Below are 57,671 nucleotides of genomic sequence, written 5' to 3'. Positions count from 1 at the left end.
GTCTGCGCGCTCTTGATCGCCTTGGAGACCATCTTGTGCTCGATCGGCACGTCGTCCGGCAGCCGCATGGTCGTCATGACCCGCTCCACCATCACCGCGTTGAACCGGCGCATCAGGTCATCGCCGAGCGACAGGTAGAACCGCGATTCGCCGGGGTCGCCCTGCCGTCCGGAACGGCCGCGCAGCTGGTTGTCGATCCGGCGCGACTCGTGCCGTTCGGTACCGAGCACGTAGAGGCCGCCGACCTCGATGACGTGCTCCGCCTCGGCCTTGGCCTCGTTCTTGACCTTCTCCAGCACCTCGGGCCACGCGGCCTCGTACTCCGCGGAGTTCTCCACCGGATCGAGGCCCTGCTCGCGCAGCTCCTGGTCGGCCATGATGTCCGGGTTGCCGCCCAGCACGATGTCGGTACCGCGGCCCGCCATGTTGGTGGCGACCGTGACCGCGCCCTTCTTGCCTGCGCGCGCGACGATCAGCGCCTCCCGGCCGTGGTACTTCGCGTTCAGCACCTCGTGCGGCACGCCCAGTTTGAGCAGCAGCTTCGACAGCAGCTCGGACTTCTCCACGCTGGTGGTGCCGACCAGTACCGGCTGGCCCTTCTCGTGCCGCTCGGCGATGTCCTCGGCGACCGCCTCGAACTTCGACTGCTCGCTCTTGTAGATCAGGTCCGCCCGGTCTTCCCGGATCATCGGCCGGTTCGTGGGGATCGGCACCACGCCGAGCTTGTAGGTCTGGTGGAACTCGGCCGCCTCGGTTTCCGCGGTACCGGTCATGCCGGACAGCTTCGCGTACAGCCGGAAGTAGTTCTGCAGGGTGATCGTGGCCAGCGTCTGGTTCTCCGCCTTGATCTCGACGCCTTCCTTGGCCTCGATCGCCTGGTGCATGCCCTCGTTGTAGCGGCGGCCGACCAGGATGCGGCCGGTGAACTCGTCGACGATCATGACCTCGCCGTCGCGGACGATGTAGTCCTTGTCCCGGTGGTAGAGCTCCTGGACCTTCAGTGCGTTGTTCAGGTAACCGACCAGCGGGGTGTTCGCCGCCTCGTACAGGTTCTCGATGCCGAGCTGGTCCTCGACGAACCGCACGCCCTTCTCGGTCACCGCGACCGTGCGCTTGCGGACGTCGGTCTCGTAGTGGTACTTCGAGTTGATCAGGTTGGCCTTCTCGACCCGCTCCCGGGTGCCCATCGTGGTGGTGTCGATGCCCTGCATCAGCGGGGCGATCCGGGCGAACTCCACGTACCAGCGCGAGGACTGGTCCGCGGGGCCGGAAATGATCAGCGGGGTGCGCGCCTCGTCGATGAGGATCGAGTCGACCTCGTCCACGATCGCGAAGTTGTGCCCGCGCTGCACGCACTCCTCGAGCGACCAGGTCATGTTGTCGCGCAGGTAGTCGAAGCCGAACTCGTTGTTGGTGCCGTAGGTGACGTCGGCGTTGTAGTGCTTGCGGCGCTCCTGCGGGTCCTGCTGGGCGAGGATGACGCCCACCTCGAGCCCGAGGAACCGGTGGATGCGGCCCATCCACTCGGCGTCCCGTTTGGCGAGGTAGTCGTTGGTGGTGACGACGTGCACGCCCTTGCCGGACAGCGCGTTGAGGTAGGCCGCCAGCACGGACGTCAGCGTCTTGCCCTCACCGGTCTTCATCTCCGCGACCTGGCCGAGGTGCAGTGCGGCGCCACCCATGATCTGCACGTCGTAGGGGCGCTGGCCGAGCACGCGGTACGCGGCCTCCCGCGCCACCGCGAACGCGTCCGGGAGCAGGTCGTCGAGTGATTCGCCGTTGCCGTACCGCTCCCGGAACTGGTCGGTCTTGGCCCGCAGCTCGTCGTCCGACAGGTCCTTCACGTCGTCTTCGAGGGTGTTGATGTGATCGGCGATGTTGCGCAGCCGTTTCACCATCTTGCCCTCACCCGCGCGGAGCAGGCGGTTCAGCACCATCCGGTCGACCTCACTAGCTGATCATGATCGCGCCCGAGCCGGTCCCGGGCAGTATTCTCCCGCGGCGGACACCCGACTGCGCCGCCGTCGCTCACCCCATCGTAGGGAACCCGGCGTGGTCCGTGCACGCACGCCGTCGCGGAAGGTCACGAGAGGCCGCCGACCGGGGTCTTGCGGGCATGCAGATGGCCCGCACACAGCCGGTGTGCGGGCCATCTGCGACGCGGCTCAGCCGAGCCGGATCACGCCGTAGTCGAAGCCCTTTCGCCGGTAGACGACGCTCGGCCGTCCCGCCTCGGAGTCGTTGAACAGGTAGAAGTCGTGGCCGACCAGCTCCATCTCGTAAAGAGCCTGGTCCACCGTCATGGGGTCCGCGTCGTGCTCCTTCTCGCGGACGACGCGGCCGGGCTGGTGGCCCGGGTCGTCCTCTTCCCAGCGCTTCTGCTGGGGGATATCGCCGGCACTCGTCGCCGCGAAACCGTCGCCGGAGAGGGATCCGGTCGCGTCGGGTGCCTCCAGGACCGCCGTGCCCGCGGTGGGCCGGGCGACGGAGTCCGTTCCACCTGCCACCGCCATCGAGGTCGCCTCGGCGACCGACTCCGGACGGCTGCGCCCGTAGTGCACGCGCCTGCGGTCGTGTGTCCGCCGCATCCGGTTTTCCAGCTTGGTGACGGCAGAATCGAGCGCTGCGTAGAAGTCGGCGGCGCACGCCTCGGCGCGCACGGCCGGACCACGGCCCTTCCCGGTGACCTCGACGCGCTGGCAGCTCTTGGCCTGCCTGCGGTTGGGCTCGTGGAAGAGCTCCACGTCGTAACGGATGACCTTCTTGTCGTAGCGCTCAAGGCGGGCCAGCTTTTCGCTGACGAGTGCCCGATAGTGCTCGGGCACCTCCACGTTGCGGCCCTTGATGACGATGTCCATACACGACCTCCCTCGCCGACATGACTGCGAGCTGTTGTGTGTTCACACGGCGCCGGTGCTGCGGGGACGGAGCCCGGATCTGGCGGGCCGAGAAGAATCCGGCAGCCGGTCACGACGTCTCGTGGCGGATGCGCGAACGCGGACTCAGCGGGCCTCCGGCGCCAGGGACATGGGCTGCACACCTCCCTGCCTGCGGGTTTGCCTGATAGCGGAGCACGTTAGCTTCATCACGCCGTCCGCAACAGCCCCCGAGCCGGGGGATGTCACGCTTCGGGAACCCGTTACGGCGCGCAGTGAAACGCCCGTGCAGGCACCGAAATCCACGCCCGGACGGTGCAACGCACCCACCGGGGTTTCACGCGGACGGCGCAACGCCGGGTACCCCCGGACGCCGAGGGTGACGGCCCCCTCCGCCGCAGCCGCCACCCCGGTGGAGTGCGCCGCGGGAGGAGTAATCCCGTACCGGACCCGCATGCCCGGACAACGGTCGGCGGGAGGCGGTGGTTCCCTGCCGACACCACTCGTGTAGGTGACGTTCACCGACCGGTCGCCGGGCGGCCACCCGACGACCGACCGGATGCCGCAGCACGCAGGGCTGACGTACGGACAGACGGGCGAATCGGCGGACCTGCAGACGGGCCGACGTGCGGACGGCCCGGCACCGGCGGGCCCGACCGGCACGGGCGGACGGCCCGGCACGGGCGGACCGGCACGGCGGGCGGACCGACCGGCACCAGCGGGCCGATGCGAGCAGGACCGAACTCCAGGCGGGGTCCGACATGCGACCGGGCCTCTGCAGCGAGTGGAGTCGGCGCGCCGGCGGCGAGCGGAGCGGACCCTCGGGCGGGGCGACATGCGAACCCATGTGTGCTGAGACCCGTCCACGCAACCGGGTCCGCCGGCGGGACAGACCCAACGCACAGATCCGACCCGCAGATGCGTCCGACGTACGGGCAGATCCGACGCGCGGGCGGGGTGGACCTGCCCGCGTGAGCGACATGCGAACCCATGTGTGCCGAGACCCGTCCACGCAACCGGGTCCGACGGCGGGACAGACCCAACGCACAGATCCGACCCGCAGATGCGTCCGACCTCCGGGCAGATCCGACCCGCGGGCGGGGTGGACCTGCCCGCGTGAGCGACATCCGAGCCCGTGTGTGCCGAGGGCTGCCCCGCCCGCGCGAGTCCGGCGTGCGGGCGAAGCCGACGTGCGATCGGGGACCTGCGGGCGGGCCGACTTGTGGCGGAGCGGTCGGCGCGTGTGGGCCTGCGCCGAAGCGGGCCAGTGTGCCGGAGCTGGTCCGGGTGGGCGGGCCGTGCCGGGCAGATCCGTGCGGGGTGGGTTGGCTCATCCGGCAGCGAGCAGTGCGACGACGGCTGCCACCGGCACCCCTGCCTCGGCCAAGGTGGTGACGCAGGCGGCGGACGTGGTCCCGGTCGTGATCACGTCGTCGACCAGGACGACGCGGGTGCCCGGTGGCGGGCGGCCGTCGGGGAGGAAGCGGAGACGGCCGTGCAGATTGCGGGCCCGCTGGGTCCGGGAGAGGCCGACCGAGTCGCGGCCGCCGTCGAGGACCAGCGCGGGTGCGACGTAGACGTCGCCGAGCAGCCGGGCGGCGATTTCCGCTATTCGCTGCATGTGCGGACCGCCGCGGACCCGGGACGCTACCCGGCGGCTGGGTACCGGGACCAGGCAGAGAGGCTGATCGACGGCCCGGCGCGACCCCGCCGACTGCCCCGAAACACCGTCCGGACAAGGCAATGCCGACAGCCACCGCCGCTCCCGGCCGGACAACGGCGGCCGCTCAGCCGATGGGTGGGGTGGATGACCTCCGTTCGGTGCGGCACGCCCGAGTGGTGCCTGGTGGCGGATGTGGCTGGTGGGTTCGGTCCGACCGGCCCGCTGGTACCCCGCACCGCAACCACGCCCCGGCGACAATCCACCCGGTTGGGGGCCGTCCGGAGCCTGACGGCCGGCAGCGAACCGAGACCCCGCCACCGGCTCGGCACCGGAAGCGCGCCGACGCGCAACGAGGGACTCGGGGCCAGCCGAGAACCGGCGGCTGGAAACGGACTCGGGATCGGAAGCGAACCGACCGGCAGCCCCGGACTCCCGGCCAGGAACCACCCGATGGCCGGGAGGAAGCCCGGCCCCGGACGGAGACCCGGAATCGGCCGGAGCCTCGGAGCCGGAAGTACGTCGACGCTCAACGGCGGACTCGAAGCCAGCGGCGACTCGACGCGCGGAACCGGACCGGCGCACAGAGTCCGGCCGGGAACCGGGAGCTGGACGGAATCCGGCGGCCGGATCGGAGGCGCGACCCGGCCAGGAACCAGAGATCAACAGGGTTTCAGGGGCCGGCCCGGATGCGTAGTCCAGCCGGGACTCGCGGATCAGCAGGGTTTCAGGGGCCAGCTCGGATGCGTAGTCCGCCCGGGACCCAGGGATTGGCAGGGTTTCGGGGGCCAGCCCGGAGGCGTAGTCCAGCCGGGACTCGCGGATCAGCAGGGTTCCGGAGGCCGGCCCGGACCCACACCCCAACCGAGACTCGGGGGTTGGCGGGGTTTCGGGGGTTCGTCCGGAGCCGGCGGCCGGGCCCGGACCTGGCGGTCTGAAACCGGAATCCGGCTGGGAGTCGAGGAGCGGGCTGGAGCCGGGAGGTGGCTGGGAGTCGGGGGCTGCCCTGGACCTGGGAACCGGCCGGGGGCCGGAAGCCTGCCGGAGGCCGGGAGGCGGCTCGAGGCCGGGAGGCGGCTGGGACCCCAGATCTGGCTGCCAGTCGGGGGTCGGCAGGGCGGCGTAGCCGGGTAGGGACTGCAGGGCGGTGGCCAGGGCCCGGCCCAGTGCGGGGGCGACGTCGCGGCGGCCGCGTTCCTTGTAGGTGAGCAGGATTCGTTTCGCGACGCCTTGGTAGGGAGCGAGGGCGTAGGCCGGGACGGTCAGCGGAGTGCGGACCACCTCGGTCAGGGACGACCACACGCGGGAACAGTCGGCGCATACGGCGGTGCCTCGGGTGTCGCAGCCGGCGCAGCGGGATGGGAGCAGCAGGTCCAACAGCATGACTGCGAGTATGCAACCCAGCACCGACAGTTTCCGGCGCGAAGCCCGATAACCAGCGGTTCGACGACCGTCACCAGCGGATCAGGCAACGCACGTCCGCGACGGCCGGCAGTTCGGGTCGGCCGGCAGTTCGGGTCGGCTGCCACCGGTGCACGACCTCGGCGACCACCCAACCCGGCAAACGACCGACGGGCCGCCGACCGCCTGGCCCGGCGGCCTGCCACCGGACCAGAGCACCCGCCACCCGGACCCACCGACCCATCACCAAACCGACAACCCCACCAACCACCAAACCTTGCGACCCACCAACCGCCAACCCGGCGACCCACCGCCAGACCAGAACACCCACCACCCGGCGGCCCGCCTCCGGGCCAACGCCACCGGTCACCAGCCATCACGCCCAGCGACCTACCAACCGGACCAAGGCACCAACCGCCCACGCCCAGCGACCCGCCGCCACCGGACCAAGGCACCGACCGACCCACCAACCAGACCAAGCACCAACCACCCCGGGCCCAGCGACCCGCCACCGGTGGGCCAGGGCCCGACCAGGCCAGCCATCCGCCAACCAGACCGGCCTGCCGACCACCCCGGTCCGCGACCCGCCCAGAGCCTCAATCGGCTACCCAGCCCGACAACCCATCGTCGGACCGCAGCGCCAGACACACGATCGGTCCGGGCGCACGCCGGGCTGCGCCCGAAGCCGATCGGCACCGGCCAACCGGTCGGAAGGGGGCCGGCCGGACCGGTCTCAGCCCGGGTAGAACGGGATCGCGTCGCGGAGGGTGTGGGCTTGGGGGCGCCATACTTCGCCCAGTTCGGTGGCGTTCCACAGGCCTCCGGCGTCGGCGGCGACTATCGGGCGGCTCGGGGCCGCGGTCACCGCTCGGACCGGGGGCGTGAGGTTCGAGCCGTTGAACGCGTCCATCCTGCGGCCGTCCACGGAGACTCGCTGGATCGGCTGCGACGTCGACGACGTGGCCGCCACCAGGGTGTCCGGGCTCGAGCCCCAGTCCACGTCCACCACGTCCGACAGGACGCCGGGCTGCAGGACGCGGGGTTCGCGCAGCGTCACCGTGTCCCCGCTGCGCACGACGGCGGCCACGACCAGCTGGCCGTTCACGATGGCGGCCACCCTGGCACCGTCGCGCGACAGCCGCAGTGCGTCGATCGGGCCCAGCGCCAGCAGGTCGTTCGCGTTCACGCTCTGGCGCTGCCAGTGACCGTCCGGGTCGAGCACCATGCGGGCGATGATCGTGTGGTCGACGACCGTCCACACCTCCCCCGACAGGCCGGACCCGCTCGGCGCCGGGCGCCAGGTCGGCCTGCTCAGGCTGCCGCCGTTCAGCTCGACCGGCGGCAGTTCGCCGCCGAGGTCGCCGATGCGCAGCCGGACGCGGTCGCCGTCCTGTTCGACCACGGCCAGCCGTTTGCCGTCGATCGACTGTGCGGCACTCACCACCCCGTACGCACCGGTGCCCGCCGGGCCGGGGATCGGGGCGCCGGTGCCGAGCGAACGGATCCGGCCGCCGACCGTCATCAGGCCGGGCAGGTCCGGACTCGGCGAGGAGGCCGCACCGTAGGCGGGCACATCACTGCTGCGCCAGTACTCGCGATCACGTACCAGCGGGGAACCGTCGGCGAGCAGCCGGATCCGCGTGGACGTCACGGTCTGCATCGACAGCGTGATCTGCGCGGCGATCAGCGACCGGGTTTCCTCGCCTGCCCCGGTGAGCCCGCTCAGCTGCACCAGCAGCGAGCCGTCGTCGTTGTTGGTCACGTTCGTCTCGAGCGTGACCTGGTCACCGAGCAGGTTCTTCACCGCACCGGAAAGCCCGGCCGACGGGCCCTGCAGGATCATGTCCATCACCCGGCCCGGCATACCCGACTGCGGCCGCGCGCCGACGTAACGCAGATCCGGCACGAACGTCCCGGAGTCCGGCGAGTAGAAGCTCACCGCGACGCGGTTGTAGTTCGCGTCGAAACCGTCGTCGGTGACCAGCAGGACCGGCGGCGGGGTGGAGATCCGCCACTGCCCGTTCGGCTGCCGTCGCACCTGGAAGGTCGGTTCGGTCGGGCCGGAACCGGGGATGAACGCGCTGTCCGCGCTCAGCGTGCCGAGGATCGAACCGCGCAGCGACACGGTGCGCACGTTCGGATCCGGTGGCGCGGCCGACGACGACGGCGGTGCGGGCGTCTGGTCGTAGACCGTGCTGAAGGTGTTGTCGATGATGGTGATCGCCCGGCTCGGCCGCCACGCACTGCGCTGCTGGTCGTCGAGGAACGCACGGGCGGCCACGTTGCCGGACCGCGGATCGGCGCAGGCTTCGACGAACTGCCGCACGAGGGTGAGCGGGTCCGCATCCTTCCCCGGCTGCGGGAGGTCGTTCGGCTGCGGCTGCGGCCCGTCCGTGGAGACCGCCACCGGCGACGACTCCAGTGGCACGTTCGCGCATCCGGCGAGCAGCAGCACGCTCGCCACCGCCAGCAGCAGCACCCGCCTCATCGGCCGACCTCCTCTCGATCCGGGTCCTCGGGGACCGGCTCCGGCTCGGACTGCAGTTCGTGCACCGAGGACGGCGACAGGGTGATCTCGGAAACCGCGTCGGCAGGCGGCAGTCCGATCGGGCTTTCGCCGATCGGCACGCCCTGCCGGCGCGGCAGCACCAGCCGGAAGCACGCGCCGTGCCCGGTTTCTCCCCATGCGTCGAGGATTCCGCCGTGCAGGCGGGCATCCTCCTGGCTGATCGCCAGTCCGAGCCCGGTGCCGCCGGTGCGCCGGTTGCGGGACGGATCGGCCCGCCAGAACCGGTTGAACACCAGATCCGCCTCCCCGGTCCGCAGTCCGACGCCGTAGTCCCGCACGGTGATCGCCACCGCGCTCTCGTTCGCCGCCACGGTGAGCACCACCGGCTGTCCCTCGCTGTGGTCGACCGCGTTGGCGAGCAGGTTGCGCAGGATCCGCTCGACCCTTCGCGCGTCCACCTCGGCCGACGCGTCGTCGTCCGGCAGTACCAGTTCCACCTCGCTGCCGGTGCCCGCGGCGAGCACCCGCACCTGCTCCACCGCGCGGGTCGCGATCGGCCGCACGTCGATGTCCTCGGCGGCCAGTTCCTCCACCCCCGCGTCGAGCCTGCTGATCTCCAGCAGATCGCCGAGCAGTGACTCGAACCGGTCCAGCTCGTCCACCAGCAGTTCGGTGGAACGGGCCAGCCCGGCGGGGAACTGCTCGCGCGAGGCGTGCAGCACGTCCGCGGCCATCCGCACGGTGGTCAGCGGGGTGCGCAGCTCGTGCGACACGTCGGAGGTGAACCGGCGCTGCAGTCCGCCGAACTCCTCGAGCTGGCGGATCTGGAGCTGGATGCTCGCGGCCATCCGGTTGTAGGACACCGCGAGCTTGGCCAGATCGTCCTCGCCGACCGCGGCGAGCCGCTGGTCGAGGTCCCCGCCCGCGAACTGCTCGGCCGCCGCGGCCGCCTGCCGCACCGGCCGCACCACCTGCCGGACCACCAGGTTCGTGATACCCGCGAGCAGGATCAGCAGGACCAGACCGCCGACGAGCAGCGTGTTCTGCACCGTCGAGACGGTGTTCTGCTCGCTGGTCAGCGGGAAGAGCAGGTACAGCTGCAGCGGGCTGGCCGCCGAATCGAGCGGCGTGCCGACGATCAGGTAGGTGGTGCGCACGCCCTTCTCGTCGACGGTGTGCTCCAGCCGGGCCAGCCGGTCGGCTTCCACGAACTGGCGCAGCCGGACCGGGATCGAGGAGAACGGGCCGACGTAGATCGGATCGGTGTCCGCCTGTCCGCGGGCGACGCTGGCGAGCACCGGTTCGAACGCACCCGCGGTGGACCTCGCCGGGGACGAACCCGCCGACGAGATCTTCTTCAGCGCGTTCTCCAGGCGCGTGTGCAACGCGTCCGGCGATTCACCGCCGACCCCGACGAGCTCGCGCGCCGCGGTGTCGGCCAGCGCCTGCGTCTGCTCGATCGCGGCGTTGCGCTTGGTGTCCAGCAGCCGTTCGGTGATCTGGTTCTGCAGCACCATGCCCAGTACGAACACCACGGCCGAGGACAGCGCCAGCGTGGAGATCGTGACGCGGAACTGCAGCGAATGCCGCCACAGGTCGTTGAACGCACTCGCCCGGCGGCGGAGGAGAACCACGAGCCGCCGCAGCAGGCGCCCGGTAGCCCGGACAGTGCCGGCCAGCCGGCCCGCGCCCCGCGCGAGACCGGTCATCGCCCCATCACGGCGGGCCGGCCTTGTAGCCGACGCCGCGTACGGTCAGCACCACCTCGGGGTGCTCCGGATCCTTCTCCACCTTCGAACGAAGCCGCTGGACGTGCACGTTGACCAGCCGGGTGTCGGCCGCGTGCCGGTAGCCCCACACCTGTTCGAGCAGCACTTCCCTGGTGAACACCTGGCGCGGTTTGCGGGCCAGCGCCACGAGCAGGTCGAATTCGAGCGGGGTCAGCGGGATCGCCTTGCCCTCGCGGGTGACCTCGTGCCCCGGCACGTCGATGGCGAGGTCGCCGATGGTGAGCGATTCGGCAGGCTCGGCCTCGGTGCGGCGCATCCGCGCGCGCACCCGCGCGACGAGTTCCTTCGGCTTGAACGGCTTGACCACGTAGTCGTCGGCGCCGGATTCGAGTCCGAGCACGATGTCCACGGTGTCGCTCTTGGCGGTCAGCATCACGATCGGCACGCCGGATTCGGCGCGGATCGCCTTGCAGACGTCGATGCCGTTCATACCGGGCAGCATGAGGTCGAGCAGGACCAGGTCCGGCTTGAGCTCGCGCAGCGCGGGCAGTGCCCGCGAACCGTCCGCGACCACTGCGGTGTCGAACCCCTCGCCGCGGAGCACGATGGTGAGCATCTCCGCGAGCGCAGGGTCGTCGTCGACCACCAAGACACGTGCCTTCATGTGCACATGTTCGCACTACGGCCCGCGCCCGCGCGCCCGACCCGCGTGGTTGACCACCGGAAAGATCAAGATTGCGGTCCCGGTTGCGCCATCCGGACGTGCCGGGGCGGTGGCAGCGCACGGATTCGCCCGCTCAGCCGAACAGATCGCACCGGAGCGGTTACTGTTGCGTCATGCGGAACCAGAACTCGGGCAACGCAACAGGAAGTCAAGTGCAATCGGTCGACCGCGCGATCACCGTACTGGAGCTGCTCGCGCGCAACGGGGAATCGGGGATCACCGAGATCGCCGGGGAGCTCGGGGTGCACAAGTCGACCGCATCCCGGCTGCTGAGCGTTCTGGAATCGCACGGGCTGGTGGAGCAGCTCGGCGAACGCGGTAAGTACGCGATCGGTTTCGGCGTCGTCCGGCTGGCCGGTGCCGCGACCGCCCGGATGGACCTCGCCAAGCTCGGCAGGCGGACCTGCCAGGCAGTGGCCGAGGAGCTCGGCGAAACGGTGAACATCGCGATCGCCGACGACGGCGTGGCGATCAACATCAGCCAGGCCCGCGGGGCGGCCGCGATCACCACGCAGAACTGGACCGGGCAGCGCACGCCGCTGCACGCGACCTCGAGCGGCAAGGTGCTGCTCGCCGCGATGGACGACGCGGAACGCAAGCGGATGCTCGGCCACGACGAGCTGGCGCCCTACACCCCGCGCACCACGGTCGACATCGACGAACTGGAGTCCGAACTGGAGCGGGTGGCCGAGGACGGCTACGCGTCCTGCTTCGAGGAGCTCGAGCTCGGCATGCACGCGGTCGCGGTGCCGATCCGCGGGACCGGCGGCGAGGTGGTCGCCGCGATGAGCGCATCCGGACCGTCCTACCGGCTTTCCAAACAGCGGATCCGCCAGATCGTGCGGCCGATGACCGAAGCGGCGCAAGAGCTTTCCGCCCAGCTGGGCTATTTCGAGGGCTGACCGGCCGCGCCGGAGGGCGGCGGCGGATCCGGTCCTTGACAGCACGCCGCGGATCCCGCACTTTTGGTGCGCAAGACGGAACATCGATCTCCATCCGCACCGTAGCCCGTCTCCGGCGGGCCGTTCGGCATGCCTGTCTCACCCCGAGCCGGCGCCGCAGGCGCCCGGCAGGCAGGAGGTACCGCGGTGGCACCTCGACCGCGCGTGGTCGTGATCGGCGCAGGCCTGCTCGGCTGCGCGGTCGCCGACGAGCTCACCGTCGCGGGCTGGACCGAGGTGACGGTGCTGGAGCAGGGCCAGGAGATCGCCGCGAGCGGGTCCACCGGGCTCGACCACGGGCTGGTGTTCCGCACCCACCCCGACCGCACCGCGACCGAATTCGCGAAGTACACCGTGGACAAGTACGGCGCGCTGACCGTCGACGGCCGCTGGTGCTTCCAGCCGGTGGGCAGCCTCACCCTGGCGACCACCCCGGAGCGGCTCACCGCACTGCGCAGGCAGCACGGCTTGGCCACGTCCTGGGGCGTGCGCAGCTACCTGCGCACCCCGGCCGAATGCGCGCATCTGCATCCGCTGCTCGATCCGGGGAAGCTGCTCGGCGGCCTGCACGTGCCGGGCGACGGACTGGCCGAGCCGGCCCGCGCGGCGCGGGCACAGGCCCGCCGTGCCCGCGCCCGCGGTGCGCGATTCCTGACCGGGCAACGGGTCGTGGAGATCGTCCGCGGCGGCGGGCGGGTGACCGGGGTGGTCACCGACACCGAGCGGTTCCGGGCGGAGGTGATCGTGTCGTGTGCCGGGGTGCGTGGCCCCGAGCTGGGCAGGCTGGTGGATCTGCCGGTGCCGATCGTGCCGATCACCCGGGAGCACGCGCACAGCACGCCGCTGCCGGCGCTGGCCGGGCACAACGACGACTTCACCGAGGCGGGCAAGCCGGTACTGGGCCATCCGGACGCGGGGCTGTCGCTGCGCGAGCACGTGGACCGGATCGGCGTGAGCGCGTTCGCCCAGCACGGCGGCACGGTCCCGCCGTTCAACCCGGCCGGGTTCGAACAGCACTGGGCCAGTGCGGCCGAACTGCTGCCTGCGCTCGCCGAGGGCAAGGCCGAGGAAGGTACCGGCGGACCGGTCCCGATGACCCCGGACGGACTGCCTCTGCTCGGCGAGCACCCGGACCTGGACGGCTTCTGGGTGGCCGAGGCGCTGGGCACGGCCTGGTCCGCGGGCGTCGCGCGGGAGCTGGCGCGCTGGCTGGTGGACGGCCAGGCGCAGCTGGCGCTGCACGCTGTCGACCTCGCGCGGTTCGACCGGGTCCAGCTCGCTCCCGACCACCTGCGGGCACGCAGTATCGCTTCGGCGCACGCTCGGGAGCGCGAGCCCGCCGAAGCACCGCGGACTTCCCCGTTCTACGAACGCGAAATCGCGCTGGGCGCACACTTGCAGGAGGACGACGGCTGGGCCAGACCGCAGTGGTACGCCGCCAACGAGCACCTGCCGGAGGTTTCCTGGGTGCCGGTGCGGGACGAGGAACCGGTCGGAGGCGCCGAAGCGCTGGTCACCCGCAGCCGGGTGGCGATGTTCGACCTGACGCCCCGAAGACGGCTGGAGATCACCGGTCCCGGTGCGTTGCCGTTCCTGCAGGCGATGACCACGAACCAGCTGGACCGCACGCCGGGGTCGGTGCTGGGCACGTTGCTGCTCGGGGAAGACGGCGGCGTGCGCAGCGAGCTCACCGTGACCAGGCTCGGCACCGAGCTGTTCCAGCTGGCGGTGCACAGCCACCTCGACGTCGACTGGTTGTACCGGCATCTGCCCCGCGACGGCGCGGTGCAGCTGCGCGAGATCACGTCCGGCACGTGCTGTCTCGGACTGTGGGGGCCGCTCGCCAGGCAGGTACTGCCGGAACTGTCCACACTGGATTTCACGAGCGGGGTGAAGGCCCGGCGCGGCTACGTCGGCGACGTACCGGTCCTCGCCGTGGGAGTGTCCGAAGTGGGCGAACCGGGCTGGGAACTGCACACGAGCGCGGACCTCGGCCGGCGGCTGTGGGACACGGTGCAGAAGGCCGGGCGGCCACACGGGATCATCGCCGCCGGGCAGATCGCGCTCACCAGCCTCCGGCTCGAGGAAGGGCACCGCGAATGCGGCACCGACGTGACCACCGAACACGATCCGTACGAAGCAGGTCTCGGATTCGCCGTTCGCATGGACAAGGGGTACTTCCTCGGCCGGGACACGCTGCGGGAACGTTCACCGGCCACCGTGAGCCGGAAGCTGGTGTGCCTGATCGTCGACGATCCGCAGCATGTCCTGCGCGGGAAGGAGCCGGTGTACGCCGAAGGCCGCCCGGCCGGCTACGTCACGAGTGCGGCATACGGCTACACCGTGGGCAAGAACCTCGCACACGCCTGGTTGCCGGTCGAGTACGCGAAGCCGAGAACCCCCGTCGAAATCGTCTCCTCCGGTGAACGGCTTGCCGCGAAAGTTGCCGCGGAACCGTTGCGGAGCACGGAATGACGCCCGACGGGCACCCGAAGCGGGCCGGTGCGGTCGGCCGGGACTTCAGGCGGTGGTGAAGTAGTGGTCCTCCTCCAGCTCCGCGAGCAGGCCCTGGTGCTCCGGCTTCCACCCGAGGACCTCCTGTGTGCGCAGCGACGACGCCGGGTTGTCCACGCCCACCGCCGCACCGAGGAAGCCGAACTGCGCCGCACTCTCCTCCGCCGGGATGCTGACTGCCGGCACGCCGAGGCGCCGCCCGATCGTCTCGGCGATCTGCCGCAGCGGGATGCCCTCGTCGTTCACCGGGTGCAGCCGGGTCCCGGCCGGCGCGCTTTCCAGAGCCAGCCGGTAGACCCGGGCCGCGTCCAGGGTGTGCCCGGCGGGCCAGCGGTTGGCACCTTCGCCGAGGTAGGCGGAACGGCCGGTACGCCGGGCGGCGGCGATCAGCGTCGGCACGAAGCCGTGCTTGTCGAGTGCGCTGTACACCACCGGGGGCAGCCGGACGACCGAGGACCGCACGCCGTGTCCGGAGAGCCCGATCAGGAGGTTTTCCGCGTCCACCCGGGGGCCACCGGGGGCCACGTCGTCCTCGGTGCCGGTGCGGTCGAGGCCGGCCGCCAGCAGCATCATCGTGCCCGAGGTGCCGACGAAGGGCTTGCCGGTCCCGGCGAGCGCGTCGCCGATGGTCTGAACCACCGCCAGGTCAGCGTGCACCGCGCCGGCGTAGTCGTTCGCGACCATCAGGTCGTGCTTGAACGCGAGGTGGATGACGCCGTCCGCCTCGGTCGCCGCTTGCCGCAGGCCGTCGAGGTCGTCCAGATCGCCACGGCGGACCGTGGCGCCACGAGCACGCACCGCCTCCGCCGAAGCGTCCGAACGGGCAAGGCCGACGACCTCGTGACCCGCCGAGAGCAGGTCGGGGATCAGCGCCGCGGCGACGTGGCCGCTGGCTCCGGTGATGAAGACGCGCATGGTGGTTCCTTCCGTGATGACACCAGGTGACATCACAAACAGTACACCGTGATGACACCAGGTGCCATCACCTATCATGGACAGATGGCCCGCTGGGAACCGAACACCCGTGCCCGATTGGAACTGGCCGCGCTCGAGCTGTTCGTGGAGCGGGGCTACGACCAGACGACCGTCGCCGAGATCGCCGAGCGCGCCGGGCTCACGAAACGGACCTTCTTCCGCTACTTCGCCGACAAGCGCGAGGTGCTGTTCGGCGGGCAGGACGTACTGGTCCGGCTGTTCACCGAGGGCATCGCCGCGGCACCCGAGCAGGCGACGCCGCTGGAGACGATCGGCGCCGCACTGGAAGCCGGCTCCGTGGTGTTCGAGCAGGCACGGCGTGCGCTGTCGCGCAAACGCCAGGTGATCGTGGCCGACCACCGCGATCTGCGGGAACGTGAGCTGCTCAAGGCCACCTCGCTCACCGAGACCATGCGCGAGGCCCTTCGCGAACGCGGGGTGCCGGACACGACCGCGAACCTCGCCTCGACGGTCGGTTCGCTCGCCTTCACCGCGGCGTTCGAACGTTGGATCGCACCGGACGGGAACCCGGATTTCGCCGCGCTGGCCGGCGAAGCACTCGACGAACTGCGCAAGTCCGTCACCGAACTGGGGTGAAAACTCAGCCGAGCAACGACTTCGCCAGCGTCGGCAGGTCCACTCCGGCCACTCCGTCGAGCACGTGCCACGGCGCGAGCCAGCCGGCCCCGGCCAGTTCGTCGTACACCGCAGCACAACGCTGCTGCAGGGAATCGTCGGATTCGAACGCGTCCCGTGCCCGCTCGGCGTCCGACTCCGCACGGCGCACCGCCCGTTCGGCGGCGACCTCCGGGCTGACCCGCAGCAGCAGCTGCGCATCCGGCCGGGGCAGCGCGAAGCGGGTCACCTCGAGGTCCCACACCCAGCGCACCACCTCGCCGTCGGCGTGCTGGCGCAGCCGAGCGGCGGCGTAGGCGGCGTTCGAGGCGACATACCGGTCGAGGAGCACGACGTCGTTCTCCGCCTGCAGCGCACGGATCTCGTCCGCGGCACCACTGCGGTCGAGGGCGTACAGCATCGCCATCCCGTACACCGAATCGCCGAGGTCGCCGTGCCCCCGATGCAGCGCCTCCCGCACGAGATCGGCGTGCACGCTGCGGCCGTACCGCGGAAAGGCAAGCCCGGCAACGCTCGCGCCTGCCTGTTCGAGCGCGGCGGTGAGCCCCTCGGACAGGGTGCGCTTGCCCGCCCCGTCCAGACCTTCGATGACGACCAGTCTCCCCACGGCGACCACCCTAGGACATGGCGGGCTTTGCCCGTTCAGGCAGAGCGCACCGCAGCCGGGGCCGCGCCGTGAGCACCGCACTGTCCGACGCACACGCCACGCCAGTCGGCGATCTGCGGAACGACTCCATCGACCACCGGCTACTGCCCGGCGACGGAGAACTGGTCCGTTTCCTGCGCACGGTGTACGGCAAACGCCCCGACCTCCCGCTGGCCGTCGAGGCGATGTCCGCCCCGCTGCACGCACTCCCGCAGCCGGAGAACACCCGGCGCAACGGCACCGCGGTCCGGCGGGTCCTGGCGGCGGCCGGCGGGCGCGACAGCTAGCCCGGCTCGCGCCGCATGTGCACCAGGTAACCCACCGGGGCCACGACCAGCAGCCCGGCCAACGCGAGCAGAGGGATCCAGCTGTTGTCATGGGGTTCCGGGGTCTGGCCACGGTCGCCGCGGGACACGATGCGGGGGCGGGCTTCACCGGTCGCGGCGTACGCGGCGCCGGTGCCGGACGCAGTCAGGTGTGCCTCGCCAGTGCCAGGCCCCGCCAGGCGGACGTTGCCGGTGCCGGACTCCGCCAAGTGTGCGGTGCCGGGTCCGGCCAGGCGGGCGGTGCCGGTGCCGGACCCCGCCAAGTGTGCGGTGCCGGGTCCGGCCAGGCGGGCGTTGCCGGTGCCGGCGGGCTGCGCCGCGCTCGCGCCCGGTGCCGACACCAGCAACGCCAAGCCGGTCAGCAGGACCAGCAGTGCGAAGCCGGCCACCCGGTCCCGCCGGGCCACTCTGTCGTCGTTCCCGGTTCTCCGTCTCTTCCCCAGCATCGGCACGGCAAGCCTCCCGCCGATCTGCCGTTACGGTGGTTACCACGGTGAACAGCGCGGTCACCGAGAGCAAGACGCGCCTGTCGCGGCGGCGACGTTCCGGGTCGGTCCGGGAACGCGGAACGGCTACGCTTCCGTGGCCGAGCACGCCGAACGGTGGTCGGGCGGGTGGCCGCACGCTGCTACCGTGAACGTTCCGCGGTGTTCACGCCTCACGCGCGAACGGCCGCGGGTGGAGGGACAGCGGTGGCACGAGACGGGGAAGGCCCACTGATCATCGAACCTGGCAGGCGTGGTCCCGGCGAACCGCCACCCGAGCTCGCCGAGGCACTGCGCACCGGCGAGTTCCACGTGGCACTGCGGATGGCCATTGCCCACCGCGGCCTTTCGCTCGCCCGGCTGCGAGCCCACCTCGCACTCCGCGGCGTCCACATCGGACAGTCCACGTTGAGCTACTGGCAGCGCGGGCTCCGCCAGCCGGAGGTTCCCAAGGCACTGCCCGCCGTCCGCGCACTCGAATCGGTGCTGCAACTGCCTGCCGACTCGCTCGTGGTGCTGATCGGCCCGCGCACCGCCCGCCCGCGCGGGCACCAGGCCGCGGCGTCGTTCCACGACCTGCGCTCCGGCGAGATGGGGTCGATCGTCGAGCAGCTGCTCACCGATCTGGGCGTGCTGCCCGCCGCACACCACTCCAACGCCGATCTCGAACTGCTCTCGGTGCACGACCGGATCACCATCGACGAGCAGCGCCACCAGGTCAGTTTCCGCACCCGGCTGGTCACCAGGGCCCGCAGGCACGGCCCGGACCGCTATGTGACCGTCTACAACGGAGACCCCGGCTGCCGGATCGACGACGTCCAGCTGATCACCGCGGAAGGCTGCCGGGTCGGCCGGATCCGGCGGCACCCCGGCAGCGAGACGATGGCCACCGAGCTGCTGTTCGACCGCAAGCTCGCCGAGGGCGACATCCACGTGTTCTGCTTCGAGGTGCGCGACGATTCGCCCGTGCTCTTCCCCGGCTACTACCGGATGCTGCGCGACCAGTGCGCCAGCTACCTGCTGCAGCTGCAGTTCTCCCCGGCGGCGATGCCCGCCCGCTGCACCCGCGAGGTGCGCGCCCGCGACGACGCGCTGCCGGTCGAGGCCGAGGAGCTCGCATGCGACACCGGCGGCGTGACCAGTGGTTACTTCGGCGACACCGGACCCGGCCTGGCCGGGATCGCGGTGGAGTGGAACTGAGCTCAGTCGCCGACCGCGGCGACCCGGCCGCCGGTGATCCGCACCAGCTCGTCGAAGGTGGTGGGGAAGACCGCATTCGGGGTACCCGCCGCCGCCCAGAGCGGGTCGTACTCGGCAAGGTGCTCGTCCACCACCGTCTCCAGCGGCGCCGGATGCCCGACCGGTGCCACGCCGCCGATGACCTGCCCGGTCGCGGCGCGGACCTGGTCCGGGGTGGCCCGGCGGATCTCTTCGCGGCCGAGCCGGACGGCGAGCGCACCGACCTCGACCCGGTGCGCCCCGCTGGTCAGCACGAGCAGCGGGCTGCCGTCGGCGAGGAACACCAGACTGTTCGCGATCGCGCCGACCGGGCAGCCGAGAGCTTCGGCCGCCTCCGCCGCGGTCCGGGTGGAGCGGGGCAGCTGCCTGGCGCGGCCGGCCGCTCCGGCCGCATCGAGCGCTTCCTGCACCTGCTGCATCGTGGTCATCACACGCCTCCTCGTGTTCTGTAAACAGAACACTAGACTAGGCCAGGTGCAGCCGCCTCCGTCATCCGGGCCGGACGCCCGCGCGCTCGCGATCTCGGTCGGCGGGCGCATCCGCACCCTGCGCACCCGCGCCGGCGTCGGTCTCACCGCGCTCTCGGCAGGCAGCGGACTGGGCAAGGGCACGCTGTCGGAACTGGAGAACGGACGGCGAAACCCCACTCTGGACACGCTGTTCGCCATCGCGACCGCACTGTCGGTGCCGCTGAGCGACCTGCTGACCGGCGAAGAGGTGCACGGCGACAGCGTGACCGCGACGCTGCTCGGCCGGTGGGCGGAGCCGGACGCGCTGACCGAGGTCTACCGGCTGAACATCGACGAGCGGCCCCAGCTGTCCAAACCGCACAGTCCCGGCGTGCTGGAGGTACTGACCGTGCTCACCGGCGTGGCCGAGGTCGGCCCTGCGGACGCACCGGTGTCGTTGCGGGCCACCGAAACCCACACCTTCACCGCGGAGACGGACCACGTGTACCGGGGCGTCGGCGGTCCGGCCACCGCGGTGCTGACAATGCGCTATCCCCGTTGAGGAATGGCTCGGGCGGGCTGGTGCGTGTCTGATCATGCTTTGGTCGGGGTGAGCACGACGTGCAGGACGACCGCGGATCGGTAGAGAATGGCGAGCTTGTCGTGGCAGGTCGCCAGGCCGCGCCACTGTTCGAGCAGGGTGAAGCCGCGTTCGACGACGCCTGCGGCCACGGTGGTCAACCGAGTCGAGGGCAGGTGGACGCCCGCCGCGGGAACCGCGGCGTGTGCGGTGTCCGGCCTGATCAGCCGGTTCCGGGATCACCGCAGTGACGCCGCGGGCATGCAGCTGTCCGCGGATCGCGCGCGAGGAACAGGCCTTGTCACCGCGCAGATGCCACATCGGATGGGCAAACGTCGGCGCATCCCCGGCCTGGCCGGGCCCGGCCAACGTCACCAGCGGGCGGCCGGTGCCGTCGACGAGATGGTGCGCTGTGAGAGCGGCCGAGCGCGTGATCAGGCGGCTCGGTCAGCAGCTGCGTGTAGTTCGACCCAGCCCCTGCGGGACGGGTGATGCTGATGCACCCGCGCGATCGTGGAATCCACCGACACCGACCAACCGACCGAGCAGCCGGGAACGGCCGGCCCCGCTTGCCGGTGCGGACCGGAAGCAGGTTCTCGATCAACGCGCACCGATCGGCTGAAAGCAACTAGAACCGCGACACCCGGACAGCATCGCAGTCACACTTCGGGACCTTTGCCAGACACACCTGGTGCACAACACCCGGTAGTCGCGGAAAAGCCGCCCCGAAACGCGTTCGGGGCGGCTTTTCCGCGGGCCGCTCAGTAGCGGTAGTGCTCCGATTTGAACGGGCCCTCGACGTCCACGTCGATGTACTCGGCCTGTTCCTTCGACAGCTTGGTGAGTTCGCCGCCGAGTGCCTCCAGGTGGATCCGGGCCACCTTCTCGTCCAGCTTCTTCGGGAGGCGGTAGACCTCCTTGTCGTACTCCTCCGGCTTGGTGAACAGCTCGATCTGCGCGATCACCTGGTTCGAGAAGCTGTTGGACATCACGAACGACGGGTGCCCGGTCGCGTTGCCGAGGTTCAGCAGCCTGCCCTCGGACAACACGAGGATGGTGTTGCCGTTGGGGAACACCCACTCGTCCACCTGCGGTTTGATGCTCACCCGGCGCACCCCGGGGTACCGGGCGAGACCCGCCATGTCGAGCTCGTTGTCGAAGTGCCCGATGTTGCCGAGGATGGCCTGGTGCTTCATCTTCGCCATGTGCTCGACCATCACCACGTTCTTGTTGCCGGTGGTGGTGATCACGATGTCCGCCTCGGCGAGCACGTTCTCCAGCTTCTTGACCTGGTACCCGTCCATCGCCGCCTGCAGCGCGCAGATCGGGTCGATCTCGGTCACGATCACCCGCGCGCCCTGCCCACGCAGCGACTCCGCGGCACCCTTGCCGACGTCGCCGTAGCCGCAGACCACCGCGACCTTGCCGCCGATCAGCACGTCGGTGCCGCGGTTGATGCCGTCGACCAGCGAGTGCCGGATGCCGTAGCGGTTGTCGAACTTGGACTTGGTGACCGCGTCGTTCACGTTGATCGCGGGGAACAACAACTCACCGGCCGCGGCGAGCTGGTAGAGCCGCAACACGCCGGTGGTGGTCTCCTCGGTGACCCCGCGCACGCCCTCGCCGATGGTCGTCCACTTCCCGGTGTCCGCCGCGACGGAGGCTCGCAGCAGCTCCAGGAAGACCTTCCACTCGTCGGGGTCCTCGTCGTCGGCGGGCGGCACCACGCCTGCCTTCTCGTACTCGGCACCCTTGTGCACGAGCATGGTCGCGTCACCGCCGTCGTCGAGGATCATGTTCGGGCCCTCGCCGTCCCAGGTGAGCATCCGCTCGGTGCACCACCAGTACTCCTCGAGCGACTCGCCCTTCCACGCGAACACCGGCACCCCCTTCGGCTCCTCGACGGTGCCGTGCGGGCCGACCACCACGGCCGCGGCCGCGTGATCCTGGGTGGAGAAGATGTTGCACGAGGCCCAGCGCACCTGTGCGCCCAGCGCCACCAGCGTCTCGATCAGCACCGCCGTCTGCACGGTCATGTGCAGCGACCCGGAGATCCGCGCGCCGCGCAGCGGGTAGACCTCCGCGTACTCGCGGCGCAGCGCCATCAGGCCGGGCATCTCGTGTTCGGCGAGGCGGATCTCCTTCCGGCCGAACTCGGCGGCGTCCAGATCGGCGACGGCGAATTCGATGCCGCCCCGGGTGTCGTGCCGCTTGACAACGCTTTCGGGGGTCATAGTGCGGTTCCTCCAAGGATTGATGGCACCTGAACAGTACCGTTGTCGGCTCGACGTTTACTCGATCGGATGAGGAGAGAAATCACCGTGCCCGCCCCGCTCCCCGGCCCAGACACCCGCATCGTCGAACTCAGGGTGGCCGGACTCGTGGGCACGAGCGGCGAAACCCTGCTCGACGCGGTGACCACGGTGGACGTCGCAGGCGACGGACTCGGCCGGGTCGTGCGCCCGGCCGATCGGCTCCGCCGTCCCGCCCCCGGTCCGGTGGTGCCCGCGCTCGGCCGGTCGATCCCGCGCACCCTCGAAGGCTACCTGTGGACCGGGATGACCTCGGGGGGTGCCGCGAAGGCGGTCTGGGCGCTGCTGTTCCCGTTCTCGCTGGCGAATGTCGCGTTCTGGATGCTGCCGCCGGTACACCGGGCACGCTGGCTCGGCGGGCTCTGCCGTGGCCTGCTGCGGGTGGCCGCGCTGCTGCTCACCATGCTGCTGGTCAGCCAGATCTCGGCGATGGTGGTCGACCTCGTCGCGTCCCAGTGCCTCGCGCCCGGCCGGGCCTGCCTGCCGTGGGTGCCGTCCTGGTTGCGCGAGGAACCGGTCCGGATCGGCATCGGGGTGGCACTGCTGCTCGGGCTGACCTACGTGCTGCACCGGATCTCGTCCACGAACTGGCGGGTGCGCGGCGGGGACCGCGGCGACCGCAAGGGCGCACCACTGCAGCTGCGGGCCGATCCCGGGGCACCGGGGATGGCCGTACTGCACACGGTGGCCGCGCTGGCGTGCATCGCACTGCCGCTGCTCGGCGGTCCGGCCACCATCCCCGTCGAACTGCCCCGGCTGATCACCTGGATCTGCGCGCTCGCACTGGTGCTCGCGGCGGTGGTGGGCGCCGCGATCGGCAGCGACAGCGGACGCATCGCGCGGCGCAGCCTGGTGGCGTTCGCCACGCTGGTGGTGATCGCGTCGGCGGTGCTGGTGGTGCCGGGGGACCGGCTTCCCGGTATCGACGCGACCGTCGAAGGCCTCGGCGGGGCACTGGTCGTGGTCACCGCGCTGTTCGCGCTCGCGCTCGTACCCTCGGCGCTGCTGGCCCGCTCGACCTGGCGGGACCGGCCACGACGGCTGCGGCCATGGCTCGGCGGCTGGGCCGCGGCGCCGGTGCTCGCACTGGCCGGGCTGCTCGGCGGCGGGTTCGGCGCCGGGCTGGGGTTCGCGGTGCGGCGGCTGCTCGGTGCCGACGGGCTGAAACTGCCGATGACCTACGACCTGGTCACCGCGCTGTGGGGCGGCGGGCTGGCGCTGATGGTGCTGATCGCGGTCGCCGGGTACGCGATCGGGGTGCCGTTGCGCAAGCGCCGCCGCGGTGTTCCGCCGATCGTCGAGCTGATGGAGCCCGACCGGTGCGAGGAACAGGACGTGGCACGGGCGTGGGCCAGGTCGGCCTGGGAACGGCGGCACCTGCACCAGCTGACCACGATCGTGGCGCTGGGCCTGTGCGTCGGCGCGGTGACACTGCTCGTGGTGCGGTTCGGCTTCGGGCTGCAGCCGCCATGGTTCGGCCCGGTGTCCGCGGTCGGGGTGTTCGCGCTCGGCGGCCTCGCGGCGGGCCTGCTGCGGGTGGTCTACTCGGCGGCCCGCTCGCCGGAGCGCAGCAGGCACCTCGGCGCACTGTCGGACCTCGTGTCCTTCTGGCCCCGCGCGGCACATCCGGGCGTGCCCCCGTGCTATGCCCTCAAGGTGGTGCCGGAGCTGGCCGACCGGGTGAAGGAGCATCTCGCCGAACCGGGCACCCGGGTGGTGCTCTCCGGACTGAACCTCGGCAGCGTGCTGACCGTGCTCACTGCGGCCCGGTTGTGCGCCGAACTCCCGGACAGCGAACTGGACCGGGTCGGCCTGCTCACCGCGGGCTCACCGCTGCAGTGGGGCTATCAGCGCGCGTTCCCGGCGGTGCTGCCGCAGGAGTCGCTTGCCGAGCTGTTCGGCAAGCTCGACGGCCGGTGGCGGGCGCTGTGCCGGGGCACCGACATCTTCGGCGGCGGCGTCACCACCTGGCGGCACCAGACCAGCGGCAGGCACCTGCTCGGCGACGGCTACCTCCCGGAAGGCGGATCGGGTCCGCTGGAGACCACCCCGGAGGAGTCCGGTGCGCTGGTGCTCGGCGGCGACCACTGGCTGCCCGATCCGCTGCGCGAGCCGGACGGCCGCCGTCGCTGGGCCCCGGGCGTGCTCAAGCACACCGAGTACCTCGCCGATCCGGAATGGGACAACGCGGTGGCGATGGCCGCCGGACTCGGCCGCACCGGACGGGCCCGTGCGCTCGGCGAGCAGGGCGCGCTCTTCAGCGACCTGCCCCGGCCACGCTGACCCGGCCGCGCCTGAGTCCGCGCGGTCAGTCCTCCGGTGCGGGGGCCGGGCTGGTCTCGGTGCTCTCGCCCGCGGCCAATCGCTTGCCCAGCAGCGAATGCCTGCGGCTGTAGACGAAGTAGAGCACCACGCCGACCACCATCCAGGCCACGAACCGGAGCCAGGTCAGCACAGTCAGGTTCAGCATCAGCCACAGGCAGATCACGATGGCCAGCGGCGCGATCACCCACACGCCCTTCACCTTGAACACCCGCGGCAGATCCGGTCGGGTGCGGCGCAGCACCAGCACCCCGGCGGACACCAGGATGAAGGCGAACAGCGTGCCGACGTTCACCATCTCCTCGAGCTTGTCGGCCGGGAAGAAGGTGGCCGCGATCGCCACCAGCGCGCCGACCACGAGGGTCGCGCTCTTGGGCGTGCCGCGGCTGCTGGTCTTCGCCAGGCCGCGGGGCATGAGGCCGTCGCGTGACATCGCGAAGATGATCCGGATCTGCCCGAGCATCAGCACCATCACGACGGTGGTCAGGCCGGCCAGCGCGCCGACGGAGATCAGGTTCGCCGCCCAGTCCACCCCGTTCGCGGAGAACGCGGTGGCCAGTGTCTTGTGGCTGCCATCGCCCGCCGACGTGGCGAGGTCGGTGTAGGGCACCATACCGACGACCACGAGCGACACCGCGACGTAGAGCACGGTCACGATGGCCAGCGAGCCGAAGATGCCGCGCGGCACGGACTTCTGCGGGTTGCGCGTCTCCTCCGCGGTGGTGGCGACGATGTCGAACCCGATGAACGCGAAGAACACCACCGACGCCGCGGCCAGCAGGCCGAAGACGCCGAAGGAGCTGCTGGCGCCACCGGCGAGCACCGAGAACAGCGACTGGTCCACCCCGGTCTCACCGGCACCGCCGGTCTTGCCGTCCGGGACGAAGGGCGTGTAGTTGGCGCCCTTGATGTAGAAGATGCCGAGGATGATCACGAACAGCACCACCGCGACCTTGATGGCGGTGATCACCATCGAGAACCGCGAAGACAGCTTCGTACCCAGCACCAGCAGGGTGACCAGCACCAGGACCAGCACCAGGGCGCCCCAGTCGATCGAGAAGCCACCGCCGAGGTCGATCGACGAGGTGGCGCCATCTCCGAAGAGGTAGCCGAGCACCGTCTGCAGGTATGAGGACCAGCCCTTGGCCACCGCGGCCGCGCCGACCGCCAGCTCCAGGATCAGGTCCCAGCCGATGATCCACGCCACGAACTCACCGAAGGTGGCGTAGGAGAAGGTGTAGGCGCTGCCCGCGACCGGCACCGTCGAGGCGAACTCGGCGTAGCAGAGTGCGGCCAGCCCGCAGGCGATCGCCGCCATCACGAACGCGACCGGCACCGACGGCCCGGCGTAGTCACCCGCGGTACGCGCGGTGAGCGTGAAAATCCCGGCGCCGACGACCACCGCGACGCCGAACACGGTCAGGTCCCATGCACTCAGATTTCGCCGGAGTTTCGTCCCCGGTTCGTCGGTGTCGCGGATGGACTGCTCGATCGACTTTGTGCGCCTCAAACCCGTGCCGGGCAACGTTGACCTCCTGCGGTGACCTTCGTGGGGACCGGGCGACACCCTAGCGCGCGTGTGTGCCGGCGGCGCGCCGGTCGTTACCGCGGTGCCCGGTCGAGATCGGGTTCGAGGTAGATCAACGACGCCACCGGCAGCTTCGCCCGCACGCGGGCCTCGGCCGCATCGATCGCACCGGCGATCCGCGCCGTGTCGAGTCCGGGCACCAGCGCGAGCTTGGCGGCCACGAGCAGCTCGTCCGGGCCGAGGTACTGGGTGCGGATGTGGATGACCCGCTCGACCTCCCCCGCGGCCAGCTCGCCGACGATGGTGTCCAGTTCGGTGTCCGTGGCGCCCTCGCCGATCAGCAGGCTCTTCATCTCCACGATGAGGATCACCGCGATCACGCCGAGCAGCAGGCCGATCAGCACGGTGCCGATACCGTCGAACACCGGATCACCGGTGAGCACCGACAGCCCCACGCCGAGCAGGGCGAACACGAGACCGGCCAGCGCGCCACTGTCCTCGAGCAGCACCACCGGCAGCTCCGGCTCCTTGGCCTGGCGGATGAACCGCCACCAGCCGTGGTCGCCCTTGATCTTGCCTGCTTCGCCGATCGCGGTGTAGAAGCTGTAGCCCTCCAAGCCGATCGCGACGACCAGGATCACGACCGCGACCAGCGGCGACGCCAGCGGCTCCGGCTCGATGATCTTGTGGATGCCCTCGTACAGTGCGAACGCCGCGCCGAGCGTGAACAGCAGCAGCGCGACGATGAACGAGTAGAAGTACCGTTCCCGGCCGAAACCGAACGGATGCTCGCGGGTGGCCCGCCGCTGCGCCGACTTCTTCCCGAGCAGCAGCAGACCCTGATTGGCCGTGTCGGCGAGCGAGTGCACCGACTCGGCCAGCATGGACGACGACCCGGTGACGAGGAAGCCGACGAACTTCGCCACCGCGATCCCGGCGTTCGCGGACAACGCCGCGATGATCGCCTTGGTACCCCCGCCAGCTGACACAGCTTGCTCCCCGTGATCGGCGCCCGAATTGCCGGGAGCGAGCCTAAGGGGTCGCGGGTTCCGTGCCCTGCGCAGCCCGGGGTAAACCGGCCCCGGGCACGAGTACGACACCGCTTCGCCACCAGGCGGAAACCGAGGTCCGCGGGATCGGGTGCGACAGCTCAGGCGAGAGTGGGGGTTTCGTCGTCGAATTCGGCCACGACCCGCAGGCGGCCGAGCGCGGCCGGCCGAGCCGGTACGCCCGGCCGCACAGTCGGCCTTCGCGGCTTTCCGGACACCGTCGTCGGCAATCGTGCCGTCGCCGACCGCCTCGGTACGGATCTGGCCATGGTGAAGGTGCGCCTCCGAGCCGCGGCTCAGTCCTCGCAGGTGCCCGCCGTTGCGCGGAACAGCTGGGAACGGGTGCCGGCGAGCGGGCGCACTCGCACCGGCGGGTCCGCGGCCGGCAGCCACACCGACTGGCCGCGGCGCAGTTCGACTTCCTCGCCCTCGTCCGCGGTCACCAGCAGGTCGCCCTCGGTGCACAGCAGGATCTGCGGACCTGCCGAGTCGACTTGCAGTTCGGCACCCTCGCCGGCGGCCCACTCCACCCGGGAAAGCTCGAACTCGGGGGCGTCGGTGTGGTAGATCGCCATCCGCCGTCCGTCGGCTTCGCCGTGTTGCACCGGCATCTCGCCGCAGGAGAAGTCGACCACCCGCAGCAGCTCGGGCACGTCCACGTGCTTCGGGGTGAGCCCGCAGCGCAGGATGTTGTCCGAGTTGGCCAGGATCTCCACCGCGGTGCCGTGCAGGTACAGGTGCAGGTTGCCGGCAGGCAGGTAGATCGCCTCGCCGGCACGCAGGGTCAGCCGGTTGAGCAGCAACGCGGCCAGTACCCCGGCGTCGCGTGGATGGGTCTCGCCCAGTTCCAGGATGGTGCGGCATTCCGGGGTGAACTCGCCGTGGTCGGTGAGGTGGCGCACGCAGGCGTCGAGCACCTCCGGCAGCAGCTCGTCGAACGCGGACTGCGGCAGCGTGATCCAGGTGGTGAACAGCGCGCGCAGCCCGGACGGATCGGGCTGCGCCTCCAGCAGGCCGGTGTACTTGGCCAGCCCCGGTGTCTCGATCGCCTTGAGCAGCTTGATCGTGCGGTGCGGATCGCGGAACCCGGCGAGCGCGTGGAACTCGGTGAGCGCGCACACCAGCTCGGGTTTCGCGGTGGGATCCGGGTAGTTGCGGTTGGCCGCGTCGCGCGGGATGCCGAGCCGCTCCTCGCGGGCGTGCCCCTCCGCGGCCTGCGCCGCCGACGGGTGCGCCTGCATGGACAGCGGCTCCTCGGCGGCGAGGATCTTCAGCAGGAACGGCAGCCGGTTGCCCCAGCGCTGTGCGCACCGGCCGCCGAGCTGGCCGACCGGATCGGCGGCAACGAGCTCCAGCAGGCTCCGTTCGGTGCCGTCCGGGCCGATCACGTGCGACGGATCGCCAGGGTGCGCGCCCATCCACAGCTCGGCCTCGGGGTGCGGCGCAGGCACCGGACGCCCCTGCAACCGCGGGATCTCGGTACGCGATCCCCACGCGTAGGGCCGTACGGCGTTGCGCAACAGCTCCACTGTCACCTCAACTCCCCAATTCTTCCCCTCGGACCGGAGCCGCTGCGGCACACGCGGCGGCGGTGCTGCTGCCGGCGCACCTGCCCGGATCCCTCAGGCGGTGGCCGGCTCGTATCTGCCGGCACCGCCGATGCTGCCCGCCGCGAGCCCCAGATAAACGGCGGCAAGCTCGAATCTCAGCGCGAGCACCGCGGCCCGGACGATCTCGTCGGCCTCGATCTCCTCGGCAGGCACCACCAGGTCGGCACCGGGCAGCAGCTCCCCTGCCTGGTAGCGGGCCGCGTCGGTGGCCGGGCCGGTCCGCACCGACAACAGCAGCACGCGCGTCGCGGGGCCTGTGGACGGATCGTCCGGGTCCGCGAAGATATCCCGCTCACCGGTACCCGACTGCGCCGCGCGCCGCAGCGCGGGCTGCGCGAGCGCCTGCCGGTAGTCCGCGACGTCGCACACCACGGCGGCGTGTGCGGCGAAAGCGTGCGCCGCGTGCTCGCCGACGGCGACTGCGACCGGATCCAGTCCCCACAGCAGCGGCACCCGGTCCGCAACCCGCAGTGCCAGCGCTTTGGCCGGATTCGCGAACGACTCGCGAGCCAGGTAGTTCTTCTCCGCCTCCAGGTCGAGCTGGTCGGCGAGCAGCTGCACGTCGGCGACCAGCAGGCCGAGCGCGTTCGCGGTGAGCAGGCCCGCGGCCAGCCCGCGCGGGAACGCCAGCTCGGGCGGCACCGGAACCCGCGGGGTGAGCAGCACGCCCTTGCCGGCGACGGACGCCGCGACCGGGCCGTCCTCGGGCGCGGACAGCACCACCGAAGCGCCGAACCGGGCGGCCCGCTCCAGTGCAGCGGCCAGCTCCCGGTCCCCCGCGTCGTCGGTGTGCGCGAACACCACGTCCAGCGCGCCGATCCAGGCAGGCACCGATTCGGCGACCACCACCGGCACCGGGCACGCCGGGGCCAGCAGCGCGACCAGCAGCCGGGTCAGCGTGCGGCTCACACCGGGGCGGTCGATGAACACCAGCGAACGCGGGCGGCCGAGGTCGAGCCGCTCGCTCAGGTCGAGTTCGGCCGCGGCCTCGGCGGTCGCCCGTACCTGCGCACCTGCCATCGCGGCAGCACGCAGCATGCCCGCCCGGTCGGCCTCGGCCAGCCGCGCGGGATCGTCGAGGAGGGAATCGTCAAGCACTGTCGGCATGATCGTCATCCGGCTCGGCCCCATCACCCGCGGTACCCGTACCCGGGGCCGCGCTCCCGGCGGCCCCGGTACCCGGATCCGCACCGCCCGGTTCCAGCGCCTCGTCGAGCAGCAGCACCGGGATCCCGTCGCGTACCGGGTACACCCGGCCGCATCCGGTGCAGGTCAGCGCGTCGGCCTCCGGATCGTCCGGCGCGCCGGGGCTCAGCGGCGCGTGATCCGGCGACGGGCACGCGAGGATCTCCAGCAGCTGTGCGTCAAGCGTGAGGGCCATGGTTCCTCCATACCACGCGAAACCGGGTCGAGAAGGGCACCTTCCGGACACAATCCTGCCCGGAAGTCCCCCGCGGAGTAGTGCGGTCAGCCACGGACGAGCGCCAGCACGTCGTCGGTCAGCGCCTCGACCGCAGCCCGGTCGGCGGCTTCCACGTTGAGCCGCAGCAGCGGTTCGGTGTTCGACGGGCGCAGGTTGAACCACGCGCCGCCGGGCAGCTGCACGGTGAGCCCGTCCAGCTCGTCGATCTCCGCGCCGGGCTTGCCCGCATAGGCGTCCTTGACCGCGAGCATGCGCGCGACCTGGTCGTCGACCGTCGAGTTGATCTCGCCGGAAGCAGCGTACCGGGAAAAGTCCTGGGTGAGCGAGGACAGCGGGCCATCCTGTTCACCGAGTGCGGCGAGCACGTGCAGTGCGGCGAGCATACCGGTGTCCGCACGCCAGAAGTCGCGGAAGTAGTAGTGCGCGGAGTGCTCACCGCCGAAGATCGCGCCGGTACGCGCCATCTCGGCCTTGATGAACGAGTGCCCGACCCTGGTGCGCACCGGCTTGCCGCCGTGCTCGGCGACGATCTCCGGGACGCCCTTCGAGGTGATCAGGTTGTGGATGACCGTTCCACCGGGCTCCTTGGCCAGCTCGCGCACCGCGACCAGCGAGGTGATCGCACTCGGTGACACCGGCTCGCCCCGCTCGTCCACCACGAAGCAGCGGTCCGCGTCGCCGTCGAAGGCGACCCCGGCGTCCGCACCCACCGCACGCACCTCGGCCTGCAGGTCGACGATGTTCTTCGGATCGAGCGGGTTGGCCTCGTGGTTGGGGAAGGTGCCGTCGAGCTCGAAGTACATCGGCACGATCTCGATCGGCAGCCCGGCGAAGACGGTGGGCACGGTGTGCCCGCCCATCCCGTTGCCGGCGTCCACGACCACCTTCAGCGGCCGCGATCCGCTCAGGTCGACGAGCTTGCGCAGGTAGCCGGCGTAGTCGCCGAGCACGTCCCGCTCGGTCACCGAGCCACGCTGCCCCTCGAACGGCGGCACGCCCTGTTCCACGGTGTCGCGGATCTCGGCAAGGCCGGTGTCCTGTCCGACCGGGGCGGCGCCTGCACGGCACATCTTGATGCCGTTGTACTTCGCGGGGTTGTGGCTCGCGGTGAACATCGCGCCCGGCAGGTTCAGCGAGCCCGACGCGAAGTACAGCTCGTCGGTGCTGCACAGGCCGATCGTCACCACGTCGAGGCCCTGCGACGTCACGCCCTCGGCGAATGCGGCCGAGAGGCCCGGCGACGAGTCGCGCATATCGTGCCCGATCACCACCGCCGGTGCCTCTGGCTTGATGAGCAGGGCGAACGCGGCCCCGAAGTCCCGTACCAGGGCCTCGTCGAGCTGTTCGCCGACCATGCCGCGAATGTCGTAGGCCTTCACGATGCCGGAAAGGTCTGGCACGCCTTCTCCCCGCCGATAGTGTCCTCGCAGCGCTGGTCGCGCCGCGGGCGAAAGCCTACCGGCGGGAGCGTGGTTCAGGCGCGCCCGGGGAGCACGCGCAGGTGCCCGCGCCTGCCGGAGGGGTTCTCCGGCTCGGGCGGCGGGGCGGGGCGGTCCGAACGACCGGCCTCGCGCACGGCCTCGGCCAGCGCGGTCAGCTCGTCGGCGGACTGCTCGGGCTCGGCGAAAGCGCCCTCGTGCCGGACGACTTCCCAGCCCTTCGGCACGGTCAGCCGCAGCGCGTGTGCCTCGCACAGGTCATAGGAATGCGGTTCGGACGCGGTGGCCAGCGGGCCGACGACGGCGGTCGAATCGCGGTAGGCATACGTGAGCGTGGCGACAGCGGGTTCGGGACAACCCGTTCGCGAACATTTCCGTACGCTCCGCACGATCGGAAACGATAGCGCGTCGCCGCAAGGGCGTACCGGCGACACGCGCGTGCCGCCGTCGACCGCATAGACTTGCGAGGTGGCGACGGCTCGTGACTACCGACAACGGCAGCGTCTGCGACGGGACCGGCACGGCCGGGGTCTGCGCGGCACGCTCTATCCGGCGTCGCTGCCTGCCGCCGCCAGCCGCGCGGAGCGGTTCGACGCACTCGTGCTCGACGCGCTCGAGCCGATCGAGGCGCGCTGGCGGCACGAACTGACCAAGCTGGACGTCGCGGTCGACGACGTGCCCGAGGTCCACGAGGACGGGCGCACCGCCGTCGACGGTGTGCTGCACGACGGTGTGGTCCCGCTGTCGCGGCTGGTCCCGGCCGGGGTCGACCGCACCGGACTGCCGACCCGGGCCCGGATCGTGCTGTACCGGCGTCCGCTCGAAGCGCGGGCGAAGGATCCGGCCGAACTGGCCGATCTGGTGCACGACGTGCTGGTCGAGCAGGTCGCGGGGTACCTCGGCGTGGAACCGGACGTGATCGAGGGCGACTGATCCTCACCGGCGCCGGGACGGGATCGCGGTCAGCGCGGTGAACAGCACCGCGGCCAGCTGCACGAGCAGCAGCAACCCGCGTTCGGTGCCGGGGAAGGTCACCGAGACCTCGGCGGACTGCGCGGGCACGGACACCGCCACCTGGTGCCCCCAGGCGGGCACGATCGGCACCGCCTTGCCGTTGACGCCGGCCTGCCAGCCTGCTTCCTGTTCCGCGGCGAGCACGAGCAGCCGCCCGGTCGGCCCGTCCGACGCACGCACACGCACGTCCGGCAGCCGGGCCTCGACCGGGGAGACACCGGGGCTCGTGCCCGGCGCGCCGCCACCGGTCACGGCTTTCTTGGCCAGTTCCGGGGAGATCAGGGCGACCTCGCCGGTCTTCGGCAGCAGCCGCAGCACCGGCCGTCCGTCCGACATCGGCGCGGCCACCGCGATCAGGTCGCCTGCCGCGGCGGCGAAGGCAGGTGCGTCCGTGCCGGCCGGCAGCACGATGTACTGCACTCCGGACGCGGCCGCGGCAGCCAGCGTGCGCTTGAGCGTGGCGACGTCGCCCTGCCCCAGGTCGTGACGCCAGCCGGCCAGCCGGTCCGGGGAGCCGGTGACCGGGGCGAGTTCGTCGTCACCGAAGTGCGCGAGCCGGCCACCGGTCTGCCGTACCGGTCCGGTGCCGGAGCTGACGTCGAGCACGGCCCGTCCGGTGGCCGCGACGTCCGCGGCGACCTCCGGGGCCGCCGCCGGGCGGGCCTGCGCGGTGAGCGGGCCTGCGGAACCGGTGAGGACGGCGCCTGCGGCGAGCGCGGCCACCACCACGGCACCGGCCACCGCGAGGACCTTCGGCAGCCACGGTGCGGGCACCGCGGTGCCGCCGCGCTGCCAGGTCGCGAGCACCGCCCAGAGCAGCCCGGCACCGACGAAGAGCAGCGGCACCCCGGCGTAACCGGATGCTGGTGCCCCACCCTGCACCGGCGTGAGGGGTACCTGCCGGACGAGGAACACCCCGGCGACGCCGAGCACCGCGAGCGCGAGCCCGGCGACGACTTCTCTGCGTGGCCGGACGACGAGCGCGACCAGCGTCGCGGCGAGCACCGCGACCCCGATCGGCCACGCACCGGGCCCACCGGGGGCGAGCCCGGCCAGGTCCGCGCCGGACGCGGGCGCGACCGGCCCGCCGAGTCCCTGCACCAGCAGTTCGGGGTGGCGCAGCAGCACCGTCGGCCACGGCAGCAGCAGCACCAGCGGCAGGATCACCACGATGCCGACCGACGCCACCCGCCGGGCCAGCCCGGACGGCGCGGGCAGCACCACGAATCCGGCCAGCAGGCCGATGAGGGCGAGGCCGTGCGCGAGCGGGGAGAACGCGCCGAGCAGCGCGACCCCGAACGCGGACAGCGCCGAAACGTGCAGCCAGCGCGTGCCGGGCCGGGTGAGCAGCCGGGCGATGCCCGCGGCCACGAGCGGCAGCACGAGGTGGACCACCACGACGTCCAGCCGTCCCTGCGCGACCGACGCGGTGGCGGCGGGCAACAGCGCGTAAGCCGCCGCGATGGCCGCACGGACCCACCGGCGGACCGGGAGCTTGCGGGTGGCCGCGTAGGCACTGAGCGCAGCGAGCGGGAGGTCCCCGATGAGCAGGATCGCGACGAGCGCGGCGGGTCCGCCGATCGGCGTGAAGATCGCACCGAGCGTGCCGAGCACCGGCAGTGTCGCCGGTGCCGGCGCGCCGGTGCCGCCCGCGATCGGATGCCACGGCGACAGGTAGGTCGACCAGATTTCCCCCAGCCCGCCGACCGGGAGCAGCTGCCCGCCCCACAGGTCGAGGCCGAGCCGGTCGCGGTTGATCACCAGTGCGAGCACGGTGAGCACCACGACCAGCACGACCGGCGGTGCGAACACGGTGGCCGCGAGCACGCGGCGACGGTCGACCGGGACGAAGACGAGGTCCGGTTCGGCGGCCGGTTCCTCCTGCCGGGGCAATGGCGACGGCCCGTCCGTCGTCTCCCGGTCCGCTTCGGATTCCCGTGCCGCCTCCGGCAGGGTTACCGCGACGACGGTGCCCGGCCGGCGCAGCCGCGACCCCCGGGTGCTCAGGCCGCGCAACGCACCGGCGGGCAGCGCGTTCGGGCCGACCGGCTGTGCACCGGACGCAGCCAGCGCCTCCGGCGGAACCCAGGCGGACTCCTGCTCGACGTGGTCGGGCACCGTGCCGAGTGCGACGTCGCGCTGCACGCCGCGCCGGACGAGCCCGAGCACACCGGCCCGGATCGCGTTGCGCAGCCTGGTGATCCGGCTGGTGAAGAGCCCGCGGACGGTGCCGGGCCGGGGCAGTTGCCTGCGCTGCGCCCTGGCCGTACGGAGGTTTCCCCGGCCACTGCAGAGATAGCGCAGCGCGGACAGCTCGGCGCCCGCTTCGGTGGTGCGCCGCAGGACGAAGAACACGAGGGCGCGCAGCACCAGCAGCACCGGCAGGCGTACCAGCCCGAGCCAGTACGAAGCGGGTCCGCAGTTCACCAGGAAGACGCGCAAGCCGTGCGCGCGGTTCACCGCGGCGAGCGGCCGGGTGGCGGCAGCCGGTGTGCGTTGCCCGGTGGAGAGGGCGCGGACGTGCCGGACCCGGGCGGCGGGGACCGAGAGCACCAGTGAGCCGGCCGTGTTGGCGCGCCAGCCGAAGTCGAGATCCTCGCGCAGCAGCGGGAAATCCTCGTCGAAGCCGCCGAGGTCGTGCCAGAGTTCCCGCTGTATCAGCGATCCCGCACTGGGCACGGCGAGTACTTCGCTGGGTTCCTCGTCCGGTGCGGCCATCTGCTGGCGGTGACCGGAGGCGTCGGTGGACAGACCTGCCTCGACGATCAGCCGCGGATCGGTCCAGTCCAGCGAGAGCGGCCCGAGCACTTTGGCGGACGGGTTCTGCTCGGCGGCGTGCAGCAACGATTCGAGACAGTCCGGTTCGGGAGCGCAGTCGTCGTGCAGGATCCACAGCCAGGAGCCGGGGTCGCCCCAGCGCTGCACGGCGTGTGCGATCGCCGCGGCGACGGCTGCCGCGAAGCCGGTTTCCGCCGACGTGGTCAGCACTCCGGAGAGGATCGGCGTGGCTTCCGGCCCGGCGGCGCCCGCGGCGGCGTCGGCGAGCAGTTTCGCGGTCTTGTCGGTGGATCCGGTGTCGACGGCGAGCACATGCCGGGGACGGACCGTGCTGCGCCGCAATGCGGAAAGCGCCAGGGGCAGCCATTCCGCGCCGTTGTGACAGACCACAATGGCCAGTACGGGCAACGTGCGCACAGCGGGTGGGACGACAGTGCGGGGCAAGAACGGCTCCTGATCGGAAGGACGACGCAGTGCGGTCACCCTACGGCCTCACCCGCACCGCCGAGCCGAACCCACGCCGCACCCGGACGGATCACCCGCGAGAACCGCGCGCACCCGCCCACGTTCCCACCGCGTGGACACTCCACTTTGTTCCGGCCCACCGCCAAGCCGACCGATACCCGCAGATGCCCCGCCACCCCGCCGTTCAAACCCATCCCACACCCGGATTTCACCCGCCGCCACCCCGGCAGACCGCGCGCAGCACCCCGCACCCCGCCGCCCGGCCAGGGACAAACCCCCGAACACCAACGGTTTCACCGGCACACCCCCGCTCACCGCGGATTCGGCCGGCCCGGAGAAATCCGAGCCCCACCCGCAAGTGTCCCGATCAAGGCACGCACACCGGAAACCAAGGACACACCCGGAGCCGCCACCAGAATCCGAAACCCCGGACGCAACTTGATCAATCCACCCAGCGCAGCGGCGGCCCCCGAGACCAACCCGGGTCAAACGACCACCCACGCCGGGAACAACGAGATCAAGTCCGCCACCACCGAGACCCGAAGACCCGTCCCGGGGCAACTCGATCACCGCACCCACCGGCACCGAAGACTCGTCCCGGGAGCGCCCGGATCAAGCCACCCACCACGGGATTCCCGCCCACTGACGTCCCGGGAGCAGCAAGACCGAGCCGCCACCCACGGGGTTCCGGGGGCGAGCCCCGGGCGGGATCCGGGGGTTGCACCCCCAGAAGACACCCTGATCGGGCTCACGGTCCGCGCATTCCGCGGACACGCCGCAGCCCAACCGGCCCGTTCAGGCCCGCTTCTTCAGCTTCCGCCGTTCGCGTTCGGACAGTCCGCCCCAGATGCCGAAGCGCTCGTCGTGCGCAAGTGCGTACTCGAGGCATTCGTCCTTGACCTCGCAGCCAAGGCAGATCCGCTTGGCCTCGCGGGTCGAGCCGCCCTTCTCAGGGAAGAACGCCTCCGGGTCGGTTTGCGCGCACAGCGCGCGTTCCTGCCACTCCTGCTCCTCGGTGGGGTCGAAGAGGTCGGTCAGATCCCCGAGCTCCTGCTCCGGGTTCTCTCCCCAACCCACGACGTGCCCCCATTCCTTGCTCTCCGCTTCCAACCGCACGTCCGCCTCCTCGCTCCTACGCACTCCCCAGGCTGGCGGTGGTGAAACGACACCCGGTGTCCCCTCGACAACGAATGACATCACTGTGATTACACCCGTGTAGTGCGGCCAGGTCAAGCGGAGTAGCGAGTTCGGGGGATACGTCTCGCCGGCTGCGCAAGGGGACACGCCGAAGACTTCACACCGGGCATACGGAAGACTGGTGGGGTGCAGAGATCAGCAGTGCGTCCGAGCCCGATCTTCCTCGGCATCCTCGCCGTCACCGTGGCCGGCGGTTTCCTGGCCGCATACGGTGACTCCTCGTCCCTTCTCGGTAGCCGCGACCCGATGTTCGTCGCGGGCGTCGTCCTGCTCGTCGCGGGCGGCTGGATCGCGTCGCTCACGTTGCACGAGTTCGGCCACGCCTTCGTCGCGTTCCGCGGCGGTGACCACGAAGTCGCCCACAAGGGGTACCTCTCGCTGGACGTCCGGCGTTACACCGACCCCGTGCTGTCGCTGCTGCTGCCGTTGATCTTCCTGCTGATCGGCGGGATTCCGCTGCCCGGCGGTGCGGTGTGGATCAACCGCGGCGCGCTGCGCAGCCGGGCGACGTCGTCGTGGGTCTCGCTCGCGGGGCCGCTCAGCAACCTGGCCGCGGGGGCTGCGCTGTGCCTGGTGATCGCGCTCGTGCCGATGGCGACCGGCCTGTTCTACGGACTGTCCTATCTGGCACTGCTGCAGGTGATGACCTTCCTGCTGAACATCCTCCCGGTGCCGGGGCTGGACGGCTGGGGCGCGCTGGAGCCCTATCTGTCACCGCAAGCACGGATGTTCGGCGCGCGGGTGCGGCCGTGGGCGCCGCTGGCGCTGTTCGCGGTGTTCTTCATCTTCCGCCCGGTTTCGGATCTGTTGTGGTTCGTGGCGGGGAAGATCTTCACGGTGATCGGCGGCAGCTCGCTCGGCGCGAACATCGGGCAGACCGCGTTCCTGTTCTGGCGGTGAACGTTCAGTCCCAGCGCGAGGAATTCGCCATCAGCCAGGCGTGCGCACGTTTCCACACCGTCTTGAGCCCGGCGCGTTCCCCGAAGTAGTCGCCTGCCGCGCCGAGCACCGGCAGCATCCCGATCAGCCGGTGGTAGAACCGGCCGCGCGGACGCTTCTCCAGTTCCCCGGTGATACCCCAGAGTGACCGGCCAAGCCGCCAGAGTGTGCCCGCGACCGCCTTCACGGTGACCTTGCCGTGCGTGCGCCGTGATTCGTCGAGCTCCTCGGTGAGCTGCTCGGCCGCACTGTCCTCTGCGGACTCGTCGTGCCCGGCGTGCTCGCCCGCGGCCAGCCGGGGATCGACGTCGCGGTCGAACAGTACGGACGCGATGAGCCGGACCCTGCTGCCGACGTCGGTCACTCCGTACTCGCCGGCGAGCGCACACAGCAGCAACCCTTGCGACGCAGCACCCAGTGCGTCCTGCACCGGCAGCCGGTCGGCGAGCGCGCCACCGAGTCCGGGGATCGAGGTGAGCAGTGCGGTGAGCCGGCCGACCCGGTTGACCCACCAGCCGGCGCGCTGGTCGATGTCCATCGCCGCCCATGCCGCGGTGCCGGGAACCTTCACCGACGTGAGCGCGTCGAGGACCTTCTTCCGCAGCCCGTCGTCGGCGAACTCGTCCTCACCGCGGCGGGCACGGGCCTGCAGCCCGAACGGATCGGAGTCCCGCAGCGCGTCGAGCATCGGCGCGCAGGCACGGACGAACGGCCGCAGCACCGCGACGACCTGGCGGTCGGAAACGGCCTCAGCCATGTCCGGCGCCACTCACCGCGGTGGCCCGGCCGAGACCGCCGCCGAGGACCAGCGCGGCAGGCAGCGCGCCGGCGCCGAGCAGCAGCAGTGCCCGCCAGTCCTGCACGAGCACGAGGTCGCCGCCGGGGCCGGTCAGCCCGATCACGAAGACCACGACCACCCACACCGCCAGCGGCACGAACGAGAGCCCCGGCCGCACGAGTTTCGCGACAGTCAGCACGAGCCACGGCGTGGTGACCGCGCCGACGAGTGCGGTCACCGGCAGCGGCACCTCGCCGAGTGAGCCGACCCGCAGCGGCAGGAAGAACACTTCCAGCAGGGCCAGCAGTACGGCGTCGAAGCTGACCAGCAACAGCGTGAGCCATTGGGCGCGGGAGAGCGGGGCGGCCACCGTTACAGCCCGCCGAACAGATCGGTGGCGGCACCGTCCGCGTCGCCGCGAGCGAGCACGAAGTGTTCGGCCCGCCCGAGCGGCTGCGCGATGCTGTTGGTGAGTGCGAAGTGGACCACGGCTCCGTCCGTGACAGTCAGCTGTGTCTCGTGTGCGCGCAGTGCGGCGAGCTTCGCCGGGAGGTGCGCGGAGATGTCGAGCGCGGTGGCGATCTTCTCGTCCGGCACCGACGGCAGTTCGTCGTCGGCGGGCACCCGGAAAGGAGACGTATCGTCCGCGCGCAGTTCGGCGAGGCCGTCGGCCAGCGCGGCCGTGGACTGGACCACGTGGAACACCCGCGCGACGGAGGGGGCGTCCTCGGTCGCGGCCATGGTGATCTCGTGCGCCCGGATGTGGTCGGGGTGGCCGTAGCCGCCGAACGCGTCGTAGGTGACCACGACCTGTGGCGCCAGCTCCTCGATCAGCGCACGCAGCTGCACGGTCTGCGCCGCCCTCGAGCCCGCGGTGAACGCACGCGGGTGCCCCGCAGCAGGTGTGCCCGCCATCCCGGAATCCCGCCACCGGCCGATCCCGCCGAGGTATTCGTGGCGGGTGACGCCGAGCGCGGCGCACGCGGCGCTCAGCTCGCCGTACCGGTAGCCGCCCAGCTGGTCGGCCTCCCCCGCGGCCAGCCGGGCCAGCCGCGGCGGCACGATCTCGCCTTCCTCGCCGAGGGTGCACGTCACCAGGAAGACGTCCGCGCCCTCGGCCGCGTACCGGGCGATGGCGCCGCCGGTCGTGATGCTCTCGTCGTCCGGGTGCGCGTGGACCAGCAGCAGCTTCCGCTTCACCGTCCCAGGTTAACGACCATCCGGCGCAGCACGGGCAGCGCGACCCGCGTGCACGCGAAGATGCAGGAGCATCCCAGCCCATCGGACTGCCGTCCCGGCAGCTGGACGTTCCCGGATGCGGAACGTTCCGCCGCGCGGAATCACCGTCCGGCCACGACAGGTCCAGACCGCCGGGCAGCCACGCTGCCGGCCTGCCGCGCGGAGGCGTCCGGCGGCGGCCGCCCGGCCGGGCCGCACGCCCTCGAACAGTGCGGACCACTGCCTGGACCTGGGCTGGAGAGCGGCCGATCCGCGGCGGCCGCATTTCGACGTCACGGGATCGGGTTAATTCTTTGTCACTTCTGGTCCATCCGGGCAACGCGACTGCGCCATTCGAAGGGGTCCCCAAACTGCGGAGCGTGGGATATTGTCCCCCGAGCCGAATGCCCGGCCGGGCCGCGCAACCACCCGAACAGGTTCGCAAAAAACTCACGATCGGATACGCTAGGTAGTCGACTGTGGGGAGAACCCGTGGTGGAGCTCGTCAGGACGAGATTGCTGTTCCACAACGATCTCACTGAGAGTGTCCGGATCGATGGTTTCGCCGTCTGTCCAGTGCCTAAGTTGCACGACTACGGTGAGCAACGCGATTACCTCGGTGCTTGCGGTCAGGAAGAGGTCGCCTCGCACACCCGCGACGGCGTCGAGCAAGGAGAATGAATGTTAGTGACGACAAGGTCGCGCGCGGTGAAGCTCGGTGCTTTCGTCGCGGGCGCGGCCCTTCTGCTCTCCGCCTGCGGCGGTGGCGGCGGCAACGGCGCGACGCAGACCGGGCAGGCATTCGCGGACTGCGACCAGAACCCGAACACCTGCAACGCGGTTCCGGCCGATCAGCTCCAGGACGGCGGCGACGTCAGCTACGTGCTGGAGAAGAACGTGCCGAACTGGAACGTCACCTCGGCCGAGGGCAACGTCTTCGAAACCGGTGAGGTCACCAAGGGTCTGCTGCCCTACACCTTCTACTCGACGCCGGACCTCAAGCCGGTGCTGAACAAGGACTTCGTCGAGTCCGCGGACCTGACCAACCCGACGACGATCGTCTACAAGATCAACCCGAAGGCGGTCTGGTCGGACGGCACGCCGCTGTCGGCCGACGACTTCATCTACAACTGGAAGGTGCAGAACGGCAAGGACTGCACCGACTGCGCCCCCGCCGACACCTCCGGCTACGACCAGCTCACCTCGGTGGTCGGCTCGGACGGCGGCAAGACGGTGACCGCCACGCTTTCCCAGCCGTTCACCGACTGGAAGAAGCTGTGGGGCTCCTCCGGCGGCATGTACCCGGCGCACCTGGCCAAGCAGCACGGGGACATCAACACCCCGGCCGGCCTCGCGTCCTCGTACAAGTGGTTCGGCGACACCGTCCCGACCTGGACCGGCGGGCCGTGGAAGCTCTCCAAGTTCGTGAACAACCAGTCGGCGACCGAGGTTCCGAACGAGAAGTGGTGGGGCGCGAAGCCGAAGCTCTCGAGCGTGGTCTTCCGGATCATCACCGACGCCACGCAGGAGCCGACCGCGCTGCAGAACAACGAGGTGCAGGTCATCTACCCGCAGCCGCAGGTCGACCTGGTCAACCAGGTCAAGAACATGCCGAACATCTCCTCCTACATCGGCCTCGGCCTGCAGTGGGAGCACTACGACTTCAACCTGAAGAACCCGTTCCTCGCGGACAAGGCGCTGCGCCAGGCGATGTTCACCGCGGTCAACCGCAAGGACATCATCGCCAAGACGGTCGGCCAGTTCACCGACAAGGTGCAGCCGCTCAACAGCCACAACTTCATGCCGCAGCAGACCGGTTACAAGGACACCATCTCCTCGACCGGCCAGGGCAACGGTGACATCGAGAAGGCGAAGAAGATCCTGACCGACGCCGGCTACAAGATCAACGGCCAGCAGCTGGTCGACCCGAAGGGCAAGACCGTCCCGCCGATGAACATCCGCTACACCGTCGGCAACCAGATCCGCCAGGACGAGTGCCAGCTGTTCGCACAGGCGGTGGCCCCGCTCGGGCTCAAGATCAACGTGTCCTCGACCGACGACCTCGGCAGCACGACCACCAGCGGCGACTACGACATCATCACCTTCGCCTGGGTGTCCTCGCCGTTCCCGTTCGGTGGCGCGAAGCAGCTGTGGGGCACCGGCCAGGGCAGCAACTACGGCAAGTACACCAACCCGAAGGTCGACGACCTGATGGCCCAGGCCAACGCGGAGACCGACCAGACGAAGGCGGCCGACCTGCTCAACCAGGCCGACCAGATCCTCTCCGACGACGCGTACGTGCTTCCGCTCTACCAGAAGCCGACCTTCCTCGCGTCCTCGGACAAGATCGGGAACATCCGGAACAACTCGACCCTGGACGGGCCGGTCTACAACATGTCGGAGTGGGGCAACCGCAAGTGATCACCACCCGGTAGATTCGCGTGAACACCGGTGAGGGGCCGGCAGGAATGCCGGTCCCTCACCATTTGCCCGATTCCGTCCCGAACTCGCACTTGCCTCGTTTCGTCGCCCGGCCCTGCCACCACCAGCGGCGTGCGCCGGCAGAACACCGCCCAGAGCAGGAAGACCTCCATGCTTGCCTTCGCACTGCGCCGGCTCTTGATCTCGGTGCCGATTCTGATCGTTTCGACATTCGTCGTATTCGTGATGGTCTCGCTGTCGGCCAATCCGCTGAGCCCGCTGATCTCGAGAAATCCGCCGCCACCACCGCGCACCATCGAGCTGGAGCGCATCCGGCTGCACCTCGACCAGCCGATCCTCGAGCGGTACTGGCACTGGATCACCGGCATCTTCAGCGGTGACTTCGGCCCGTCGGTGCAGTCCAACCTCAACATCGGCCACGAGGTGTTCGCCCGTTTCGGCGTGACGCTGCGGCTGATCGTGCTCGCCATGGTGGTCGCGCTGATCCTCGCGGTGATCATCGGCGTGATCAGCGCCGCGCGCCAGTACTCGAAGTTCGACTACACGGCGACTTTCTTCGGCTTCCTGTTCCTGTCCATGCCGGCGTTCTGGTTCGCGATCGTGCTCAAGCAGGTCGGCATTTCCATCAACACCGCCGTCGGCGACCAGATCTTCTACACGATCGGCTCCTCGTCGGTGATCGCCAGCGGCAGCGGGTTCTGGAACCAGTTCGGCGACGTGCTCGGCCATCTGATCCTGCCGACCATCTCGCTCGCGCTGACCAGCTACGCGGCGTGGAGCCGGTTCCAGCGCGCGTCCATGCTGGAAGTGCTCAACAGCGACTACGTGCGGCTGGCACGGGCCAAGGGCCTGCCCCGCTGGACGGTGACCCGCAGGCATGCACTGCGCAACGCGCTCATCCCGCTGACCACCGTGACCGCGCTGGACCTCGGTTCCATCCTGGGTGGCGCGGTGGTGACCGAGACGGTCTTCCAGTGGCAGGGCGCGGGCGCGTTCCTGCTGAACGGGATCAAGACGAGCGACGTGTACGCCGTGGAGGCGTGGCTGCTCATCGCGGCCACGTTCATCATCCTGCTCAACCTCATCGCCGACCTGCTCTACGGCCTGCTCGACCCGAGGATCCGCTATGCCTGACTCGACTCCCACCACACTGGGTGGCTCCCGCTTCGCCCCGGACGATCCGCAGACCCCCCGCGGTGCGCCGGAACGCGAGTTCACCGTCAAGGAACGCAGCCAGGCACAGCTGGTCTTCCGGCGCTTCCTGCAGCACCGGCTGGCGATGATCAGCCTCGTCGTGTTCATCCTGATCGTGCTCTTCGCCTACATCGGCGGAGCGGTGTGGAAGTACGGCCCGGACAGCATCACCCCGGACAACTCCGCGCCGCCCTCGGGTGAGCACCCGTTCGGCACCGACGCGGTCGGCCACGACCAGTTCGCCCAGGTGATGCGCGGGACGCAGATCTCGCTGCAGATTTCCGTGCTGGTCGCACTGTTCGCCACGATCGTGGGCACCATCTGGGGTTCGGTGGCGGGCTACTACCGCGGCTGGATCGACACCCTGCTGATGCGCATCTCCGACCTCGTGCTCACCCTGCCGCTGCTCGCGGTGGCCGCGGTGCTCGCACACCAGTCGGGCGGCACCTGGTGGCTGATCGCGGTGGTCATCGCGGGCCTGTACTGGGCCTACGTGTCCCGCGTGGCCCGCGGCGTGGTGCTTTCCTTGCGGGAAAAGGAATTCATCGAGGCCTCGAAGGCACTGGGCGCGAGCGACGCGCGGATCATCTTCCGGCACCTGGTGCCCAACGCACTCGGCGCGATCATCGTCAACCTGACGATCCTGGTGTCCATCGGCATCCTGCTCGAGACCGCGCTGTCGTTCCTCGGCTTCGGGGTCCAGGTGCCGGACACCTCGCTCGGACTGCTCGTGTCCACCGCGCAGACGGCGGTGGACACCCGCCCGTGGCTGTTCTACTTCCCGGGCATTTTCATCATCCTGATCGCGCTGACGATCAACTTCATCGGGGACGGCCTGCGGGACGCGTTCGACCCCCAGCAGACGAAGGTGCGCGCATGACCGAGCACACTGGTGACCCGGTCCTCGTGGTGGAGGACCTGACCGTGCAGTTCCCGACCGGCGAGGGCGTGGTCAAGGCCGTGCGCGGGGTGAACTACCAGCTGCAGCGCGGCGAGGTGCTCGGCATCGTCGGCGAGTCCGGCTCCGGCAAGTCCGTGACGTCGCTGGCTGTGATGGGCCTGCTGCCGCGCACCGCCAAGGTCTCCGGTTCCATCCGCTTCGACGGGGTGGAACTGCTGAAGGCCAGCGAAAAAGACCTGAACAAGGTCCGCGGCAAGGGCATCTCGATGGTCTTCCAGGACCCGATGACCTCGCTGAATCCGGTGTACACCGTGGGCGACCAGATCGCCGAGGCGATCACCGCGCACCACGACGTGCGCAAGGACGTCGCGAAGAAGCAGGCGGTCGACCTGCTCGACCTGGTGCGCATCCCGAACCCGCAGCAGCGCGCGAACGAGTATCCGCACCAGCTTTCCGGCGGGATGCGCCAGCGCGTGGTGATCGCGATCGCGATGGCGAACAACCCGGACGTGATCATCGCGGACGAGCCGACCACCGCGCTCGACGTGACGGTGCAGGCGCAGATCCTGGAAGCGCTGCAGGCCGCGCAGAAGGAGACCGGCGCCGCGATGGTGCTGATCACCCACGACCTCGGGGTGATCGCCGGCCAGGCCGACCGGGTGCACGTGATGTACGCGGGCAAGGTGGTCGAGTCCGGCACGGTCGACGAGATCTTCTACACCCCGCGGATGCCCTACACCCTCGGCCTGCTCGGCAGCCTGCCGCGGCTGGACGTGAAGACCGAACGGCTCACCCCGATCACCGGTTCGCCGCCCGCGACCACGAACATGCCGCCGGGCTGCCCGTTCAGCCCGCGCTGCCCGCTCTCGCAGGACATCTGCGACCAGGAAGAGCCGCCGCTCGTGGAAGGCCCCGGCGGCCAGCACGCGGCGTGCCACTTCACCGAGCAGGTCGTCGGGCGGGACCCGGCGGAGCTGTTCAGCGCCACCTCGGCCGATACGGATGCCGTCCCGGCGGCCGTGGACGCCGCGACCGACACGGAGACGAACCGATGAGCGAGGCGACGGCGGTACGGACGCCGGTCCTGTCCGCGAAGAACCTGGTCAAGCACTTCCCGATCCGCGGGGGTGGCCTCTTTCGGCGCACCACCGGTGCGGTGCAGGCGGTGTCGGACGTGTCCTTCGACATCTACGAGCACGAGACACTGGCGCTGGTCGGCGAGTCCGGCTGCGGGAAGTCGACCACCGCGCGGGTGGCGCTGGCACTGCAGCCGCTCACCTCCGGCGAGGTGACCTACGAGGGCCGCAGCCTCGGCGCCATGCACAACCGGGAACTGCAGCGGCTGCGGCGCAGCATGCAGATCGTGTTCCAGGACCCGTACGCGTCGGTGGACCCGCGGCTGCCGGTGAACGAGATCATCGCCGAACCGCTGCGCATCCACGGCCTGTACAACGACGGCGGCAAACAGCAGGTCCGCGACCTGATGCAGACCGTCGGCCTGCGGCCGGAGCACGGCAACCGGTTCCCGCACGAGTTCTCCGGCGGCCAGCGCCAGCGCATCGGCATCGCCCGCGCGCTCGCACTGCGGCCGAAGGTGCTGGTGCTCGACGAGCCGGTGTCCGCATTGGACGTTTCCATCCAGGCAGGCGTGCTCAACCTGCTCAAGGACCTGCAGGCCGAGTTCGGGCTGTCCTACCTGTTCGTGTCGCACGACCTTTCCGTGGTGCGGCACGTGGCGGACCGGATCGCGGTGATGTACCTGGGCAAAATCGTGGAGACGGCGCCGTCCGAGGCGCTGTTCACGAACCCGGCGCACCCCTACACCCAGGCGCTGATCTCGGCGATCCCGGTGCCCGACCCGCGCAAGGAACGCACCCGCGAGCGCATCGTGATCACCGGCGACGTGCCCAGCCCGGCGAACCCGCCGTCCGGCTGCCGGTTCCGCACCCGCTGCCCGAAGTTCGCGAACCAGCTGGACGAGGCGGGCCGCAAGAAGTGCAGCACGGAGGAACCCGCGCTGGTCGACCGCGGCCAGGAGCATCCGGTGGCCTGCCACTTCGCGGAAAGCCTGCAGCTGATCTGATCCGCTGCCCCGCCCCGGCGCCACGGCGTCCGGGGCGGGCGGCTCAGCTGCTGCCGCGGGTCCAGTTCACCGCGGAGCTGAACGGTCCCTGCATCGGCGGTCCCGGCGTCAGACCGGAGATACCCTTGCCCACGGCCAGGATCTCCGCGTCCTGGAACAGCGGGATCAGCACGTTCGACGACCACAGCCGGGGTTCCAGCGTCTTCAGCGAATCGGCGAGGGTGGCCGAGCCGGTGAGTGCCGAGTCGATCGTGGCCTGCAGGCTCTCATCGCACAGGCCCGCGGGATTGGCCGGCACCACCGGTTTCGTCTTGTCCGTTGTGGACTGTCCGGGCGCGCAGCCGAAGGTGGACGCCAGCACGGTCGCCGGGTCGCCGCCCACCGGCAGGCCGGCCACCGCGATGTCGACGCCCACGTTGCCGTTCGTATCCGGTCCCGCCTGCTGTTTGCCGTCGACCACCGGCATCGCCAGCATCGAGGAGAACAGGTCGCGCGGCTGCGGCGTGATCGTGTTGACCTCGACCCCGCCTGCGATCAACTGCGTGGACAGCTCCTTGACGATGGAGGCGTAGGGCTCCTGCTCGCCCGGCGACGCGAGCACCAGCGACAGCGCCTTGCCGTCCTTGCGCCACACCCCGGCGTCCTTTTTGTACCCGGCGGCGGTGAAGTACTCGTCGGCCTTCGCCGGATCCGGTGCGGCGGGCGGACCGGCCGGAATGGTGGCCGCGTAGTCCGGCGCCGAGGGCGGCAGCACCTGGGCATCCGCCTTGAGCGCCGCGGACGGGCCGCCCTTGGTTCCGGCGTTGATCAGCTTGGTCCGGTCCAGCAGTGCGGTGACTCCGGCGCGCACGCGGGAGTCCGACAGCGTGGCGCTCACCGGGCGCAGCAGCACCGATGCGGTGAGCGGGCGGGGCAGCGTGTGCAGCTGGATGGCCGGGCCCAGTTCGTTGAGCAGCTGAAGACCGGTGGAATCGGGGTGCGTGAGCGAGAACTGGTCGTTGCCGATGCGCAGCGCGTTCGCAATGTCGGACGGATCGGAGCGGCGCAGGGTCAGCGTGTCGACCGCGGCCGGTTTCTCCCAGTACCGGTCGTTGCGCTGCAGGACCACCTCACCGCGTGCGGTGTCCAGGTTCTTGATCGCGAACGGCCCGGCCACCGCGGGGAAGCTCGACGCCAGCGCGGCCTGCCAGCCGCCGGGGGCGTCCTTGAGCAGGTGCTGCGGCAGCAGGTCGTCGAACAGCGTCTGCCAGGCCGGGTACGGCTTGCTGAAGGTGACCTCGACGCCCTTGCCGCCGTCGCGCGGTTCGATGTCGGAGATCTGCCGGTAGCCTGCCGGTTCGACCACGCCGGGCTGGGTCTTCATGGAGTTGGCCAGGTAGATGAAGTCCTCGGTGGCGATCGGCGCGCCGTCGGACCAGGAGGCGTCCGGGCGGATCTCGTACCGGACCGTGAACGGCGTCTGCGAAACGACCTCGGCCGAGGTCATCAGCGTCTTGTCGAGGGTGCGGGTGCCGTCGTCGGACTGCCGGAACACCGAGGGCAGCAGCAGCTGGGACAGCGCCGTGGTGATCGTGGAGGAGTCCGCGATGGCGTGCGGGTTGTAGCCGCCGACCACGTCGTCGACGCCGGCCACGATCTGCGACGCCGCGGGCTGCTCCGACGTGCTCGGCGGCGGCGTCGAGGTGACCACCGGGGGTGGCGGGGTGTTCGAGCACGCGGCGAGCAGCACCCCCGCCAGTGCCAGCACCGGCGCCGCCCGGCGTCCGAATCGCACGCTCGTCCTCCCGAAGTTGCCGCCGGCCCGATGGATCCGAGCGGACATGCTGCCACGCCCGGCCCGGGGCAGGCACCGAGATTCCCACATCCACCACCACCCGGCGGCACCGGACTCGGTACCGCCAACAGGGTGGACGCACAGCAGGCCCTCGGGGTTCACGCAAAAGGGCGCCTCCCGTCGCCGGGAGGCGCCCTTCACACAGCTCTGGCTCAGTTGTTGTCGCGGCTCTTGGCGCGCGAACGCTCCTTGGCCCGGGTGGAGATGTCCAGCGTGACCTTGCGGACGCGGACGACCTCCGGGGCCACCTCGACGCACTCGTCGACGGCGCAGAACTCCAGCGCCTCCTCGAGTCCGAGCTTGCGCGGCCGGGCAAGACGCTCCAGCTCGTCCCCGGTGGAGGAGCGCATGTTGGTGAGCTTCTTCTCCTTGGTGATGTTGATGTCGAGGTCTTCCATGCGCGGGTTTTCGCCCACGACCATGCCCTCGTACACCTCGGCACCCGGCTCGACGAAGAACGTGCCGCGGTCGGCCAGCTGGATCATCGCGTACGCGGTGATCGGGCCGGACCGGTCGGCGACCAGCGAGCCGCTGTGCCGGGTGCGGATCTCGCCCGCCCACGGGAAGTAGCCCTCGAACACGTGGTTCGCGATACCGGTACCGCGGGTCTCGGTGAGGAAGTCGGTGCGGAAACCGATCAGGCCGCGCGAGGGCAGCACGTAGATCAGCTTGATCCGGCCGGTGCCGTTGCCGCTCATGTCTTCCATCCGGCCCTTGCGGGACGCGAGCAGCTGGGTGATCGCACCGAGGTGCTCCTCCGGCGAGTCGATGTAGAGCCGCTCGAACGGCTCGTGCAGTTTGCCGTCGATGGTGCGCAGCACCACCTGCGGCTTGCCGACGGTCAGCTCGAAGCCCTCGCGGCGCATCTGCTCGACCAGGATGGCCAGCGCCAGCTCGCCGCGGCCCTGCACCTCCCAGGTGTCCGGGCGTTCGGTGGGCAGCACGCGGATCGACACGTTGCCGATCAGCTCCTGGTCGAGGCGCGCCTTGACCAGCCGCGCGGTGACCTTGTCGCCACCGCCCCTTCCGGCCAGCGGTGAGGTGTTGACGCCGATGGTCATCGAGATCGCCGGCTCGTCCACGGTGATCCGCGGCAGTGCGACCGGGTTCTCCTGGTCGGCGAGGGTGTCGCCGATGGTGATGTCCGGGATGCCCGCGATGGCGACCAGATCACCCGCCGCGGCCTCGGCGGCGGGCACCCGGGTGAGTGCCTCGGTGACCAGCAGCTCGGAGATCCGCACGTTCTGCACCGAACCGTCCTCGCGCATCCAGGCCACGGTCTGGCCCTTGCGCAGCTTGCCGGCGTGGATGCGGATGAGCGCGATGCGGCCGAGGAAGTTGGACGCGTCGAGGTTGGTGACCAGCGCCTGCAGCGGGGCGTCCGGATCGGCGACCGGCGGCGGCACGTGCCCGAGCAGCGTGTCGAACAGCGGGTCGAGGTTCTCGCTCTCCGGCAGCCCACCGTCCACCGGAGCGGTCAGGCTCGCCTTGCCCGCCCGCGCGGAGGCGTAGACCACCGGCAGGTCGAGCACCGCGTCCAGGTCCGCGTCCTCGATGTCGCCCGCCAGGTCGAGCAGCAGGTCGTGGGTCTCCTCGACGACCTCGGCAATGCGCGCGTCCGGACGGTCCACCTTGTTCACCACGAGGATCACCGGCAGGCCTGCCTCGAGCGTCTTGCGCAGCACGAAGCGGGTCTGCGGCAGCGGGCCCTCGCTCGCGTCGACCAGCAGCACCACGCCGTCGACCATGGCCAGGCCGCGCTCGACCTCACCGCCGAAGTCGGCGTGGCCGGGGGTGTCGATCACGTTGATGGTGATCGGGCCGCCCGCGGTCTGCCGGTGGATGGAGGTGTTCTTCGCGAGGATGGTGATGCCCTTCTCGCGTTCGAGCTCACCGGAATCCATCACGCGGTCGACGACCTCGGCTCGTTCGGCGAACGCGCCGGACTGCCGGAGCATCGCGTCGACCAGGGTGGTCTTGCCGTGGTCGACGTGTGCGACGATCGCGACGTTGCGCAGGTCGGGCCGGGTCTTGCCGGACGCGCGGCCGGGTTCGACCGCGATGGCACTGGCTGCGGGCACGCGAGGACTCCTGAACGTCGAAGAAAAGGCGGGTGGGCGGCCGCGCTGCGAGCGGGAACCCGGCCTGCAGGCCACGGCGCCGGTCGGCATGACCGGCTCTGGCCACACGCGGACTTCATCAGGATACCTGCCGCCGCAGTGTGAGTAGCGCCACGCCCTGTTGTCGGTTAGCCTCACCTAACCTCACGCTGAGGAAAACCGGCCTTCGACGAGGAGCGCACGTGGGCAAGAAACACCCCGACGACCCACGGGCCGTCGTGCGCAAACTCATGAAGAAGGGCAAGGTCAAGAAGAAGTGCTGCCGCTCGAAGAGCCGCTGCAAGAAGTGCCCGGTGCTGGCGCTGAAGAAGGCCAAGAACGACCTGGCCAAGGCCGCCTGAGTAGCAGTGCCGGCGGCGGCGCGGGTGAGGCTGGGCCGATGCGATACCGCAAGGGGTACCTGGCCGCGGTGAAGCAGCAGGTGTCCACCTCGGTGCCCGGCGCCGTGGTCACGTCGCTGGAACCCGCGGCAAGCCCGCGCGGTCATCCGGCTCGTCGCGCACGCCGTGTTGGATCAGGCGGACACGAAGCGGAGCGAGCTGCGGGTCCGCAGGGATTGCGCACGTCCGGATACCGGCAAGAACGTGATGCTCACCGTCACGGCCGCTTCCGCGCCGAGCCCCGAACCCGTTCCCCGGCGGCTGGCAGGTGTTCGGGCCGAAACGGCTGACCGGCAGCGAAATCCCCTGGTGGGATGTGGCGATCCCGCAGTCGGCCGGGGACCGGGAACGCCGCGTGGGCACCGCCCGGATCCGCGTGCCCGCCTGGCGCGGCCGGCCGGGGCACGCGCTCGGCCTGCGGGTGCTCGAGATCCCGCTGCCGTCGCAAACCCCGGTCAGCACCGGGCGACGGCCGTCGCAGGATCGCGCGTACTCCGCGGCCGAGCTGCGTCGCGACCATGGACCGCGGGCTGCGGAACTGATCGCGGGTCGAGCGTGCTCAGTGCGACAGGGCCTCGTTGACCAACCGCAGTTCCGGTGCCGTGCGGGTCGGCGAGAACTCGACGATCTCGTAGCGCGCCAGGTGCTGCACGGCGAACGGGTCCGTGGCGAGGATCGCGTCGAGTTTGCCGCGGGTCATCGGGCGGGTGATGATCACGCCGCCGACCCGCGGGTTCTGTGCACCCGAGGCCAGGAAATGGCCGTGTTCGTACTGCTTTGCCAGCCATTCCGCGTGGTCCGGGAGTGCGAGGTCGACGTCCGAGATGGGGGCGGTGTAGGTGAGCAAGACGACGTACATGGGTAGACGGTAGACCCGTTCGCCGCCCGTGGCGGCCGGTCGTGTTCTATATTTGACCCATGCGTTGCCAGAGCATCCAGTGGTGGCCGCCCCTCGGCGGCCCCGAAGCTCTGCGCTGATCGCGCGAAGGCCGCCCCGGTGGGCGGCCATTTTTGTGTCCTGCTCCCGGGGTCCACGTCCAGGGAGAGGAAGATTCATGGTCCAGCTGTCCGGTATCACCCCGTCCGGCCACGTCCAGCTCGGCAACCACCTCGGCGCGCTGCGCCGCTGGGCGGCCGAGGGCGGGCCGGACGACCTGTACTTCGTGTCCGACCTGCACGCCATGACCAACGCGCACAACCCGGTGAAACTGCGCGCGCTGGCCACCGAGCAGCTCGCCGTGCTGGTGGCCACGGGTATCGCCGCCGAGCGCGTGTTCGTGCAGTCCGACCTCGCCCGCGACCTGGGGGCGCTGACCTGGGTGCTCGAATGCACCTGCTCCTACGGCGAAGCGGCCCGGATGATCCAGTTCAAGGAGAAGTCCAAGGGCCAGGCCGGGGTACGGCTGAGCCTGCTGACCTATCCGGTGCTGATGGCCGCGGACATCCTGTTGCAGGGCGCCGACCAGGTGCCGGTCGGGGAGGACCAGCGCCAGCACGTCGAGCTGGCACGCACTCTCGCCCGGCGGTTCAACACCACCTACGGCGAGGTGTTCACCGTGCCGGAGGCGGTGCTGCCGCCCACCGGTGCGCGGGTGAAGGACCTTGCCGACCCGACGCGCAAGATGTCGAAGTCCGCCCGCGATGCGGCCGGGGTGGTGTTCGTGCTCGACGATCCGGACCAGGTGCGGCGCAAGATCCGCCGGGCCCGCACGGACGGCGGTTCGGTACCGGCCTACTCCCCGGAGACCCGGCCGGGGATCGCCAACCTGCTCGACGTCCTCGCCGCGTGCGTGGGTGGTGATCCGGCGGAGCTGGCCGAGCAGTACCCGTCCTACGGCGTGCTCAAGGACGCGGTGGCCGACGCGGTGATCGAGGAGCTGCGCCCGGTGCGGGAAGGCACCCAGGCGTTGCTGGACGACGTCGCCGAGCTGGAACGGGTGCGCAAGGCGGGTGCCGAGCGAGCCGCGAACCGGGGCGCACACCGGGTGTCGGCCGCACTGCGGCTCATCGGCGGGGCTTGAAGAGCCGGTCCGCCCCGCGGTGGCCGGCAGGGTCGCCGCGGGACGGGCCGGTTCAGCCCAGCACCTCGTGCAGCGCAGGCAGCAGGTCCCGGTCGGCGGGCAGCCAATCGAGCACGTCCAGTTCGTCCGGCCCGACCCAGCGCAGCGCGGTGTGCTCCACGGCCCGCGGTTCGTCGCCGGGCGAGAGCAGCGCGGCGACGTAGACCCGCAGCACCTTCCCGCCGGGCAACGGCACTTCCGGGCCGACCCGGTCGCCGATGACGACCACCACGTCGAGTTCCTCCTGGCATTCCCTCGCCAGCGCGAACGCCTCGGTCTCACCCTGCTCGACCCGGCCGCCGGGCAGTTCCCACTGCCCCGCGTGATGCGGTGGCCAAGCCCGTTGCTGGGCAAGCAGTTTCCCCTCGCGCACCAGCGCAGCACCGACGATGACCCCGTCCATCCGCCCAGTCTCCCGCACCGCGCTCACCGGGCCCCGGCCGCCCGCACGGCACGCCAGGTGATCTCGAACCGCGCGCCGCCGTCCGGGGACTCCCCGACCCGCACCCGGCCACCCCGGCGGCGCACTGCCTCGGCCACCATCGCCAGGCCGAGCCCGCTGCCGCCGGAGATCCGCGCCCGGTCGTCGGCGGCGCGGTAGAACCGGTCGAACACCTTCCGCCGGTGCTCGGGCGCGACGCCCGGACCGTCGTCGTCCACCACGATCCGCACGCTCGAACGCGAGCCGAGCACGGACACCACGATCTGGCCCGCGGCGTATCGGCAGGCGTTGCGCAGGAGGTTGTCCAGCACCAGCTCCACCTCCTGATGTGCGGCCGAGGCCCAGGCCTGCGCCACCGCGGTGCTCACCCGGGTTTCCGGCGCACCGGCGGGCAGCCGCCGGACCGCGGCACGTACCTCCGAGACCATCTCGACCGGTTCCGCCGGCGGCGTCTCGCCCGCGTCGGAACGGGCCAGCGTGAGCAGACCGTCCAGCAGACCGGAAAGCCGCTCGGCCTCGGTGAGGATGTCCGACAGGGTCTCCTGCGCCAGCTCCGGATCGGGGTTCGTCACGGCCACCTCGGCCTGCACCCGGATCGAGGCGACCGGCGAACGCAGCTCGTGTGCCGCGTCGCCGGTGAACCGGCGCAGCCGCTCACTCACCTCCTCCTGGCGTGCGAGCAGCGCGTTGAACTCCTCGGCCAGCGCCCGCATCTCGTCGTGCGATTTCGGCAGCGGCAGCCGCGAGCCCGGCGGCAACGCGCGCACCAGGCCCCGCATCCTGGCCACCGGCCGCAGCGCGAGCCGCACCACCAGCCACGTCGCGAGCCCGGCCACGACCGTGCCGAGCACGGCAACGAGCACCAGCCACAGCCTGCCGTCGGACACCGCCGCGGTGAACCCGACCAGGCCCGCGCCGGCCACGACGAGCCGCTGGCTGCCGTCCGGCGCGCTCACCACCTGGCCCTGCCAGCGTGCACTGCCGTGCTGCACCGGCGTGCCCGCTTTGAGCTGCCCGACGTCCACGCCGGTCAGCTGGGGCCGTGGCCGGCCGTCGACCGGTCCGCCTGCGATGTCCAGCACCCGGACGACCACCGGATCCGCGACGTCGAGCGGATGCCCGGCGGCGACCTCGGCGGCCGCCGGACCGAGCGCGGCCGACAGCTCCTGATCGACCGAGTCGACGAGCATCGGCCGGAGGCTTCCGGCCACCAGCAGAGCGGAACCGAGCAGGCACAGCAGGGTGATCGTGGTCGCCAGCACGGTGATGCGCACCCGTAGCGAGCGGCCTCGCCACCACGACGGCGAGCCGATCACCTGACCTCGTCCAGCTGCGTGTCCGAGGCGAGATAACCGTGCCCGCGGACGGTGCGCAGCAGTGCCCCGGCGCCGACCGCATCGAGTTTGCGCCGTACGTATCCCACGTAGACCTCGACGAGGTTGCGCGTGACCGACTGCTCGTCACCCCACACCGCACGCAGCAGCTCGTCCTTCGTCACCACCGTGCCGGACCGGCCGACGAGCACCTCCAGCAACGCGAACTCGCGCGGGCTGAACGGCACCTCCCGGCCGTCCCAGCGCACCTGCCGCAACGCGCGGTCGACCTCCAGCGCACTGAGCTTCAGCACGCCCCGCGAGGCTTCCGGCCCTGCCCTCCGCAGCACTGCACGCACCTGCGCCACCAGCACGACGAACGAAAACGGCTTCACCAGGTAGCCGTCGGCGCCGAGGTCGAGGCCGTCGGCCTGGTCGATTTCGCCGTCCTTGGCGGACACGAGCAGTACCGGTGTGGTCACGCCGTCACCACGCAGCCGTTCCAGCACGCGATAACCGGACAGGCCGGGCAGCATGATGTCCAGCAGCACGACGTCGAACGATCCGGTGCGGGCGAGCTGCAGCGCGGTCGGCCCGTCCGCAGCGGTGACCACGTCCATGTCCTCCGCGCGCAGGCCGCGTTGCAGGGCCTTGCGCACGCCCGGTTCGTCGTCGACCACAAGCACACGAGGTTTCACGAGCTTCATCATGGCCGGTTTTCGCAGCTGACGCGCGGCCTCTCAGCGCGATCTCAGCCGCGCGGCCGGACCATTCAGTGGTATCTCAGCCTCGGGCGGGGACCGTCTGCACCGGGAGCCGGGCACACTGGGGCCCGGAGACACAGGGAGAGACGACATGGATCCGAAGAAGAAGGCCATTACCGCGGCCGTCGTCGGCACCGCGCTCGGTGTCGGGGGGCTGGCCGTGGTGGCGATGCCGGCGTCGGCGGGGGCCGCGCCGAAGCTGCCGCAGGTCAGCGCCGAGGACCTGGTGCAGTCGGTGATGACGGCGAAGCCGAGCGCGTTCGACGGCACGGTGCACGTCAGCAACAACCTCGGCCTGCCCAACCTCGGCAACGCGATCCCGGGGGCGAGCGCGCTGGACGTCGATTCGGCGCACGTGTTCAGCGACGGCGCGGGCAAGGCGAAGATCTCGCTCGCACAGGGTGCCTCGCAGGAGACGATCATCCACGACGGCACCAGCGTCTGGGACTACAAGTCGCAGAGCAACACCGCCACCAAGACCACCGTTCCGGCGGACGTGGCGACCAAACAGCACGGCCTCGGCGCGGACCAGACCGGCGACCCGGCCACCACGGCGAAGGACCTGCTCTCGAAGGTCCGGGAGAGCAGCACGGTCTCGGTCGACGGCACGGCCACCGTCGCCGACCGGCCCGCCTACGAGCTGGTGCTCACGCCGAAGCCGAGCGAACGCACGCTGCTGCGCGAAATCCGCGTCGCGGTCGACTCGCAGACCCGGATGCCGCTGCGGCTTTCCGTGCTGAGCAACGGAACCGCCGATCCGGCACTGCAGCTGGCGTTCGACCAGATCGAGTTCGCCCCGCAGTCGGCGGACCTGTTCGCCTTCACCCCGCCCAAGGGCGCGAAGGTGACCGAGAAGACGGCCAAGGCCGACGACCGCGGCAAGGCGGTGGCGGAGCAGGCCAAGCAGGACACCAAGGTCGTCGGCGACGGCTGGGACACCGTGCTCACCGGCAAGCTTCCTGCCGACGCGCTTCAGCAGAAGCAGGCGCAGGGCGGCGAGAAGGGCTCCGTGGACCCGCAGAAGCTGCTCAGCCGGGTCGCCAAGCGCGTGAGCGGCGAGTGGGGCAGCGGCTACCTGTTCAGCACCAAGGTCGGCACCGGCGTGCTGACCGACGACGGCCGGTTCGCCGCGGGTGCGGTGCCGGAGCAGGTGCTCTACCAGTCGCTGGGCGCCAAGTGACCAGCACCGCGGTCGAGGCCGGGGCGGGCATCTCGGACGAGGTGTCCGCCCCGGCGGTCCCGGCCGCGCGCACCAGGGGGCTGCGCAAGGTCTACCGGAGCACGGTCGCGGTGGACCACGTGGACCTGGATGTGCCCGACGGCGCCGTGCTCGGCATGCTCGGGCCGAACGGTTCCGGCAAGACGACCACGATCCGGATGCTGCTCGGGCTGGTGCGGCCGACCGAGGGCGAGGTCGAACTGCTCGGCAGGCGGATGCCGGAGGAGTCGGCGCATGCACTGCCGGATGTCGGCGCGCTGGTCGAGGGCCCCGGCTTCCACCCGTTCCTGTCCGGCCGGGAGAACCTGCTGCGGTTCGCCGCGGCGGAACCGCGGCTGGCCTCGAAGGCGATCCCCGGCGCGGTGGACGCGGCGATCGAGCGGGTGGGTCTCGGCGCAGCCGCACGCCGGCGGTACAAGGGTTATTCGCTCGGCATGAAGCAGCGGCTCGGCCTTGCCGGCGCACTGCTGGTGCCGCGCCGGATGGTCGTGCTCGACGAACCCACGAACGGCCTCGATCCGGCGGGTACCAGGGAGATCCGCCGGATCATCGGCGAACTGCACGCGGAGGGCGTGACCGTGGTGGTGTCGTCGCATCTGCTGGCCGAGGTGGAGGCGACCTGCACACACGTAGCGGTGCTGCAGTCGGGCACCGTGGTCGCGCAGGGCGAACTTGCCGAACTGCTGGAATCGGGCAACGCGGCACTGCTGGTCCGCACCCCGGACGCCGAACTGGCGCTGGAAACCTTGCGGGAGAACCGGATCGGTGCCCGGCTGACCCCGGACGGCGTCCGCGCCGACCTCACCGCCACGCCGTCGCCACGAGTGCTGCAAGTCCTCGTGCAAGCCGGCGTCGAGGTGCACGAAGCAACCAGGGCACGGACCGGCCTGGAAGACCTGTTCGCCCGCCTCACCGAAGGGGGATCGGAAGCAGGCAGCGACGACGAGGGGGACTCATGAGCACCGCCGATGCACTTTCTCCCGCAGGAGGCGACGTCAACACCGCCGATGCACTCCCTACCGCAGAAGGCGCCATAAACACCGCCGACGCACTCCCTCCCGTGGAGGCGTCATGAGCACCGCCGACGTGCTCCCTCCCGCGGGAGGCCGCGTCAACACCGCGACGCTCACCGCGCCGGTGAGCCGTACCGGGCACG

General features: G+C 70.7%; 50 protein-coding genes (2 of these 50 cut by a window edge). 20 read left to right on the top strand and 30 right to left on the bottom strand.

The window, feature by feature from the left end:
* The 6 genes from secA to mtrA all read right to left on the bottom strand — a co-directional run.
* A protein-coding gene (gene secA / locus ABD793_RS32130) for a preprotein translocase subunit SecA (RefSeq protein WP_344866869.1) crosses the window boundary here: on the bottom strand, positions 1 to 1,937 show its 5' portion. 979 nt of this gene lie to the left of the window's left edge; the window shows 1,937 of its 2,916 coding nt (coding positions 1-1,937); its start codon is at positions 1,935 to 1,937; the stop codon falls past the left edge of the window.
* Between the two features lie 228 nt (positions 1,938 to 2,165).
* Positions 2,166 to 2,858 (bottom strand): ribosome hibernation-promoting factor, HPF/YfiA family, encoded by a 693-nt coding sequence (gene hpf / locus ABD793_RS32125; protein ID WP_344866867.1) that lies wholly within the window; start codon positions 2,856 to 2,858, stop codon positions 2,166 to 2,168.
* 1,348 nt (positions 2,859 to 4,206) lie between these two features.
* On the bottom strand, positions 4,207 to 4,497 hold the full coding sequence (locus ABD793_RS32120) for a ComF family protein (protein WP_344866865.1): 291 nt from the start codon (positions 4,495 to 4,497) through the stop codon (positions 4,207 to 4,209).
* A gap of 2,173 nt (positions 4,498 to 6,670) precedes the next feature.
* Positions 6,671 to 8,425, bottom strand: coding sequence for an LpqB family beta-propeller domain-containing protein (locus ABD793_RS32115; protein WP_344866863.1), 1,755 nt, complete (start codon positions 8,423 to 8,425; stop codon positions 6,671 to 6,673).
* The gene (gene mtrB, locus ABD793_RS32110; protein WP_344866861.1) at positions 8,422 to 10,155 is read right to left on the bottom strand and encodes an MtrAB system histidine kinase MtrB; all 1,734 of its coding nucleotides are present in this window, start codon (positions 10,153 to 10,155) and stop codon (positions 8,422 to 8,424) included. The genes ABD793_RS32115 and mtrB overlap by 4 nt, the downstream gene beginning before the upstream one ends.
* A gap of 7 nt (positions 10,156 to 10,162) precedes the next feature.
* The gene (mtrA, locus tag ABD793_RS32105) at positions 10,163 to 10,840 is read right to left on the bottom strand and encodes an MtrAB system response regulator MtrA (protein WP_005150760.1); all 678 of its coding nucleotides are present in this window, start codon (positions 10,838 to 10,840) and stop codon (positions 10,163 to 10,165) included.
* A gap of 173 nt (positions 10,841 to 11,013) precedes the next feature.
* Here mtrA and ABD793_RS32100 point away from each other — a divergent pair, with 173 nt between their 5' ends.
* The gene (locus tag ABD793_RS32100) at positions 11,014 to 11,802 is read left to right on the top strand and encodes an IclR family transcriptional regulator (protein ID WP_344866858.1); all 789 of its coding nucleotides are present in this window, start codon (positions 11,014 to 11,016) and stop codon (positions 11,800 to 11,802) included.
* Between the two features lie 186 nt (positions 11,803 to 11,988).
* On the top strand, positions 11,989 to 14,316 hold the full coding sequence (locus ABD793_RS32095; RefSeq protein WP_344866856.1) for an FAD-dependent oxidoreductase: 2,328 nt from the start codon (positions 11,989 to 11,991) through the stop codon (positions 14,314 to 14,316).
* A 45-nt stretch (positions 14,317 to 14,361) separates the two neighbouring features.
* Here ABD793_RS32095 and ABD793_RS32090 read toward each other — a convergent pair whose 3' ends face one another.
* Positions 14,362 to 15,270 carry an SDR family oxidoreductase gene (locus ABD793_RS32090; RefSeq protein WP_344866854.1) on the bottom strand — a complete coding sequence of 303 codons (909 nt, stop codon included), beginning with the start codon at positions 15,268 to 15,270 and terminating at the stop codon, positions 14,362 to 14,364.
* An 84-nt stretch (positions 15,271 to 15,354) separates the two neighbouring features.
* Here ABD793_RS32090 and ABD793_RS32085 point away from each other — a divergent pair, with 84 nt between their 5' ends.
* A complete protein-coding gene (locus tag ABD793_RS32085; protein WP_344866852.1) occupies positions 15,355 to 15,927 on the top strand; it encodes a TetR family transcriptional regulator in 573 nt (190 codons plus the stop codon).
* 4 nt (positions 15,928 to 15,931) lie between these two features.
* Here ABD793_RS32085 and ABD793_RS32080 read toward each other — a convergent pair whose 3' ends face one another.
* Complete coding sequence (locus tag ABD793_RS32080; protein ID WP_344866850.1) at positions 15,932 to 16,582, bottom strand: dTMP kinase; 651 nt, start codon at positions 16,580 to 16,582, stop codon at positions 15,932 to 15,934.
* Positions 16,583 to 16,641: 59 nt separating this feature from the next.
* Here ABD793_RS32080 and ABD793_RS32075 point away from each other — a divergent pair, with 59 nt between their 5' ends.
* Positions 16,642 to 16,899, top strand: a complete 258-nt coding sequence (locus ABD793_RS32075; RefSeq protein WP_344866848.1) for a hypothetical protein — start codon at positions 16,642 to 16,644, stop codon at positions 16,897 to 16,899.
* Here the strand turns inward: ABD793_RS32075 and ABD793_RS32070 are convergent.
* Entirely contained in the window at positions 16,896 to 17,345 is a 450-nt protein-coding gene (locus ABD793_RS32070) for a hypothetical protein (RefSeq protein WP_344866846.1), read from the bottom strand. The genes ABD793_RS32075 and ABD793_RS32070 overlap by 4 nt on opposite strands.
* 285 nt (positions 17,346 to 17,630) lie before the next feature.
* Here ABD793_RS32070 and ABD793_RS32065 point away from each other — a divergent pair, with 285 nt between their 5' ends.
* Positions 17,631 to 18,623 (top strand): hypothetical protein, encoded by a 993-nt coding sequence (locus ABD793_RS32065; RefSeq protein WP_344866844.1) that lies wholly within the window; start codon positions 17,631 to 17,633, stop codon positions 18,621 to 18,623.
* Between the two features lie 2 nt (positions 18,624 to 18,625).
* On the opposite strand, the gene ABD793_RS32060 is transcribed toward ABD793_RS32065, so the two are convergent.
* Positions 18,626 to 19,090 carry a YbaK/EbsC family protein gene (locus ABD793_RS32060; protein ID WP_344866842.1) on the bottom strand — a complete coding sequence of 155 codons (465 nt, stop codon included), beginning with the start codon at positions 19,088 to 19,090 and terminating at the stop codon, positions 18,626 to 18,628.
* Between the two features lie 46 nt (positions 19,091 to 19,136).
* Here ABD793_RS32060 and ABD793_RS32055 point away from each other — a divergent pair, with 46 nt between their 5' ends.
* Positions 19,137 to 19,673: a helix-turn-helix domain-containing protein gene (locus tag ABD793_RS32055; RefSeq protein ID WP_344866840.1), complete on the top strand. Its 537-nt coding sequence runs from the start codon at positions 19,137 to 19,139 to the stop codon at positions 19,671 to 19,673.
* 32 nt (positions 19,674 to 19,705) lie between these two features.
* On the opposite strand, the gene ABD793_RS32050 is transcribed toward ABD793_RS32055, so the two are convergent.
* Together ABD793_RS32050 and ahcY are read right to left on the bottom strand one after the other, a co-directional pair.
* A complete protein-coding gene (locus ABD793_RS32050) occupies positions 19,706 to 19,852 on the bottom strand; it encodes a hypothetical protein (protein WP_344866838.1) in 147 nt (48 codons plus the stop codon).
* Positions 19,853 to 20,452: 600 nt separating this feature from the next.
* Positions 20,453 to 21,925 carry an adenosylhomocysteinase gene (gene ahcY / locus ABD793_RS32045; RefSeq protein ID WP_344866836.1) on the bottom strand — a complete coding sequence of 491 codons (1,473 nt, stop codon included), beginning with the start codon at positions 21,923 to 21,925 and terminating at the stop codon, positions 20,453 to 20,455.
* 69 nt (positions 21,926 to 21,994) lie between these two features.
* On the opposite strand from ahcY, the gene ABD793_RS32040 reads away from it, so the two are divergent.
* Positions 21,995 to 24,286 carry a hypothetical protein gene (locus ABD793_RS32040; protein ID WP_344866834.1) on the top strand — a complete coding sequence of 764 codons (2,292 nt, stop codon included), beginning with the start codon at positions 21,995 to 21,997 and terminating at the stop codon, positions 24,284 to 24,286.
* Between the two features lie 25 nt (positions 24,287 to 24,311).
* Here ABD793_RS32040 and ABD793_RS32035 read toward each other — a convergent pair whose 3' ends face one another.
* The 7 genes from ABD793_RS32035 to ABD793_RS32005 form a co-directional block, all read right to left on the bottom strand.
* Complete coding sequence (locus ABD793_RS32035) at positions 24,312 to 25,850, bottom strand: amino acid permease (RefSeq protein ID WP_344866832.1); 1,539 nt, start codon at positions 25,848 to 25,850, stop codon at positions 24,312 to 24,314.
* Positions 25,851 to 25,927: 77 nt separating this feature from the next.
* On the bottom strand, positions 25,928 to 26,842 hold the full coding sequence (locus ABD793_RS32030; RefSeq protein ID WP_344866830.1) for a cation diffusion facilitator family transporter: 915 nt from the start codon (positions 26,840 to 26,842) through the stop codon (positions 25,928 to 25,930).
* A 356-nt stretch (positions 26,843 to 27,198) separates the two neighbouring features.
* Positions 27,199 to 28,431 carry a mannose-6-phosphate isomerase, class I gene (gene manA, locus ABD793_RS32025; RefSeq protein ID WP_344866937.1) on the bottom strand — a complete coding sequence of 411 codons (1,233 nt, stop codon included), beginning with the start codon at positions 28,429 to 28,431 and terminating at the stop codon, positions 27,199 to 27,201.
* 93 nt (positions 28,432 to 28,524) lie between these two features.
* Entirely contained in the window at positions 28,525 to 29,619 is a 1,095-nt protein-coding gene (locus ABD793_RS32020) for a hypothetical protein (protein WP_344866828.1), read from the bottom strand.
* Positions 29,603 to 29,893 carry a Trm112 family protein gene (locus tag ABD793_RS32015; protein ID WP_344866826.1) on the bottom strand — a complete coding sequence of 97 codons (291 nt, stop codon included), beginning with the start codon at positions 29,891 to 29,893 and terminating at the stop codon, positions 29,603 to 29,605. The genes ABD793_RS32020 and ABD793_RS32015 overlap by 17 nt, the downstream gene beginning before the upstream one ends.
* Positions 29,894 to 29,979: 86 nt before the next feature.
* Complete coding sequence (locus tag ABD793_RS32010) at positions 29,980 to 31,335, bottom strand: phosphomannomutase/phosphoglucomutase (protein WP_344866824.1); 1,356 nt, start codon at positions 31,333 to 31,335, stop codon at positions 29,980 to 29,982.
* A gap of 74 nt (positions 31,336 to 31,409) precedes the next feature.
* Complete coding sequence (locus tag ABD793_RS32005; protein WP_344866822.1) at positions 31,410 to 31,763, bottom strand: DUF3499 domain-containing protein; 354 nt, start codon at positions 31,761 to 31,763, stop codon at positions 31,410 to 31,412.
* A gap of 79 nt (positions 31,764 to 31,842) precedes the next feature.
* On the opposite strand from ABD793_RS32005, the gene ABD793_RS32000 reads away from it, so the two are divergent.
* On the top strand, positions 31,843 to 32,307 hold the full coding sequence (locus tag ABD793_RS32000; protein WP_344866820.1) for a metallopeptidase family protein: 465 nt from the start codon (positions 31,843 to 31,845) through the stop codon (positions 32,305 to 32,307).
* 3 nt (positions 32,308 to 32,310) lie between these two features.
* Here ABD793_RS32000 and ABD793_RS31995 read toward each other — a convergent pair whose 3' ends face one another.
* Together ABD793_RS31995 and ABD793_RS31990 are read right to left on the bottom strand one after the other, a co-directional pair.
* Positions 32,311 to 35,610: a glycosyltransferase gene (locus ABD793_RS31995; protein WP_344866818.1), complete on the bottom strand. Its 3,300-nt coding sequence runs from the start codon at positions 35,608 to 35,610 to the stop codon at positions 32,311 to 32,313.
* A gap of 816 nt (positions 35,611 to 36,426) precedes the next feature.
* A complete protein-coding gene (locus ABD793_RS31990; protein WP_344866816.1) occupies positions 36,427 to 36,747 on the bottom strand; it encodes a WhiB family transcriptional regulator in 321 nt (106 codons plus the stop codon).
* A 222-nt stretch (positions 36,748 to 36,969) separates the two neighbouring features.
* Between ABD793_RS31990 and ABD793_RS31985 the strand changes: the two genes are divergently transcribed.
* Positions 36,970 to 37,728 carry a site-2 protease family protein gene (locus ABD793_RS31985; protein WP_344866935.1) on the top strand — a complete coding sequence of 253 codons (759 nt, stop codon included), beginning with the start codon at positions 36,970 to 36,972 and terminating at the stop codon, positions 37,726 to 37,728.
* A gap of 4 nt (positions 37,729 to 37,732) precedes the next feature.
* On the opposite strand, the gene ABD793_RS31980 is transcribed toward ABD793_RS31985, so the two are convergent.
* From ABD793_RS31980 to mshB, 3 genes are read right to left on the bottom strand one after another with little or no spacing between them, the layout of a single operon-like run.
* Positions 37,733 to 38,524 (bottom strand): hypothetical protein, encoded by a 792-nt coding sequence (locus ABD793_RS31980; protein ID WP_344866814.1) that lies wholly within the window; start codon positions 38,522 to 38,524, stop codon positions 37,733 to 37,735.
* Positions 38,517 to 38,915 carry a hypothetical protein gene (locus ABD793_RS31975; RefSeq protein ID WP_344866812.1) on the bottom strand — a complete coding sequence of 133 codons (399 nt, stop codon included), beginning with the start codon at positions 38,913 to 38,915 and terminating at the stop codon, positions 38,517 to 38,519. The genes ABD793_RS31980 and ABD793_RS31975 overlap by 8 nt, the downstream gene beginning before the upstream one ends.
* Positions 38,916 to 38,917: 2 nt before the next feature.
* Positions 38,918 to 39,745 (bottom strand): N-acetyl-1-D-myo-inositol-2-amino-2-deoxy-alpha-D-glucopyranoside deacetylase, encoded by an 828-nt coding sequence (gene mshB, locus ABD793_RS31970; RefSeq protein ID WP_344866810.1) that lies wholly within the window; start codon positions 39,743 to 39,745, stop codon positions 38,918 to 38,920.
* Positions 39,746 to 40,255: 510 nt separating this feature from the next.
* Between mshB and ABD793_RS31965 the strand changes: the two genes are divergently transcribed.
* From ABD793_RS31965 to ABD793_RS31940, 6 genes are all read left to right on the top strand, one after another.
* A complete protein-coding gene (locus ABD793_RS31965; RefSeq protein WP_344866808.1) occupies positions 40,256 to 40,444 on the top strand; it encodes a hypothetical protein in 189 nt (62 codons plus the stop codon).
* Positions 40,445 to 42,184, top strand: a complete 1,740-nt coding sequence (locus ABD793_RS31960) for an ABC transporter family substrate-binding protein (RefSeq protein ID WP_344866806.1) — start codon at positions 40,445 to 40,447, stop codon at positions 42,182 to 42,184. It begins immediately after the preceding gene.
* A 171-nt stretch (positions 42,185 to 42,355) separates the two neighbouring features.
* The gene (locus ABD793_RS31955; protein WP_344866804.1) at positions 42,356 to 43,339 is read left to right on the top strand and encodes an ABC transporter permease; all 984 of its coding nucleotides are present in this window, start codon (positions 42,356 to 42,358) and stop codon (positions 43,337 to 43,339) included.
* On the top strand, positions 43,332 to 44,279 hold the full coding sequence (locus ABD793_RS31950) for an ABC transporter permease (RefSeq protein ID WP_344866802.1): 948 nt from the start codon (positions 43,332 to 43,334) through the stop codon (positions 44,277 to 44,279). Before ABD793_RS31955 ends, ABD793_RS31950 begins: the two co-directional genes overlap by 8 nt.
* A complete protein-coding gene (locus tag ABD793_RS31945) occupies positions 44,276 to 45,355 on the top strand; it encodes an ABC transporter ATP-binding protein (RefSeq protein ID WP_344866800.1) in 1,080 nt (359 codons plus the stop codon). Before ABD793_RS31950 ends, ABD793_RS31945 begins: the two co-directional genes overlap by 4 nt.
* Positions 45,352 to 46,383: an ABC transporter ATP-binding protein gene (locus ABD793_RS31940; RefSeq protein WP_344866798.1), complete on the top strand. Its 1,032-nt coding sequence runs from the start codon at positions 45,352 to 45,354 to the stop codon at positions 46,381 to 46,383. Before ABD793_RS31945 ends, ABD793_RS31940 begins: the two co-directional genes overlap by 4 nt.
* 43 nt (positions 46,384 to 46,426) lie before the next feature.
* Here ABD793_RS31940 and ABD793_RS31935 read toward each other — a convergent pair whose 3' ends face one another.
* Complete coding sequence (locus tag ABD793_RS31935; protein ID WP_344866796.1) at positions 46,427 to 48,157, bottom strand: ABC transporter family substrate-binding protein; 1,731 nt, start codon at positions 48,155 to 48,157, stop codon at positions 46,427 to 46,429.
* Positions 48,158 to 48,369: 212 nt separating this feature from the next.
* Positions 48,370 to 50,298, bottom strand: a complete 1,929-nt coding sequence (gene typA / locus ABD793_RS31930; RefSeq protein WP_344866794.1) for a translational GTPase TypA — start codon at positions 50,296 to 50,298, stop codon at positions 48,370 to 48,372.
* A 221-nt stretch (positions 50,299 to 50,519) separates the two neighbouring features.
* Here typA and ABD793_RS31925 point away from each other — a divergent pair, with 221 nt between their 5' ends.
* Positions 50,520 to 50,678 carry a hypothetical protein gene (locus ABD793_RS31925; protein ID WP_344866792.1) on the top strand — a complete coding sequence of 53 codons (159 nt, stop codon included), beginning with the start codon at positions 50,520 to 50,522 and terminating at the stop codon, positions 50,676 to 50,678.
* Positions 50,679 to 51,276: 598 nt separating this feature from the next.
* Here the strand turns inward: ABD793_RS31925 and ABD793_RS31920 are convergent.
* The gene (locus tag ABD793_RS31920) at positions 51,277 to 51,576 is read right to left on the bottom strand and encodes a YciI family protein (RefSeq protein WP_344866790.1); all 300 of its coding nucleotides are present in this window, start codon (positions 51,574 to 51,576) and stop codon (positions 51,277 to 51,279) included.
* Positions 51,577 to 51,772: 196 nt separating this feature from the next.
* Here ABD793_RS31920 and trpS point away from each other — a divergent pair, with 196 nt between their 5' ends.
* Positions 51,773 to 52,738, top strand: coding sequence for a tryptophan--tRNA ligase (gene trpS / locus ABD793_RS31915; RefSeq protein ID WP_344866788.1), 966 nt, complete (start codon positions 51,773 to 51,775; stop codon positions 52,736 to 52,738).
* Between the two features lie 52 nt (positions 52,739 to 52,790).
* Here the strand turns inward: trpS and ABD793_RS31910 are convergent, their stop codons facing one another.
* Genes ABD793_RS31910 through ABD793_RS31900 form a run of 3 tightly spaced genes read right to left on the bottom strand, consistent with a single transcriptional unit; the run spans position 52,791 to position 55,242 of the window.
* Positions 52,791 to 53,180 carry a (deoxy)nucleoside triphosphate pyrophosphohydrolase gene (locus tag ABD793_RS31910; protein WP_344866786.1) on the bottom strand — a complete coding sequence of 130 codons (390 nt, stop codon included), beginning with the start codon at positions 53,178 to 53,180 and terminating at the stop codon, positions 52,791 to 52,793.
* A 23-nt stretch (positions 53,181 to 53,203) separates the two neighbouring features.
* Positions 53,204 to 54,535, bottom strand: a complete 1,332-nt coding sequence (locus tag ABD793_RS31905) for a sensor histidine kinase (RefSeq protein ID WP_344866784.1) — start codon at positions 54,533 to 54,535, stop codon at positions 53,204 to 53,206.
* On the bottom strand, positions 54,532 to 55,242 hold the full coding sequence (locus ABD793_RS31900) for a response regulator transcription factor (RefSeq protein ID WP_344866782.1): 711 nt from the start codon (positions 55,240 to 55,242) through the stop codon (positions 54,532 to 54,534). The genes ABD793_RS31905 and ABD793_RS31900 overlap by 4 nt, the downstream gene beginning before the upstream one ends.
* A gap of 145 nt (positions 55,243 to 55,387) precedes the next feature.
* On the opposite strand from ABD793_RS31900, the gene ABD793_RS31895 reads away from it, so the two are divergent.
* From ABD793_RS31895 to ABD793_RS31885, 3 genes are all read left to right on the top strand, one after another.
* Entirely contained in the window at positions 55,388 to 56,476 is a 1,089-nt protein-coding gene (locus tag ABD793_RS31895) for a LolA family protein (protein WP_344866780.1), read from the top strand.
* Complete coding sequence (locus ABD793_RS31890; RefSeq protein ID WP_344866778.1) at positions 56,473 to 57,474, top strand: ABC transporter ATP-binding protein; 1,002 nt, start codon at positions 56,473 to 56,475, stop codon at positions 57,472 to 57,474. Before ABD793_RS31895 ends, ABD793_RS31890 begins: the two co-directional genes overlap by 4 nt.
* A gap of 112 nt (positions 57,475 to 57,586) precedes the next feature.
* Positions 57,587 to 57,671: the 5' end (the start) of an ABC transporter permease gene (locus tag ABD793_RS31885; protein ID WP_344866776.1), read on the top strand. The gene runs 833 nt beyond the window's last position; the window shows 85 of its 918 coding nt (coding positions 1-85); the start codon lies at positions 57,587 to 57,589; its stop codon lies off the right edge, out of view.

Source organism: Amycolatopsis ultiminotia (genome assembly GCF_039536925.1).
Classification (GTDB): domain Bacteria; phylum Actinomycetota; class Actinomycetes; order Mycobacteriales; family Pseudonocardiaceae; genus Amycolatopsis; species Amycolatopsis ultiminotia.
This window is presented reverse-complemented; position numbering and strand designations above follow the sequence as displayed.

Coding starts and splice junctions, on each gene's coding strand:
- hpf (WP_344866867.1), bottom strand. CDS start 2,858: ATGGACATCGTCATCAAGGGCCGCAACGTGGAGGTGCCCGAGCACTAT.
- ABD793_RS32120 (WP_344866865.1), bottom strand. CDS start 4,497: ATGCAGCGAATAGCGGAAATCGCCGCCCGGCTGCTCGGCGACGTCTAC.
- ABD793_RS32115 (WP_344866863.1), bottom strand. CDS start 8,425: ATGAGGCGGGTGCTGCTGCTGGCGGTGGCGAGCGTGCTGCTGCTCGCC.
- mtrB (WP_344866861.1), bottom strand. CDS start 10,155: ATGACCGGTCTCGCGCGGGGCGCGGGCCGGCTGGCCGGCACTGTCCGG.
- mtrA (WP_005150760.1), bottom strand. CDS start 10,840: ATGAAGGCACGTGTCTTGGTGGTCGACGACGACCCTGCGCTCGCGGAG.
- ABD793_RS32100 (WP_344866858.1), top strand. CDS start 11,014: ATGCGGAACCAGAACTCGGGCAACGCAACAGGAAGTCAAGTGCAATCG.
- ABD793_RS32090 (WP_344866854.1), bottom strand. CDS start 15,270: ATGCGCGTCTTCATCACCGGAGCCAGCGGCCACGTCGCCGCGGCGCTG.
- ABD793_RS32085 (WP_344866852.1), top strand. CDS start 15,355: ATGGCCCGCTGGGAACCGAACACCCGTGCCCGATTGGAACTGGCCGCG.
- ABD793_RS32060 (WP_344866842.1), bottom strand. CDS start 19,090: ATGACCACGATGCAGCAGGTGCAGGAAGCGCTCGATGCGGCCGGAGCG.
- ahcY (WP_344866836.1), bottom strand. CDS start 21,925: ATGACCCCCGAAAGCGTTGTCAAGCGGCACGACACCCGGGGCGGCATC.
- ABD793_RS32040 (WP_344866834.1), top strand. CDS start 21,995: ATGAGGAGAGAAATCACCGTGCCCGCCCCGCTCCCCGGCCCAGACACC.
- ABD793_RS32020 (WP_344866828.1), bottom strand. CDS start 29,619: ATGCCGACAGTGCTTGACGATTCCCTCCTCGACGATCCCGCGCGGCTG.
- ABD793_RS32015 (WP_344866826.1), bottom strand. CDS start 29,893: ATGGCCCTCACGCTTGACGCACAGCTGCTGGAGATCCTCGCGTGCCCG.
- ABD793_RS31980 (WP_344866814.1), bottom strand. CDS start 38,524: ATGGCTGAGGCCGTTTCCGACCGCCAGGTCGTCGCGGTGCTGCGGCCG.
- ABD793_RS31960 (WP_344866806.1), top strand. CDS start 40,445: ATGTTAGTGACGACAAGGTCGCGCGCGGTGAAGCTCGGTGCTTTCGTC.
- ABD793_RS31955 (WP_344866804.1), top strand. CDS start 42,356: ATGCTTGCCTTCGCACTGCGCCGGCTCTTGATCTCGGTGCCGATTCTG.
- ABD793_RS31950 (WP_344866802.1), top strand. CDS start 43,332: ATGCCTGACTCGACTCCCACCACACTGGGTGGCTCCCGCTTCGCCCCG.
- ABD793_RS31945 (WP_344866800.1), top strand. CDS start 44,276: ATGACCGAGCACACTGGTGACCCGGTCCTCGTGGTGGAGGACCTGACC.
- ABD793_RS31940 (WP_344866798.1), top strand. CDS start 45,352: ATGAGCGAGGCGACGGCGGTACGGACGCCGGTCCTGTCCGCGAAGAAC.
- ABD793_RS31920 (WP_344866790.1), bottom strand. CDS start 51,576: ATGTACGTCGTCTTGCTCACCTACACCGCCCCCATCTCGGACGTCGAC.
- trpS (WP_344866788.1), top strand. CDS start 51,773: ATGGTCCAGCTGTCCGGTATCACCCCGTCCGGCCACGTCCAGCTCGGC.
- ABD793_RS31910 (WP_344866786.1), bottom strand. CDS start 53,180: ATGGACGGGGTCATCGTCGGTGCTGCGCTGGTGCGCGAGGGGAAACTG.
- ABD793_RS31900 (WP_344866782.1), bottom strand. CDS start 55,242: ATGATGAAGCTCGTGAAACCTCGTGTGCTTGTGGTCGACGACGAACCG.
- ABD793_RS31895 (WP_344866780.1), top strand. CDS start 55,388: ATGGATCCGAAGAAGAAGGCCATTACCGCGGCCGTCGTCGGCACCGCG.